General features: G+C 40.7%; 35 protein-coding genes. 7 read left to right on the top strand and 28 right to left on the bottom strand.

Annotation, left to right across the window (positions count from 1 at the left end):
* Positions 1–213: 213 nt before the first annotated feature.
* From ppiC to NFU46_RS19895, 9 genes are all read right to left on the bottom strand, one after another.
* Positions 214–492 carry a peptidylprolyl isomerase PpiC gene (gene ppiC, locus NFU46_RS19935; RefSeq protein ID WP_251604341.1) on the bottom strand — a complete coding sequence of 93 codons (279 nt, stop codon included), beginning with the start codon at positions 490–492 and terminating at the stop codon, positions 214–216.
* A gap of 70 nt (positions 493–562) precedes the next feature.
* Positions 563–901 carry a hypothetical protein gene (locus tag NFU46_RS19930; protein ID WP_251604339.1) on the bottom strand — a complete coding sequence of 113 codons (339 nt, stop codon included), beginning with the start codon at positions 899–901 and terminating at the stop codon, positions 563–565.
* Positions 902–949: 48 nt separating this feature from the next.
* Complete coding sequence (locus NFU46_RS19925) at positions 950–4,000, bottom strand: S8 family serine peptidase (protein ID WP_251604336.1); 3,051 nt, start codon at positions 3,998–4,000, stop codon at positions 950–952.
* A 338-nt stretch (positions 4,001–4,338) separates the two neighbouring features.
* Positions 4,339–4,968 (bottom strand): lysoplasmalogenase, encoded by a 630-nt coding sequence (locus tag NFU46_RS19920; RefSeq protein ID WP_251604333.1) that lies wholly within the window; start codon positions 4,966–4,968, stop codon positions 4,339–4,341.
* 58 nt (positions 4,969–5,026) lie between these two features.
* Entirely contained in the window at positions 5,027–5,425 is a 399-nt protein-coding gene (locus tag NFU46_RS19915; protein WP_285835553.1) for a thiol-disulfide oxidoreductase DCC family protein, read from the bottom strand.
* A gap of 2 nt (positions 5,426–5,427) precedes the next feature.
* A complete protein-coding gene (locus tag NFU46_RS19910) occupies positions 5,428–6,450 on the bottom strand; it encodes a zinc-binding dehydrogenase (RefSeq protein WP_251604327.1) in 1,023 nt (340 codons plus the stop codon).
* Positions 6,451–6,463: 13 nt separating this feature from the next.
* Positions 6,464–7,870, bottom strand: coding sequence for a TolC family protein (locus tag NFU46_RS19905; RefSeq protein ID WP_251604325.1), 1,407 nt, complete (start codon positions 7,868–7,870; stop codon positions 6,464–6,466).
* Positions 7,863–11,009 carry an efflux RND transporter permease subunit gene (locus NFU46_RS19900; protein WP_251604323.1) on the bottom strand — a complete coding sequence of 1,049 codons (3,147 nt, stop codon included), beginning with the start codon at positions 11,007–11,009 and terminating at the stop codon, positions 7,863–7,865. The genes NFU46_RS19905 and NFU46_RS19900 overlap by 8 nt, the downstream gene beginning before the upstream one ends.
* Positions 11,010–11,015: 6 nt before the next feature.
* Positions 11,016–12,182 (bottom strand): efflux RND transporter periplasmic adaptor subunit, encoded by a 1,167-nt coding sequence (locus tag NFU46_RS19895; RefSeq protein WP_251604321.1) that lies wholly within the window; start codon positions 12,180–12,182, stop codon positions 11,016–11,018.
* A 118-nt stretch (positions 12,183–12,300) separates the two neighbouring features.
* On the opposite strand from NFU46_RS19895, the gene NFU46_RS19890 reads away from it, so the two are divergent.
* Positions 12,301–13,245 (top strand): LysR family transcriptional regulator, encoded by a 945-nt coding sequence (locus tag NFU46_RS19890; protein ID WP_251604318.1) that lies wholly within the window; start codon positions 12,301–12,303, stop codon positions 13,243–13,245.
* Between the two features lie 10 nt (positions 13,246–13,255).
* Here NFU46_RS19890 and NFU46_RS19885 read toward each other — a convergent pair whose 3' ends face one another.
* The 3 genes from NFU46_RS19885 to NFU46_RS19875 form a co-directional block, all read right to left on the bottom strand.
* Positions 13,256–14,287, bottom strand: a complete 1,032-nt coding sequence (locus NFU46_RS19885) for a GGDEF domain-containing protein (protein WP_251604316.1) — start codon at positions 14,285–14,287, stop codon at positions 13,256–13,258.
* A 117-nt stretch (positions 14,288–14,404) separates the two neighbouring features.
* Positions 14,405–16,222, bottom strand: a complete 1,818-nt coding sequence (locus NFU46_RS19880; protein WP_251604314.1) for a serine hydrolase — start codon at positions 16,220–16,222, stop codon at positions 14,405–14,407.
* A gap of 126 nt (positions 16,223–16,348) precedes the next feature.
* Complete coding sequence (locus tag NFU46_RS19875) at positions 16,349–17,197, bottom strand: DUF6279 family lipoprotein (RefSeq protein WP_251604312.1); 849 nt, start codon at positions 17,195–17,197, stop codon at positions 16,349–16,351.
* Between the two features lie 547 nt (positions 17,198–17,744).
* Between NFU46_RS19875 and NFU46_RS19870 the strand changes: the two genes are divergently transcribed.
* The gene (locus tag NFU46_RS19870) at positions 17,745–18,467 is read left to right on the top strand and encodes a tetratricopeptide repeat protein (protein ID WP_175080098.1); all 723 of its coding nucleotides are present in this window, start codon (positions 17,745–17,747) and stop codon (positions 18,465–18,467) included.
* A 19-nt stretch (positions 18,468–18,486) separates the two neighbouring features.
* On the opposite strand, the gene NFU46_RS19865 is transcribed toward NFU46_RS19870, so the two are convergent.
* From NFU46_RS19865 to NFU46_RS19805, 13 genes are all read right to left on the bottom strand, one after another.
* Complete coding sequence (locus tag NFU46_RS19865; protein WP_251604345.1) at positions 18,487–19,842, bottom strand: coniferyl aldehyde dehydrogenase; 1,356 nt, start codon at positions 19,840–19,842, stop codon at positions 18,487–18,489.
* Positions 19,843–20,033: 191 nt separating this feature from the next.
* Entirely contained in the window at positions 20,034–21,464 is a 1,431-nt protein-coding gene (locus tag NFU46_RS19860; protein ID WP_251604343.1) for an SLC13 family permease, read from the bottom strand.
* Between the two features lie 57 nt (positions 21,465–21,521).
* On the bottom strand, positions 21,522–22,481 hold the full coding sequence (locus NFU46_RS19855; RefSeq protein WP_175081478.1) for a porin: 960 nt from the start codon (positions 22,479–22,481) through the stop codon (positions 21,522–21,524).
* A gap of 214 nt (positions 22,482–22,695) precedes the next feature.
* Positions 22,696–24,066, bottom strand: a complete 1,371-nt coding sequence (locus NFU46_RS19850; protein ID WP_130167551.1) for a sigma-54 dependent transcriptional regulator — start codon at positions 24,064–24,066, stop codon at positions 22,696–22,698.
* Positions 24,063–25,802, bottom strand: a complete 1,740-nt coding sequence (locus tag NFU46_RS19845) for an ATP-binding protein (protein WP_251604310.1) — start codon at positions 25,800–25,802, stop codon at positions 24,063–24,065. Before NFU46_RS19845 ends, NFU46_RS19850 begins: the two co-directional genes overlap by 4 nt.
* Positions 25,803–25,825: 23 nt before the next feature.
* Positions 25,826–27,808 carry a TonB-dependent siderophore receptor gene (locus NFU46_RS19840; protein WP_251604309.1) on the bottom strand — a complete coding sequence of 661 codons (1,983 nt, stop codon included), beginning with the start codon at positions 27,806–27,808 and terminating at the stop codon, positions 25,826–25,828.
* Between the two features lie 183 nt (positions 27,809–27,991).
* Complete coding sequence (locus NFU46_RS19835) at positions 27,992–28,261, bottom strand: hypothetical protein (RefSeq protein WP_054552127.1); 270 nt, start codon at positions 28,259–28,261, stop codon at positions 27,992–27,994.
* A 147-nt stretch (positions 28,262–28,408) separates the two neighbouring features.
* Complete coding sequence (locus NFU46_RS19830) at positions 28,409–28,660, bottom strand: hypothetical protein (RefSeq protein ID WP_054563976.1); 252 nt, start codon at positions 28,658–28,660, stop codon at positions 28,409–28,411.
* Positions 28,661–28,699: 39 nt separating this feature from the next.
* Positions 28,700–29,104: a DUF1761 domain-containing protein gene (locus NFU46_RS19825; protein ID WP_054563975.1), complete on the bottom strand. Its 405-nt coding sequence runs from the start codon at positions 29,102–29,104 to the stop codon at positions 28,700–28,702.
* Positions 29,105–29,256: 152 nt separating this feature from the next.
* Complete coding sequence (locus NFU46_RS19820; RefSeq protein WP_130167555.1) at positions 29,257–29,790, bottom strand: response regulator transcription factor; 534 nt, start codon at positions 29,788–29,790, stop codon at positions 29,257–29,259.
* On the bottom strand, positions 29,787–30,998 hold the full coding sequence (locus tag NFU46_RS19815) for an ATP-binding protein (RefSeq protein WP_251604308.1): 1,212 nt from the start codon (positions 30,996–30,998) through the stop codon (positions 29,787–29,789). Before NFU46_RS19815 ends, NFU46_RS19820 begins: the two co-directional genes overlap by 4 nt.
* Before the next feature lie 17 nt (positions 30,999–31,015).
* Entirely contained in the window at positions 31,016–31,420 is a 405-nt protein-coding gene (locus NFU46_RS19810; RefSeq protein WP_054563972.1) for a DUF4440 domain-containing protein, read from the bottom strand.
* Positions 31,421–31,428: 8 nt separating this feature from the next.
* Positions 31,429–32,739, bottom strand: coding sequence for an amidohydrolase family protein (locus NFU46_RS19805; RefSeq protein ID WP_251604306.1), 1,311 nt, complete (start codon positions 32,737–32,739; stop codon positions 31,429–31,431).
* Between the two features lie 151 nt (positions 32,740–32,890).
* On the opposite strand from NFU46_RS19805, the gene NFU46_RS19800 reads away from it, so the two are divergent.
* Both NFU46_RS19800 and NFU46_RS19795 read left to right on the top strand, forming a co-directional pair.
* A complete protein-coding gene (locus NFU46_RS19800) occupies positions 32,891–33,964 on the top strand; it encodes a ketoacyl-ACP synthase III (protein WP_175080106.1) in 1,074 nt (357 codons plus the stop codon).
* A 71-nt stretch (positions 33,965–34,035) separates the two neighbouring features.
* Complete coding sequence (locus NFU46_RS19795) at positions 34,036–34,422, top strand: VOC family protein (RefSeq protein WP_251604304.1); 387 nt, start codon at positions 34,036–34,038, stop codon at positions 34,420–34,422.
* A 1-nt stretch (position 34,423) separates the two neighbouring features.
* Here the strand turns inward: NFU46_RS19795 and NFU46_RS19790 are convergent, their stop codons facing one another.
* On the bottom strand, positions 34,424–35,785 hold the full coding sequence (locus tag NFU46_RS19790; RefSeq protein ID WP_251604302.1) for a M17 family metallopeptidase: 1,362 nt from the start codon (positions 35,783–35,785) through the stop codon (positions 34,424–34,426).
* A gap of 88 nt (positions 35,786–35,873) precedes the next feature.
* Positions 35,874–36,284, bottom strand: coding sequence for a hypothetical protein (locus NFU46_RS19785; RefSeq protein ID WP_054563995.1), 411 nt, complete (start codon positions 36,282–36,284; stop codon positions 35,874–35,876).
* A 106-nt stretch (positions 36,285–36,390) separates the two neighbouring features.
* Here NFU46_RS19785 and NFU46_RS19780 point away from each other — a divergent pair, with 106 nt between their 5' ends.
* From NFU46_RS19780 to NFU46_RS19770, 3 genes are all read left to right on the top strand, one after another.
* Positions 36,391–36,543 (top strand): oxidoreductase-like domain-containing protein, encoded by a 153-nt coding sequence (locus NFU46_RS19780; RefSeq protein ID WP_251604300.1) that lies wholly within the window; start codon positions 36,391–36,393, stop codon positions 36,541–36,543.
* Positions 36,544–36,840: 297 nt separating this feature from the next.
* Positions 36,841–39,426, top strand: a complete 2,586-nt coding sequence (locus NFU46_RS19775; RefSeq protein WP_251604297.1) for a TonB-dependent siderophore receptor — start codon at positions 36,841–36,843, stop codon at positions 39,424–39,426.
* Between the two features lie 145 nt (positions 39,427–39,571).
* Positions 39,572–41,056 (top strand): sulfotransferase, encoded by a 1,485-nt coding sequence (locus NFU46_RS19770; RefSeq protein ID WP_251604294.1) that lies wholly within the window; start codon positions 39,572–39,574, stop codon positions 41,054–41,056.
* Here NFU46_RS19770 and NFU46_RS19765 read toward each other — a convergent pair.
* Entirely contained in the window at positions 40,989–41,891 is a 903-nt protein-coding gene (locus NFU46_RS19765; protein ID WP_251604291.1) for an alpha/beta fold hydrolase, read from the bottom strand. The genes NFU46_RS19770 and NFU46_RS19765 overlap by 68 nt on opposite strands.
* Positions 41,892–42,375 lie beyond the last annotated feature (484 nt).

Here is a 42,375-nt window from a genome sequence, read left to right as displayed (position 1 = left end):
TCAGCCGCATAACAAAACGCTTAAAAGGGACAATTACACAATGCCGCTTCGCGATTATCGCATTGCGTAATTGCCCCTTAGCTTAAAGTTATTGATTAAATACTCTAACGTGTTTCTGTCCAAAAATGAGTTAAAACCACAGGCTTCAACTCACTAATAATAAATATTTAGGTCTAACGACGTGTCTTATTAGTTTTAGGCAGGCTTTAAACTTTACGTTCTGTAAAGCACTTTGATTACATGCCAACCAAAGCGCGTTTTCACTAGATGTGGCTCTAAAATTTCGCCGCTGAAAGCTACTTTGTCAAACTGTGGTACCATTTGACCACGTCTAAATTCGCCCAAGTCGCCGCCTTTTTTACCCGACGGACAATTTGAATGTTTTTTAGCTAGGGTCTGAAACTTAGCACCCTTTTTAAGTTGCTTGATAATGTCTTCAGCTTGTTCTTTGTGTTTAACTAAAATGTGCAGTGCGTGCGCTGTATTTGCCATGGAAAATCTCGAAAATTAAAACGCGCGTATAATAACATAAAAAACGCATAATCACTGATATGTTATCTAGTTAATCAACCTGGCTTGCAGGTAAGTAATGAACTCTTTTCATTCCTTTGATACTGCTAAGTGCTTGAATGTGAGATTTTAATAAGTTTGGCTCTATGTTATTATCGAACTCAATGATTACACGCCCGAGCTCAGGGTCTACTAATCTTAAATAGCCACTATTCACTTTTGAAAAATCAGCTAACTCAGCAGACTCAACATATTCTTTTGCTACAGACAAAACGAGTACACCACATTCATACTTTAAACCTTCGTAAACGCACTCATTTTGATTTTGCTTACAAGCACTTATAAAGCTCGTAAACATAAGGGTTTGTAAAATAAAAATACGCTTAAACATTATTGCCCCTAAAAAAGCGGGTATTTACTAAAAATACCCGCTATTACTTTACTCTGCTACAGGAACTGTAATAGGTAGAACAACCCTTCTTAGAACAGCACTTTCATCACCTCTAACCCATAAAATAACTTCATAGTTTAGTGGTTCTATTGATGCACTTTTAACACCTTGCAATGTTACATCAAAAGTTACTGTGTCACCTGGTTTAGCCGCCTGGATGACTTCTGGTGTGATATTAGCTACCCACTCTTCTCCAGAGATATGTTCAATCGAAATATCAATCTCTTTCAGCGCTTCATCTAATGCTTCAGAGATTCTATCCGCGATTTCATTACTGTCTGTTGATAGCATAAATGATACACCGCCCGTTGCGCTTACAACACGGTTGATATCTTCTGTTGTATCACTGTTACTACCACTTTGAAGTCCAAACACCGTGATGCCGTTATCTTGAAGTTCACTAATAACTTGTGTGAAACCTGCACCTGGATAGTCAGTTTCGAGATCAGAATCATGGAAAGCGGCATCGGTCGCAAGTAGCACAACTTTTAATGCCCCTTCACGCCAACCAATGCTAGAGGGCGATATTTCACCCGCGTCTGTGTATTGACCGTCGTCGTTGATATCGCGTCCCGCACCTGTTGCTACTTGATAAAGGCCTTCAAGTTGTGACTCTTGATAATCACCGCCATAAAAGGTCTCTAAACTAGTAATACCTGATTTCACATCATCAACATTAGTCGTGACTTCTTGAAGTAAATAAAACGCTTCATCACCACTTCCTGCACTACCATAGCCATCAATTGGAAAATCAGAAAATGCCGATACACCAAAGGCTACGTTAATACCCCGACCATTTAAGTTATCAAGAATTGCATCAGCTTGTATTTTTAAATTACTAATATCATCGTCATAGCTACCGCTAACATCAATTAAAAACATAATATCTAATGCATTTACTGTTGTTTCTGGTAAAGAAAATTCGATGGTTTTATTAATTTCGGTGCCTTTGCTCAATGAAGTAGCAGCCATAACTTCAAGATCAGAGTCCACAGTTAATTGTGCTGTTTTAACTGCCGAATTAAGGTTTAGTAATTTCGTAGGTGATGTAGTGCCTACATCTTTAGACTCATCAGATAAAACAACTGTATTACTTGCTGTTGAAAGTAAAATATCACGAACTTCAGCTGCCTTTAACGATGAATTGATACCTTTGATCAAACCAGCAGAACCTGTGACTAAAGGCGCAGCATATGATGTCCCGCTTCCAACTTCACCATTACCCCAACCTAAATCCACACCAGGCGCAGCTATATTTACCACTTCTCCCATACGTGAAAAAGTAGCATCCATATTGCTACTATCAGTCGCAGCAACAATTAGCGCATTTGTTTTCCATGCATCAGCGCCGATATCATCTTCAGATAGTAAAAGTTGGTGATCAGCTTTTTCGCAGTTGTTACCTGCAGAATACACAAGTAACGCATCTTTTGATTTTGCATATTCGACAAGGTTGGTTTGATTTAATCGCCAGCTACGACGGCTTTGTAACCTTTCTTCAGTTGGATCTGAGCACTTACTTGTATCACCCCAAGATAAGTTAACAATACTTGCGCCATTATCGATTGTTGCTTTAGCACCAGCAATTAAGTCAGTTACGAATGTTTTCTCGCCTATGCCAAATGGGCAATCAGCCGCACTTAAAATTCCATCACAACGTCTAAAGTACACATCGGCATGAATAACATTTGCATACGGGTTAACCCCCGAATAACTTTTACCCTCTGTCATATTGTGCGCTGCAACAAAGCTAGTAACCCACAAGCCATGCTCTGAATCAGTATCGTCAGTATCGGTGGTTACATAACCCCCGTCTGCTAATATCTGTAATCGAGATAGTCGTGACTCATCTAAACTAGTTTGAATATCTGAGATACCTGTATCAACAACCCCTACTTTTACTGATTCTAAACTGTCTTCTTCAATAGCTTGCCATGCTTTATCTGCAGAAATGATACTGTGCCAATAATCTCCTGTGTAAGTCGCTTCATCTTCAACACTTGCAACTTTCTTAGCCATTGTCAGCTGCATCGATTTATTCGATTTTGGCTTTTTAAATTTTATCGGATTTTCACGAAGGCTATCTGGCGCTACAATTTCATTTAATCCAGAGTGACGAACCCCTTCAAGGTTTGCTAGGTCATTAATTAATACAGACTCTTCAGCTGTATCTCTTACCCTTACTTGCATTAATTTTAATTTTTTGTCGTAGCTATTTAATGAGCCACCCAATGAATCAATTTTATCGAGCACTGCCTGTTGCTCTTCAAGAGTAATATCTTCTTTTAAATGTACTAGTAGTTCATCTTGAGCTGCTTCGACGCTTCTTCCGTTAACCTCAATGGTTTCTAAGCCTTTAGGTGAACCAAGCGCATCTGTAGGTACATTGACAACAATTACATCAAGCGTTTGAGTAAATGTTTGACCATCGTTGTCAGTAACAAGAAGCTCAAATTGAAGCTCTTCATCAAAGTCTACATCTGGGGCTGTGAACTCAAGGTTAGTGGTTGAACTATCAGCTATTTCTACCTCAACGCCACTTACTTGCGACCAAGCATAAGAGATAATTTCGCCATTTGGATCAGATGCCTCAAGATTTAAGGTGGCCGCTGTATTTTCATTGATTTCTTGAGGATCTTTAGCATCAATTACAGGAGCAATTAATACATTCTTAATAGTCAATGTTGTTGTATGTTTAGTCGAAGCACCTTGGTTATCTGTTGCTGTTAATTCAATTTCAACAGTCGTATCCTCATCTACCTCGGGGGCGGTAATTGAAAAAGTAGCGTCAGTCGTATTTGATAAATCTATTTCTGGGCCTGAAAGTTGTGCCCATTGATAACTGCTGATAGTGCCATCAGAATCCGTTACTTCAGGTTCAAGAGTTAAAGTTGTAAGTTCATCGAAGCTAACTTGACTCTCTGCGCTTATAACAGGTGCAATATTTTGTTTTTCATCATTACTGTCATTATCGCTACCACATGCTGCTAACAATGAAGTAGCAATTAAGGTAAGCGCAAAATTGCGAGGGTGTTTCATTATTTAATCCTTAAATAATTTAATCGTTATTACGAATAAAAGAACACTTTGGAGATATAAGCCTTTCCATGGTTTATTAACTAGAAATGCTAGGAAATATAACAATGGGCTATATATCCAAAACATAAGCACGCTAACATCTTGTCAGTGCGCTCTAGGTGGAAAAGTTTAATACAAAGGAACTAGAATGCAACAATCACCAAACAACTTTTTCATTTAAATACAGTATTTTAACAAATAAAACCCATTAAAACCTACTAATGGCAACAATACAAAAAGACGAACTAAGATCATTTTGTCCGCTAAAAGCTTACTATATAGCTAGTAAAGTCTTACAGTTACTTATTTGAATAATAACTTAAAAAACCAGTAATTAAGAAAAGCTGTGCAATGTAATACGTTATCATTATTGCGATATCTGCATGCGCTATTTCTAAATAAAAACGGTTAAGGCCAAGAATAGAGTCTGATATTACAAACACTGCCCCACCTAACACTAAAAAGCCGTTCGATTTATCCGTCATCCAAGTAAGGCTTGCCATTATGATAAGCACCAACATATAGAAAAGCACAGGGATGAGCATGTCATTTAAGTTTGGATAGAATAAGCAAAAAACGATGATAGCCAAAAATAGATAAAGAAATACAACGTCTAGTCGCCAGTTTTTAATTGGCAACATGGTAATGATATAAAAAGCGTGGCTAACAAAAAATGCCGCTAAACCGCCTATAAACAGTTGCCCCGCATCAAGGGCTAGCAACACATCACCTAGTGCTGAAAAACTAAGAGCGAATAATAAAGTGATAAAAGTGCGATTTTGTAACTGACTGCGTGCTTTTAACAGCATCACAATCAATAGGCCGATTGGTAATGTTTTAAATAGCGCCAAAAAAGGCTGAGGAAATACTGGTTGTAATAGCAGTAAAGCAATGTAGACCGAACTAAAAATTAGAAAGAGGATGTTCATATTCTTATTATTGTGATTTGTTCCCAATAACGAGAATAGCAAGCTTTACTTAAAATGTTTATAAAAAGTGCTGCTTTTGTTCTTCGGTCAGTAACTTACACTGTGTTTGCTTGCCAAAAAGCCGATAACGATTACGACCAACCCAATCATATATACGATCGCGATAACCTTTTGGCAGTAGCTTAAACACCTTAGCTACAGAAAAAGGAAAACCTAATTGTGTCGCGATAAATAACACAGCGTCACTTTGTTTATATAGCTGGTTTTTATCAATGACTACCATTGAGGATAGTGGATCTTTAACTTTGTAAGCCTTTAATAAACGCTCACCTTTATCGCTTTGCATTGGGCATAACTTAAAAGTGATTTGCTTATCAAAGCGAACAATAAACCGCACACAAAAATGGCACAGATTACACTGACCATCAAACAGTATGACTGGGCAGTGAGTTTGCAAGATTAACCGCTTACCTGCACAACTTGTTTTCCGGTAAAACCACCAGCAAGTTGTTTATTTAAAGCGGCTGAAACAGCTTCTGGGGTAAAATCAACGGCATGAATTTGTGGCAGTTTGATCTCGCCACGGGCTGCATTATCGAGTAATAAGTTACCCATAAAGCTTAGCTTTTGCTGCGCACATAAGCTATTTGCAAGCCACGCTCCGCCTAACGATACAATGCCAATATTGGGTGCGCGTCTAAACATAAGTTCTTGCTCAAACTTAGGTAATTCATTTAAACAAGCAATACGGCCACAAAAGCGCATTAGCTCAACATTGCGAATGGTGGTATCGCCACCAATACAATCAAGCACCGCATCAAAACCTTGCGGACCTAATTCACGGCGAATTTTATCTTCAAGTTTTGGGTCTTTGTAATCAAACACCACATCAGCACCTAATTGCTTAAGTAACTTATGATTGTGTTTGCTGGCAGTGGTAAACACGGTTGCACCACGTTGCTTAGCAAATTGAATAGCGAATTGGCCAACGCCGCCTGCACCTGCATCAATAAACAGTGAATCCCCTTCGCTTAGCTGTAACTTATCAAGGGCAATTAATGCCGTCATACCTGAACAAGGTAAAGTTGCAGCATCTGCCGGTGATACGTTATCTGGCACAACCGATACCGCATAGTTTGGTACCGTTGTGTATTCAGATAACACACCTTGGTCACCAAGACTGGCGTGCCATACAACACGTGCACCCACACCAGGGAATACACCTTTATTTGCTTGAACAACCACCCCAACAGCATCATGGCCTAATACATGCGGGTAATGCCATTTGCAAAAACCTTGTTTTGCAAAGTTGGCATCACCATGATTTAAGCCCACATATTCAACTTTTATCAAGAGCTCATTGCCTTCAGGGCTCGGTACTGGCACAGAAAGCTCAGATAACGCAATCGCGTCATTTGGCTCAAGCAGTGCAAGCGCGCGCATTGTTGACGGAAGTTCTGTAGTTTGTTGAATATGTGACATTGAATACTCTGGGTTAAAGGTTGTTTAGTTCAAAGCTCCAGCGACCATTAAACGCTTGATAAGCACTTACTTTGGCCTGTAACGAAGCAATTGTTGAATCAACAGCGTTCTCTTGCGCTATTAAAACATCCTGTCTCGCATCTAACAACTCTAAGTAAGGAATTTGTCCTTCTTGATACATTGCTTGAGCTTGACCAAATGCTTTATTCGCATAATTAAAACGCTGATCAGCATAACTTAACTGTTGCTGCTGTTTGACTAGCCTTTGTAAAGTAAGTTCACTATCGCTAATGGCTTTTAATACTTTACTTTGATAATCACTGTAAGCGGCTTCACTTAAAAACTGCTGTGCATCACGCTGAGCTAATAATGCAGGATAGCTGAGTAATGACCATTCAACTGTTGGCGTTACTTGCCATTGTTGCACGGTATCTTCTAAGCCATTACTGGTTAAGCTCACCACACCTGCAAACCCTGCCAGACTAATATCTGGCAGTAATGCTTTTGAGGCGGCAACACTTAGCGAATAAGCCTGACTAAACTGATACAAAGCACTGGTGATATCTGGTCTGAGTGCCATTGCTTCACTGGCTTTATTAAACGACACGCTAAATTCGTGGCTTAATAACTCAGGCTCTTCTATCAAGGTTATGTCGCTTGCAAGTCGACCAGTTAGTACCGCAAGGGTTGCGAGGTCACGATATTGCAAGTAACTAAGCTCAGGAATAAGCGCTTGTTGCTGCTTTAACTGCGCAAGAGTACGGTTAAGATCAAGCTCATTCGCAACCCCCTCTTCTACTCGCGCTTTGAGCACATCTATACTTTGCTCGAGCGCCTCGATTTGCATCTCAATGATAGCTTGCTTTTGTACATTACCTTGATAGCTCACATAGCCTTGTACCACAGCTGAAACCACTTCAACCTGTAATGCTCTTAGCTGCTCTGCTTGGTTTAGTGCACCTGCATTAGCAGCATCGACTAACGCTGTAATACGACCAAACAAATCAAGCTGCCAATTAACATTAACCCCTGCGTTTGACTGGCGCGTAATAGCGCCATCTAAGCTACTGCGCTCTGCACCCACGCTTAGGCTGCCCTGCGGATAATAATCCGCGCGGGCTGCACCTAAACGGGCAATGGCTGCATCAAGTTGAAGTTGACTGGTTTTTAGGTCGTGATTCATTGCTAATGCATCAGTCACTAAATTGTTTAACTGCGGCGAATCTAAACGGCGCCACCAATTATTTTCGCTCGCACCTTCGTTTTGTTCACCAATTTGTGTATCGCTAACAAATTGTGTCAGGCTCACTTGCTGCTCTTGCATATCGACGCTTTGTGCGCAGCCTGCCAGTGCTCCGGCTAACAGCATTGCACTAACTAGTTTGCCGTGTTTAAAGATTGCATTAAGAGGCTTATGCATCGTGTTGCTCCTTCTGCGATTTTTTAGTTACTAACATATAAAATACCGGGGTGAACAATAAGCCAAACACGGTTACACCAATCATGCCTGAGAATACCGCGTTACCCATGGCATGACGCATCTCTGCACCTGCACCAGTTGCTAAAACAAGGGGTACAACACCTGCTGTAAAGGCAATTGATGTCATTAAAATTGGGCGAAGTCTTAAGCGACACGCTTTAATAATGGCTTCAAGGTGAGACAGCCCCGTTTTATGCTGATCTCGTGCAAATTCAACCATCAAGATGGCGTTTTTGCTTGCCAGTGCAACCAGTACGATTAATGCGATTTGCGTGAAGATGTTGTTGTCATCACCAACAAGCCACACACCTAACAAGGCCGAGAAAATCGTCATAGGCACAATCAAAATAATGGCCAGTGGTAATCTTAAGCTCTCGTATTGCGCAGCAAGTACCATGAACACAAGTAATACAACCAGTGGGAAAACATACACCATGGTATTACCCGCTAATATTTGCTGATACGTTACTTCTGTCCATTCAAACTCGATACCATTTGGTAATGTATCGGCAAGGATTACTTCAATCGCATGCTGTGCTTGGTCTGAGCTATAACCTGGCGCAGGGCTACCATTTAGTTCAGCTGTTGGATAACCGTTATAGTGCATTACACGATCTGGGCCTGTTGTAGGCGTGACCGTTAATACAGAGCCTAATGGCACCATCTCACCCATACGGTTACGTACTTTAAGATTCAAGATTTGATCTGGATCTTGACGGTAATCGGCATCAGCTTGCGCATTGACCTGATAAGTACGACCAAACAAGTTAAAGTCATTCACGTACACAGAACCTAAGTACACTTGTAAGGCATTAAATACTTCATCAAGTGGAATACCTTGAATAAGCGCTTGCTCACGATCAATGTCGATATCCATTTGTGGTACTTGAATTCTAAAGGTTGAGTATAGGCCCATTAACGCAGGGTCTTGCTGTGCTTTAGCAATGGTTGCTTGTAAGCTATTAAAGAGTGCCTCAAAGCCTTTGTTAGCACGGTCTTCAATTTGTAGTTTAAAGCCACCTGTTGTTCCTAAACCTTGAATTGGTGGTGGTGGGAATACCGCAACAAACGCTTCATCAATAGTCGCAAACCTTTGATTTAACTGAGCCGCAATTGCCATTGCTGACATACTCGGATCTTGGCGTTCTTCAAAAGGTGCAAGTGGAGTAAACATAATGCCGCTATTTGGGCTATTTGTGAAACCATTCACCGATAAACCAGGAAACGATACTGTGTTTGCAACACCCGGTACTTGTAATGCAATTTTTTCCATTTCTTGCACGACTTCTTGAGTTCTATCTAAGCTTGCCGCATCTGGTAGCTGTGCCACAGCCACTAAATATTGCTTATCTTGCTGTGGGATAAAACCGCCTGGTACAGCATCGAACAATTTAACTGTGCCACCAACAAGCGCAACATAAGCAACTAATACAATTACACTCATACGAATTAGCTTTTGCACGAGCTTTTCGTAGCCATTGGCGCCTTTATCAAACAAGCGGTTAAAAGGTTTAAATAACCAGTTACCGAATACACGGTTTAATAACTTAGTTAAGCGATCTGGTTTTGCATCATGGCCTTTTAGTAACAGCGCTGATAATGCAGGTGATAGTGTTAACGAGTTAAACGCTGAGATAACCGTTGAAATAGTAATGGTTAATGCAAATTGCTTATAAAATTGACCAGATAAACCTGTAATGAAAGCAGTAGGAATAAATACCGCACACAGTACGAGTGCAATGGCGATAATTGGCCCTGTTACTTCGGTCATCGCAACACGGGTTGCTTCAAGCGGTGATAAGCCCTGCTCGATATTACGCTCAACGTTTTCAACTACAACAATGGCATCATCAACAACAATACCAATGGCAAGAACCAAGCCGAATAACGATAAGGTATTAATAGATACACCAAGCCATTGCATAACCGCAAACGTACCAATCAATGACACCGGTACCGCAATCAGTGGAATAACCGATGCACGCCATGTTTGTAAGAACACCACTACAACAATAACCACTAACGCAATTGCCTCTAGTAGCGTTTTAATTACAGCATCAATTGAGCCGCGTACGAATACAGTTGGGTCATAAACAATGTCGTATTCAACACCAGCCGGAAAGTCTTTTGATAAACCTTTCATGGTTTCACGCACTTGATCAGACAGCTCAATCGCATTTGAACCCGGGCGCTGGAATACTGGCATTGCAAGGGCTGGTTGACCATCTAACATCGCTCTTAGTGCATAGGTGTCTTGACCTAATTCAAGGCGTGCAACATCACTTAGGCGTGTAAGCTGACCTTGCTCACCCACTTTGATGATCACATTTTCAAATTCTTCTTTTGAGCTTAAGCGCCCTTTTACATTCATCAGAATTTGAAATTGATTACTTTTCGAAGTTGGTTGTGCACCTAAACTACCCGCAGCAACCTGCTGGTTTTGCGCGCGTAATGCATTTACTACGTCCATGGCTGTTAAGTCACGTGCAGAGAGTGCATCAGGGTTAAGCCAAACACGCATTGAGTACTGGCCACCGCCAAACATACGAACATCACCCACACCTGAAAGACGAGCAATTTGATCTTTGATATACAAATCAGCATAGTTCGCTAAGTAAGTTGTATCATGCGTTTTTTCTGGTGAATATAAATGCACCACCATGGTTAAATCTGGTGATGATTTTTCAGCTACAACACCTAAACGCTGAACTTCTTGCGGTAAGCGTGGAAGCGCACTGTTAACACGGTTTTGCACTTGTACTTGCGCACGGTCTAAATCAGTCCCTAATGCAAAGGTGACTGTTAAAGTCATACGGCCATCACTGGTCGCTTGCGAAAACATATACAACATGTTTTCAGTACCATTGATTTCTTGCTCAAGCGGCGTCGCTACCGTTTCGGCAATCACCGTTGGGTTTGCACCCGGGTAACTTGCCGTCACAACAACAGTTGGAGGCACTACCTCTGGGTACTCACTCACTGGCAATTGAAATAACGAGATTGCCCCTGCAATGAGAAAGATAAGCGACAGCATCGCTGCAAAGATGGGTCGCTGGATAAAAAAGTGTGAAAATTTCATTTTGACCTACTGTTTAGCAACCAAATCTGAGTGATTATTTGAAAGAGTAAATGCAATTCCGTCGCTATTAATAGTGACTGTGTTTGGTGAAATTGGCATACCAGGACCTACACGCGCCGGACCATTCACAGCAATCACATCATTTTCGTTTAGACCCGATGTAATCGCGCGTAAGCTGCCGTAACGCTCACCCACAGTCACTAATTTATATTCAAGAACATTGCCTTCACCTACGGTAAGTACAAAGCGATTCTTTAAATCAGTACCAATTGCACGTTCTGGCACGATGACTTTTTCGCTCACTTTATTGGCAGCAAGTTTGATACGAGCAAATGAACCTGCACGTAATTGTTGTTCATCGTTTTCGAACACCGCACGTACACGAAGAGTGCCTGTAGTTTCGTTGATTTGGTTATCAATGAAGTTGATTTTGCCATTGTAATTAAAGCTGGTTTGACCCACTTTTTGCATCACAACCGCTTGTTCACTTTGCGCTGTCACATCAGCAAATGACCGATTCCACGTACGCTCATCAATATCAAAATAAGCATACATTTGCTGGTTTGAAACAATGCTTGTTAATACGCTTTGACCTGCAAGAACATTGTTACCTTTGGTTATATTAGCGCGCGATACAACGCCATCAATTGGCGAACGCACTTGCGTAAATGCTAAATCAAGCTCAGCGGCAGTAAGCTCAGCTTGTAGTGCTAGCAATTGTGCTTCGCGTTGTCTTAGTGTTGATTTACGAGACTCAGCTTGCTCCGTTGAAATCGCTTTTCGCTCTGTTAAGCGATCTGCGCGTTTTGCTTCACTTTTAGCTTGCTCAAGTGCTGCCTTAGCACTTTCGATTTGTGCCTTTAAGCTATCTACTACGGCAGCAAATGGACGAGCATCAAGGGTGAAAAGCAAATCACCTTCTTTAACGCTGTCACCTTCTTTAAAGTTAATTTTATCGATAACACCCGAAACACGCGGCATAAGCGCAACTTCTTGTGGCGCTTCTAAACGCGTTGTATAGGTGTGCCAATTTTGTACTTGCTTTACAAGTACTTGTGCTACATCGATAGGTTGTAATTGCTGTTGCTGCGCTGCTTGGTTGGCTTCTGTGCCACATCCTGCAAGCGTTAAGCTCGCAATGGTCACTGCCACTGCAAGAATAGATTTGTTCATCACGACTCTCCTGTTAATAGATTGGAGACAATGTTACGGAACTAATTAGCGGATAAAAATGATAGATTTTTAAATTCATTAATGCCAGAATGGCACCAATAAAGTTTGAGGAACTGCTATGGATACCACCAGTCGCTTATTAATGTTGCTTGAAGTGATTGAACGAGGCTCATTTGCCAAAGCCGCAGAGTCTAGAAATATAGACCGTTCTGTCATTTCAAAACAAATTAGCCGTCTTGAAGATGAATTAGGAGTGCGTTTACTTAATCGAACCACGCGCTCTTTTTCGTTGACTGCTGCTGGCGCTGAAATGGTAAAAAAAGCAGCTGAACTCAGAGAGTTGCTATCAGATACCGTAAGACTTGCAGAGAATTACCACCAAGAACCCCGTGGTACGTTAAAAATTACCTCATCAAGTATTATCGGTAAGCGTTATATTCAGCCAGTCATTAACGACTTTCAAAAACGTTTTCCGCAAGTTGAAGTAGAGCTTCGTTTAGACGACAGACTGATTGATTTAGTATCAGAGGGCTATGATTTGGCTTTTCGTGTTGGCGAACCAAAAGACTCGTCATTCATTGCTCGTAAAATCGCCCGCAACCGTATGTTACTTTTAGCCTCACCTGAGTTCATCGAAACATACGGTATGCCTAAACATGTTGAAGACTTAAAAGAATTACCTGCTGCTAGCTATTCAAGCCCAAGTAAACGCATTGGCGGTATTCGTTATCGTAATGCCGATGGCGATATTATTGAGCAAAATATCAAAAGCGTCTTTCGTGCGAACGATGCCGAAGTACTTTTGATGAAGGCTATCTCAGGCAATGCTTATGTGCTAGCACCGGCTTTTATTCTTGATGATGAAGTTAAACGTGGCGATCTCGTGCCTATTTTAACCGATATGGAATTACTCGATTACAGCGCAGTGTATGCGGTTTACCCACACAGAGACTTACCTGTAAGAACACGTTTATTCTTTGATGCTATGCGTGAATACATAGGCAAAGATATTCCAGTATGGGAAGCAAACATTCCTGACTTTGACTCTATGTACAAAGGCTAACTTTAAAGCACTAACTCGCTTTATTTTGTTGGCTTAATTCATAAGCCGTTACCACTCTATTTCGACCTTGCTGTTTGGCTTGGTATAGCGCATCGTCAGCACGCTTAATAAAGTTTTTAAGGGTTTGGTTTGGCATGTAGCAAGCAACACCAATACTAATGGTCAGATTGATTGCTTCCTCATCAATGTTGTGGATAGTCGTTGATAACTGCTCGCGCAGCATATCTGCAAATTCAAATGCACTCTGCGGGTCGCTATCAGGTAAGAAAATAGCAAACTCCTCACCACCAATACGAAAAACATAACCTCTGTTAATACGCTGTCTAAAGAAACTGGTTACTTCAATTAAAATGCGGTCACCCACTTCATGGCCATATTGATCGTTTATATTCTTAAAGTAATCAAGGTCGAGCATTAAAATAAACAAGCCATTTTTGTTTTTTAGCTCAACTTCAAAATAATGGGTCATCGCCAAGCGGTTACCAGCTCCGGTTAAAGGGTCAAGTAACGCTAAATTCTCGAGCCGCTTACCATATTCAGCACGACTATTCTCAAAGGTATGAGACACAGCCCAGATACTGATGTAGGTAAACGAAAAATTAAGTAAAAAGTTGACACTATTGAGAGGTTCAAGACTTGGTTTGGTTAATAGAATAGCCCCTTGCAGTACTGCCACTAGAAGCGACAAAACTTTGCCGTATTGCTTACCTAATAACAGATAAAATAAAACCGGTAGTGAGCACGTCCAAATGAACAACAAACTTTTTATATTACCAAGGTAAGTACCTAACGTAATAAGTAGCGTTAAAAACACGCATAAGGTGAGGGACTGCCAAAGATGACCATTGCGTTTTCGGGTATAAAAAAATATATAAAAACAAAACGACGCAAAGACGACTTCTAATGCTCCAAGAACAAAAAAGTCATTAATAAAAAGATTGAAAACGGCGAATATTCCAGCCAACACACCAAGACAAAAGCCCATCCATTTAAGAACGTTATTTCGTAATGCTTGAGTGCCTCTTAGCGCCCCAATATCCATCCAGTTTCTCGTTATTGTTGTAATTGCCTAATTTTAACGCGAAACAAGAATTATAGGAACAAGTTATTACTAAAAAGTGCATAAAGATGCACTCTATTACAGTGAATATTAAATCAACTAGCCCCAAAGCTTTAGGGGGAACACTCCCCAAATCACTAAAATGACAGACCATTGCAATGTGCAAAACATTGCAAAACCATTCAAGTAATTAATAAGAGACATTTTTTTATAATTTAATACACGCCATAAACCAAACAACATGGCAAACGGTAAAATTGTCGTTGCTATAGCTAAAATACTACTCGCAGCTGTCACTTCACCAATACGCATAAATGACTGAGTCAAGAACAATGGCAGTGGAACCAGCAGAAATGTCGTAGCTAAAAAAGGAATCTGTACTTTTCTCATTAAGTTAAAACGGCCTAAAACCAAACAAATAGAGCCGTAAATCAGTATCCATATCAAACCGATTAACCCAAATAATAAACTCAACCACATTGGTACCAGTACCCAAAGACTAGTCTGCTTATATGTTCGAAAACCATCGGTGATTAAGTGTTTACCACCGTCAGAAATATATAGTGCATGAGAGGCTACTCGCTTTGTGTTCTCGCGAAATAAATTACCGCCCACAGGGTGCAAGACTTTCTCGTGCCCCTGAAAAGGCTTAAGTACGAGATCGTTCCCATCTAACGATACAAATGCAAAGTGAAGTAATTGGTCAAAGTACTCAAAACGCTTCACTCGGGTTGGAGAAAGTGTGTAAAAACCTTGCCATTCATCTACTTTTAATTCTGAGCTTAATGGCGTCAATGGTTGATATTTTTTAATATCAAGGTGCTTAATCAACATATCATCAAATTGTTTATAATCAGCTGTTTCGATATCAGCATTAAAAGCAATAAAAAATGCTTTTTGCTCATTTGGGAAATAACAAAAATTAGTCCGATAACCCAAAGTAGAGCCACTATGACATTTACCTACTACACCATGCCTATCACGAGTTGTAACTCCAAACGCGTAACCAATGTCCGTTAATTGATTTAAAGCAGCTTCGGTTTTGAAAGGCTTACCCATACTTTTTAATAATGAAGATTCGATAAATACACGCCCATTTACCTTTCCATCACCCATCAAGAATCTAGCAAACAGTGCCATGTCATTAGCTGTCGTTGTGAATTGTCCTGCAGGTCTTAAATACATAGGGAGTGTGACTTGGCTGACACCATTTTCGAAGTAACCCATGGCGAGCATTGGATCTCGAAAAGGCCCCTCTTGTGATACAAATTCAAACGTGCTCATGTGCATACCCAGAGGCGCTAGTAATTGTTTATCGAGGTATGCTTCGTAGCGCTCATTCACAACCGTTTCAATCACCATACCAAGTAAAGCATACCCAATATTAGAATATGAAAGGCGGCTTCCTGGGCGATTTCTTATATGTAATTGATTTGGTGCAATAGTATTTTGTAGGGCTGTATCAGGCTCAGCTTTTGTCGTCAAAAGTTGCCAAAGTCGAATATCTTCGAGACCCGAAGTGTGATCAAGCAAGTGCCTAACCCGAACAGGGTTGGTTGATGACCAAGAATTTTTAAAATCAATATCAGATAAAATTTCATTAACTGGTGTATCGAGAGACAGTTTACCTTCTGTTACAAGGTGTAATACACCAGTGGCAATAAGCGTTTTAACAATAGAACCACTCTGAACCTTGTTATCTGTCTTCATTTGCAAATCAAAATCGGCGAGCCCTTTCGCCCCTAATTCAATTCCATCTTCTGAAACGGTTGACCAAACAACCCCAACTAACGATTCACGATGCAAAGCTTGTTCAATTTGAATAGACAACTCACTTTGTGACGTTAACTTTTTCCCCAGTGCGGGAAAGTGAGACACTAATGATAATAAAATCAGTACGATATAGAATTTTTTCACAGCTTTTTCATTTTATTTTTATACCAGTGACAAGGCTTAAAGAATAAACCTACTTTATTTTTATTATTTTGTTACAGTGGCAAAGCGCCTTATAGATCAAATAAACAGCTCAATTCCAATAGAATTTTAGTCATCGATTAAGTCAGCCACTTCCTCAATTAACTCATCAAACTCATCGTGAATGTTACGACGTTGTTTTTCGTTTAATGTAGGTTTTAGCTCCAATAGTAAGTTAACGTAGTTATCGAGATTTTTATCATCGGCGGCAACTAACTCATCGCTCATAAATGCAAAACGGTCATTAATGATAACAGCGAGTTGACTATCAAAATCTGCTGGTTTTTGCTTTTGCATAAATAGCGCTTTTAATGCATCTAAACGCTTTTGCTTGTACTGCATCCACAGTAAAAATGTACTGACTCGCGTATTTGATGAGTTCTCTATCAGTGTTTGTTGCTGTGCAGATAGCTTGGTACCGAACCACTCTTTATAGTTTTCAAGGTTTTCTTCTAAACGTTCTTTTCTATGTTGCTCTGGCGTTTTCTCTTCGTGCTCTTGGTATTCATCGTTAATGTTTTCTTGCAGTGCTGCAACAAACTCAACACGCTGTTCATAAGAAAGAGCGTTTGCTAAATCGATAAGTTCAGGCTCGATTTTATCAACCAGCGTTTGCCAATGCTGCTTTGCTTGTACAAAGTGTGCTTTAAGTTCGTTATGGTCAACTTGCTTATCTAACATAGTCTTTAAGCTTTCAAGATCACGTTTGTATAAAGGAAGTTGTGTTTCTCGATGCCAATCGCGGCTGGTTTTGACGATATGCTTAAATTTATCAGCTTGGTCACTGTTGAGGTCAACATAATCATCAATCCAAAATCCTGATAACCAACCTAAATTATTGTAAGTAAAGCTAGGAGAACACCCAGCAACGGTGAACAACAAACTAAATACGATTAGATACTTTGATAGCTTTTTCATTGTAGTTTTTTCAAATCCTGTTTCAAAACAAAGTAAACATACCACTAAGAACAAAAATTCAGCAATAGCAATTAAATGAAATTAATTATCATTTAAGTATTGACGAACAGCTAAACCTAAGTAATAATCGTTATCAACAACTTGGTTCGCTAAACTATTCTCACAGCAACATCATGCTGTTAAAGGCTTTGATGCTGTTTAACCAAGTTAGTTCAAGACGTAACTCTTGATTGTCGTCTGTTTCCTCGACCCAAACATAGACATAAAACGTTACACTTTACTTGCTACATTGCTCATATCGGTGACGGTAGATATGACACGAAAAAGCCCGCTACGGGCTTTTTTTATTTCTTTAATTTTTTCTGTAAAATCTGTATCTTAAGCCTACTTGTTAATTGCAAAGCTTGCCGCTGTCTATAAATTGGGCATTTGCAGCTGTTAGGGCTAAACTAAAAGTGATGTTTTGCTCAGTGGCTGTTTGGCAATGCATATTATCAATAGCTCAATGCTTTGCTATTGATACCTAACACACATTTGGAGGCAGACTATGATCAAGCCTAATTTTAAAACACTATTGCTCGCTAGCACGTTAATCTTGTCACCTTTAGCAAATGCCAGTCTTGAAGATGCCCAATTAGCGGCGAATGAAGGTCGTTTTGAAGAAGCACTTCATGAATTTAATTACCTTGCAGACAGAGGTTATGCCCCTGCAATGTATGAGCTTGCTAAAATGTACGAAGGTGGCTTTGGTGTACAACGCAACTACCAAAAAGCGGCAGAGTTGTACGAAAAGGCAGTAAAAAAAGTACATGCTGATTCAATGTTTGCATTGGGTGTGCTTTATCAAGAAGGTAAAGGTGTCAAACTTGATAAAGAAAAAGCAATTTCATTATATGAAATGGCATCACAAAAAAATCACCCAGCAGCGCAGTTTAATTTAGGGGTTATGTACGCCAATGGCGAAGGGGTAATTCAAGATTACCGTACAGCGCTTAGCTGGTACCAAAAAGCGGCAGCAAATAACTTTACTCTTGCTCAGTTTAATATGGCATTGATGTATTACGAGGGTTTAGGTGTTCCTAAGAATCTCGAGAAATCATACATTTGGAATACCATTGCGGAATACAACGGCAACATGGATGCAAGCCATAGCCGTAAGCTTGATGAGCGCAATATGATGCCTGCAGAAATTGAAGCTGCGAAAGAAAAAGCAGACGCGATTTATGCAAAAATTCAGGCTGGTTTATACGCACCTGATGGGCGTTTATAAATACGCATAGTACTTGCGCTTAACGGCGCAAGTACATCCATTTTAATAATTTGATCAGCAACTTATTTTGCTTTAACAATAAGCTGGTACGTGGATTAAACTTACCTGATACTAGGGTATTTCGTGCGTGGCTAAAGGTTTTAAAGCCCTCAATACCATGATAGTGCCCCATCCCTGACTCACCAATACCACCAAATGGTAGTTGATCTGCTGTTACCTGCATTAGTACATCGTTAATTGCCAATGTTCCACTTCTGATTGATGAACTTAACTTACTTATTTTGTCTTTGTCATGACCCAAAATATACAAGGCAAGAGGTGATGAATCGGCATTGATAGTGTCAATCACCTTTTGCAGTGATTCATAACTCATAATTGGCAGTAAAGGGCCAAAGATCTCTTCTTGCATTACCCGCATATCGTCATTTAGTTGCGTTAAAATATGCAAACCCATGCGATGTTTGAGTTCATCAACTTGATGCCCTTCTATTGGCTCGAATACTTGAGCCCCTTTGTCTTTTGCATCATTTAGTGTCGCAATTAAGCGTTGATATTGCCTATCAGAGACAATAGACGTGAGGTTCTTACCTTCAACTCCTTGTTTAAAGTGCTTTTTATACAGCTCACTGAGTTGCAGAACTAACTGATGCTCAAGCTTTTTGGGCACAAACACATAATCAGGCGCAACACATATTTGCCCTGCGTTGTTTAACTTGCCAAATAACAGAGTTTTTGCAGCCTCTTTGATATTCATATCGTCAAGAATCACAACCGGTGATTTACCGCCTAACTCAAGGGTCACTGGGGTGAGGTTTTTACTGGCCGCTTGCATCACTTTACGCCCTACTGAAGTTGAGCCAGTAAATAGTAAATGAGCAAAAGGTAAATCACAAAAAGAGGCGGCAGTGTCGGCTTCGCCTTCAACAATAATGCAGTGCTCAGCAACGTCACTGTCCATTATTTGCTTAATAACAGCATTAGTATGTGGGGTAAATTCGCTTAGTTTTAACATCACGCGGTTACCCGCAGCTAATGCGCTAAGAGCCGGTACTAATGCTAATTGAATGGGGTAATTCCACGGCGCAATAACACCCACGACCCCTTTAGGTTGGTAATGAATATGTGCCGATGAAGGCCATAAACTGATACCCACACTGCGTGATTCGTTTCGTGACCATTTAGGTAAGCGCTTTATGGTGTCGGTTAATGATTTTACCGTTGGCAATAAGTCACCCAGTACCGTATCGAACTCGGTACGGTAACCAAAGTCTTTGCTTGTTGCTGCAACTAGGGCTTGCTCATTTTCAATTAGGCGGGATTTAATCGTTTTTAAAAGCTTTATACGCTGATCAATAGCTAAATAAGGCTCGGCCATAAAAGCATCGTTGAGTTTTATAAATTCACTCTGTAATTGTGCGTGTATATCAGTCAAAACATCATCTCTTGATAAACGATTTTAGCCACTATAACTAGCTATATTTATCTGAGCAACTTAATAAATGTAAAAACAGCGCTCATAGTGAGCGCTGTTATTGATTGGAATAGGTTGAAAACTTAAAGGCTTAACTAAAAACCAAATACCACTGCGGCAATAGTCATAGTAACTACCGTGATCATCGCAATAGCAATTATGTTCAGTGCAAAGCCAGAGCGGATCATATCGCGCATTTGAATTTGCCCAGAGCCGAACACTATTGCATTAGGCGGTGTCGCAACTGGCATCATAAACGCACAGCTACACGCAATAGCCGCAGGAATTACCCATACCAGCGGTGTACCAAATACTGACTCAGCAACTGGGCCTAATAGTGGTAAGAAACCTGCCGCTGTAGCTGTGTTACTGGTGATCTCAGTTAAGAAAGTGATTAAGGTTGCCACTGCTAGAACACTTAATACCAATGGAATTGCACTCGCCCCTTCAATCATGTGAGCAATGTATTCAGCAAGACCAGATGATTTAATTTGCGCAGCCAGTGTTAAACCACCTCCGAATAATAGCAACACGCCCCACGGTACTTTAGCGGCACTTTCCCAATCAAGAATACGCTCACCATCACCTTTGTTTGCTGGTAACACGAACAATAATAATGCTGCCGCTATAGCAATGCCGGTATCAGAGATTTTCAAGCCTGAAAAATCAGCCAGTAGAGGTCTGAAGATCCAGCATACTGCCGCTAAAACAAACACGGCTGCTACGCCTTTTTCAGCGCGTTGCATTGCACCAAGCTCTTGTAACTGCGATAAGAATAACGATTTAGTATCTTTACTTGCTGCTTTGGCACAATCGGTATCTACTTTATAAGCAAACTTAGTTAACCAAACCCAACATAAAGCCAGCATAACAGTTGCAAGTGGTACACCTACTTTCATCCACTCAGCAAAGCCAATATCAATTTTGTAGCTGTCTGATAAATACGCAGCCATAAGTGCATTAGGTGGGGTACCAATTAAAGTAGCAATACCACCGATACTTGCACCGTAAGCGATTGATAATAATAACGCTTTACCAAATTGATCATTTTCAGGGTTAGACTGTTTAACCAACATAGTAATTGACATAGCAATTGGTAGCATCATCACAGCAGTTGCTGTATTTGACATCCACATTGATAAAAATGCCGTTACTAACATCATGGCTAAAATTTGTAGGCTTGGCTTAGTACCAGCACGAAGCATGGTATTAAGCGCAATACGCTTATGTAAACCCCAACGCTCCATTGCGATTGAGATCAAAAAGCCGCCTAAGAATAAAAAGATCAAAGGGTGTGCATAAGGTGACGCGACCCCTTTGATTGCTGCAATGCCAGCAAGAGGTGATATAACCAGTGGCAATAATGAAGTAGCAGGAATTGGCACAACTTCGCTTACCCACCAAGAAGCCATCCAAAATGCAAGGCCTGCGGTACGTAGTGCTGATACACTCATACCCGCTGGTGGATCGATTAAGCAAGTTAATAACATCACTAATGGGCCCAGCAGTAGCATTACTGTGCTCATTAATGGGCGTGGCTGTGAGCCATCTTTTGTTTGGTTTACTAATGACATACCGACTCCTTAGAACTTGTATTTAAGGCCAATTGCAACGCTGTTATCTGATTCAAGTTCTAAATCTAAATCAGTATAGAATAAGTATGCTGTGGTTTGTTTATCAAAAACATAGTCAACACCTGCTGTCCATTGTTTACCTTCTTCAGCATGGCGAATCTTTGAGTCATCTTTAACGTATTGCAGTTTCGGTACCCATTTATCGATTGCGTAGCTTGCACTAATTGCATAGCCATTGCCTTCTTTCGTACCGTCAGTAGATTCACTGCGTTGGAATAAACCTGCTAACTGTAGGTTTTCATGTTTCCATGCGGCAACCACACGGCTTGCTGTTAACTTATTTAGTGCATCAACGTGGCTGATAGCGACATAGTAGTCTTTAGATTTTAATGCACGGTCACCATAAATAACCGTTGCAGCATAACCAGATTCATCATTGCTGCTATCATCTTTTGGTGCATAAGTTAGCGCAAGTGATGCGCCACCATACGTTTTTGAGCTGTAAGTAATGGTATCGCCGATACGGTCTTGACCAGGGATCAGCTGAGCGATATCAGCTTGGGTTTCGTTAAAGCCGTCAACTTTACCTTCTGAGTATTTAAAACGGGTGTCGTTACGACCGACAACCACTTCACCAAAATCGCCTGCAAGGCCTAAGTAAGTATTACGAGCTGAAAATGGCTCGCTGGTATCGTCATGTTCAAAGCCTTTTACTTGAACTTCGTATTTGAATACTGCTTTTAGCGACTCAGTTAGTTTGTGGCTACCTTTAATACCAATACGAGAAAAAGGTGCTTCGATTTGCGTACCTTCATCTGCATAGCGCATAACGCCTGTATCTGTGTTTGCTATTTGAACTTCTGCTTTACCGTATACCGCGTAGTCTGCTGCCATTGCTGAGCCAGCTGTGCTCGCTAAAATCACAGCCGCTGCTACGCGTGTTTTTGTATGAGTGAATATTGTTGTCATTATGCGCCCCTTATTAGGTTCAAATTGTTGTTCCTAACTATTAAGGCAAGTTGGTTGCCAACTTAGTTAATTTTAAAAAAGCTGTTAAATAACAGTAAATTAACTTTATTGACGTAAAAGAGGCTGTTTTTTTATGGGTGGATATCCACACATTTTTAAAAATGTGCTGTCACCAGTTCCACCCATTGTGAGGAGTTTAATGTGAGAGAGTTGCTTAGTCTTTGAACATTTCGCGATTAATACCGTATTTGGTCATCTTGTCGTAGAGGGTTTTACGTGCAATTTGTAATGTGACCATGGTGTCTTTTATGCTGCCGTTGTTTCGTTCTAGCGCTTCTTCGATAAGTGACTGCTCATAAAAGCTAATTTTCTCGGCAAGGCTTAAGTCTTGAGCAAGCTCGTTGTCACTGTTTGCATCACTGTACGAGGCAAAGGCCAGATCAGAGCCTAGCAATACGGCACGTTCGGCCTGATTTCTAAGCTCTCGTACATTACCCGGCCAATCGTAGGCAAGAAGTCGCTGCTTTGCTTCACTACTGAGTGGTGCAGGTGGTTTATGAAAACGTGTCGCCGCTATCGAGCTAAAATGTTTAAACAACAGTGGAATATCGGCCTTTCTGTCTCGTAATGCCGGAATACTCACTTTAACTAAGTTTAAGCGGTAATATAAATCGGCTCTAAACTCCCCCGCTTCGACTAGTGTCATTAAGTCTACTTTGGTGGCAGCAACAATACGCACGTCTAAATCAATGGCGTGGTTATCACCTACAGGCGTTACTTTACGCTCTTCAAGCACCCTTAATAACTTTACTTGTAAACTTGCAGGTGTTGACTCTATTTCATCTAAAAAGACAGTACCGCCTTTAGCAAATTCAAACTTACCTTGGCGAGATTGCGTAGCACCTGTATATGCGCCACTGGCTGCACCAAATAGCTCACTTTCAATCAGTTGCTCGGGGATTGCGCCGCAGTTTATGGCAACAAAGTTAGCCGCTGATCTGTTACTTTGATCATGTAAGTAACGGGCAACTAATTCTTTACCAGTTCCAGTTTCACCTTCTATTAGAACATCAGCGGGAGTATCGATAACCGCATTGAGTAAATGCATCATTTGTTGCATTTGCTCGGTTTCACCTAAAATTCGCACACCGGGCGCAGAGGTTTTCTCTACAGCAATTTTTAAGGCGCGGTTTTCCATCACTAATGCACGTTTTTCTGAAGCGCGCGCGATACAATCTAACAACTGCTCTGTTAATGGTTTTTCGAATAAATCATAAGCGCCAAGTTGCATGGCTTTAACAGCAACCGATACATCGGCAAAGCCGGTAAGAAAAATAACCGGTAGTTCACTATCGAAGGCTTTCACTTGTTCTAAAAATGCCAAACCGTCCATTTTTGGCATGTTTATGTCACTTAAAACAATCCCTTCAAAACGACGACTCAATTTTGAAAGTGCCGCCGTTGGCTCACTAAAACACTGAACTTGATAACCTTCAATCTCAAGGAGTTGCTTTAATGAATCGCGTATCACCGCTTCGTCATCAATAACGATTACCTGATTACAGGTCGCTGCAACTACACTCATGATGGTTCCTTATTTGTTTGTAAGGTTATTATAAATTGTGCGCCGCCTTCAGGGCGGTTATGCGCAGATAATCGACCGTTAAATGAGTCGATAATTTGCCGTGAAATAGATAAACCCAAACCTAAACCGTTGCTGGTTTTAGTACTGTAAAATGGCTCAAAGATGTTACCCAATGCATGTTGATCAATACCTGGGCCTGTATCAAGAATAGAGAGTTTTACGCGGTCGTCGAATAGTTCGAGGTCGAAACTCAATTCGCGCTTTTCAGATTCACTCATTGCTTGGCTAGCATTGGTGATCACGTTGACCAAGACTTGTTCAAACTTAACGCTATCGACCCACACAGTAATGTTTGCGTCAATATCAGCAGCTTTTACCTCGATATCGTCTTGCTTTAACTGGGCGCTGGCGATCATTAACGCATTTTTTAACATGCTCGCTAAGCTTTGCTGCCTAAGTTGGGTTTGTGCGGGTTTACTAAAATGCTTAAGCTGAGCGACAATTTTGTGAACACGCTCTATTAGAGATTGCACCAGCACTAAATTTTCGCTGGCTTGCTCAATATTGCCTTTAATAAGCAGCCTCTTTGCACTTACTAAATAAGTGTTCATGGCACTTAAGGGCTGATTGATTTCATGGTTAATGCCCGCACTTAATTGACCTATCGTTGCAAGCTTGGCTGTTTGGATCAGTGCTTTTTGCGCTTTTTCGAGCGCTTGGGTTCGTTCAATTACTTCTTGCTCAAGGCTATGTCTTGAAAACAAGAGCTTTTTGTAGCCCGCAAAGCGCACCATCGCCATATGAATAAGCACAACAGCAATAGCATAAAACACACTAAACCAAAGCAGTCGAGGTATTTGCGCAAGCTCCACATTAGTTACATCCACCAGCACACTGGCTTTGGCGTTTATAATGTCTATTGTTTCTGTGGCACTAATAAAGCGCGCTTGCTTGCCATTAAGCAGAATATTTTGCTGTGCGGTTTGTTCACTTAAAGACTTATGATTATGATTAAGTAAACTCGGTTTATGAGACAAGTAGCGGCGCGACTTAACCAAAGCAGCCATTTGTTCGTCGTTAAGCGATTCAAGTGACTTTAATCGCCAGTCCTCAACGTCTGACATCACAATAACGCTATCTTCTAATGCGATATAGAAGTGGGTGCTGTCTGATGCATTAAGTAGCTGGCGGTCTTGTTCAAACTTTTTCGCATTCACTTTTAAGGTAACAACGGCAATAACTTTACCTTTATCAATAACCGGCTCTGAAAAGTAAATGCCCCGCTCACTTGAGCGCATACCTAAAGCAAAATAAGCTACTTTTTCACCTTGCTTGGCTAAATAAAAATAAGGTCGAAAAGCAAAGTTACTGCCCAAAAAGGTGTAATCAACTTGCCAGTTACTACTTGCCACGACCGAGCCTGTTAAATCCATTAAATAGACATCTGATGCACCACTGGCACGTTGGATATCTTCTAAATAATAATTAACAGCCTGCTCGCCTATTCCTTGCTTAACCACAAAAGATTTAACTAAATCATTGGCACTGACTAAGGTCGGAATTGTTTTAAATCGGTCTAATTCGCTTGAAAAATAATGACTTAACTGAGTAGCTTGAACACGGCTTTGTTGCTCTGCTTGTTGATAGTCGTGAGCGCGTCCAACGTAAAAAACTAATACAAGCAACAATAAAAGCATTGCACCTGCAATAACTAACTTTTTACTTAATGACGACATTCAAACCTTTGCGAGCAGCGCAACTAAAAATTGAACTGGTAGTGTAACGATAAATCTTCTGTTGTACCAGCGACAGCGCCATTGTCCATTCGTGGATCAAACACATTATATTTTTTGCCTAACAGGTTTTCTGCTTTAAGCATTAGTTGACTGTTTGCGTTTAACTGCCATTTCAAGCTGCCACCTAATAAGCTATAGGCAGACTGTTTAAAGTGAGCACCGGTAACTGAACTTACTTCTACTTTATCACGCCATAGTAGGTTTAAACTCACTTGCCAGCTGTCAGATAAATTATAACTACTCACTAAGCTTGCAAAACGTTTAAAGCTCGCATTAATTGGGTCTTCAAAGTATTGCGTATAGGTACCTGTTACAGAGAACTCTTTACTTGATTGCCAAGTACCATCAAGCTCAATACCACTGTTTTGAGTATTAAATGAATTTGTAAAAGTAAACAAGGCATCATTAGATTGCGTTGGCTCAATATTTATAAAATCATTGAGTTCATTATAAAAAAGCACCGCATTAGCTTGTAACTCTGAGGTTTGATAATGCCAAACAAACTCAGTGGTTTTTACCGACTCAGAGCGAAGCGATGGGTTACCTACTGTGACATCATCATTTGAAAAAAGCTCATTCGTAACTGGGGTTCTGAACGATTCGCCATATTGCAGTTTAACGGTATGCTCTGGGTTTATTACATAAACACCCGCAAGGCGAGGCGAAAATTTACTGTCGATGTCTTTCACATCGTCATAGCGTGCCCCTACAAATAAAGTAAGTGCATCTGAATAAGGTATTTTTAACTGCCCGTAGGCGCTATATGTTTCGAAGGTATATTTAAGTGATGCAAATTCAGGAAAGTCCATCACGGTCACAATACCTTGCTGAAAATAAGCGGGGTCAATAATCACTAACATCGACTCATCATCATAGTAATTAGTACGCACCCCAGCTTCGACTTGTTTCGCCTCTGCGTACTCTATACCCGCTGCAAGCTGCCATTGATTTTCAAATTGATAACTCAGTTCAGTCTCAAATTTGCTATCGGTAGTTTGCCAAGCTGGGCCAAGTAAAAAGTCAGGTATATCGTCAAACGCAGCGATTAAACCAGCACTTGAGATATTATGTTTAGTGTACGAGTAACTAGAATCTAGCTTTAACTTATCGTTATTAATCCAGTTATATTTAACGCCAACAAAGGTGTTATCACTGGTGTGTTGATTTTGCGTTGAATAGCCGGCAAGGTTTAAAAATTCATCAAGAGAGGTTTCGTTGTAGCGAGCACGTAATTGCAGCTTTTTGTAATCAACACCTGCTTCTAGGTAAAGCGCCTCAAGAGGATCTTTTACTCCTTGCGGGTAGCTTTCGCCGTCTTTTTGATCATACGAAAAACTCGCAAAGAGTGATGTATCATCACTTAAAGAGGTATTGAACTGCCCTGTTGCCCCGTAGCGACCATTATTGCCAACCACAAGTTGCAGAGCATTTCGCTCTTTAGAGGTAACAATATTCATCACCCCTAAAAACGCATTACTGCCATACAGCGCCGAGCCTGGACCGCGAATAAACTCTATTTTTTCAATGATTTCAATAGGAATATAAGGCATGTAAACAGAGGCTTTACCAAATGATGATTCATTGACACGCTCACCATTGATCATCACCAGTACATTACCGCTATCAAGATATACACCTCGAGCATGATCTTTAGGCACAGCACCAACCCAATCGCCACGGGTTGATTGCATACCTGGCACAAAATTCATTACCTCATAGGCGTTATCAACACCAAGCGCTTGAATTTGTTTACGGCTAAATACACTCATGGTTGAAGGAACAGATGACAGGGTTTCGCTGGTTTTACTAGCAATATCGACTTGCACATTAAGCAAGTCTTCAAAACTTAAAGAGAATAAGTCTTGCTCGTCAGTCGCATTTGCAACCATTGGAATGGTTGAGGCAACTGCAATTGAAAAAAGTGCTGAACATCTTAAAAGCTTCACGCTGCGAGATACCTGTACTAATAGCCCATGCTGCAAAAGCAACACCTTGTTTACACTATTAATACAAAAGATTGGCAAGCTTGCAATGTTTTTATAGTTTTAGTTGATGAGTTCTCGGAAGTAGATACAAAAAAACCCACTTTCAGCTAAAAATGGGTTTTAATTTTATTGAGCCAAGCTTAATTAAGCTGTTTCAACATTACCAGTACGCTTTGCCTTGATGTACTTATATAAACCAATAAGTGACGCCGCTATCCAGAAAATTTCGATAACAAAACTAGCAAGGTTAAAGTTATAACAAAGACTAATCAGTAATAGAATCGCGCCTGTTAAGTTCATCATGTTATACACAAGGCCAGTTGGCGATGCTTTATTCAGTTGTAATAAAAAGAAAGCACCAACTACTAAGAATGTGCCTGTCATGCCAATAATATCAAATAAAAGTGCTATCACGTGCGTGAGTCCATTTTGTTCATGTGTTTATACCCATACAACTGGCCCAATCCATGGGGAGGGTTGTTTTCATTCATTGAAACAGCAAACCGGTCAATAGTATCAGAGCATGAGGGATAAACGAGGATAAATGTCCGTATTTTAATTCTATTTATGGGTTACCTTACCACCGATGATTTTTAGAGCAGGTGCGCCGCGGATCATGGTTTCGCGGGCGAATTGACGTTGGCAGTCAGGGCAGATACCTGTTTCATTGGTAAAGTCTTGGCTAATACGTTCAACAAAACATTTAACCAACGCTCCTTTTCCACCTTTGCGGTATTTAAATAATTGGGTTTTACATTGTGAGCAAAAAATATCGACTGTTTTGGTCGGGCCTTTTTTGTTTGGTTTTGCCATTACAACTACATTGCTAAAATAAAACCTTACCTTAACATGTTAGGGCCAGAGCCCCAAAACTAAGCCGATAACAGAAAACTGTAATATTGAATAACTTGCATTAACTAAGAACAATTTTAATGGGCGTTGTTCAAAAATATAACCAATACCTAAGGCACAGCTAACCCAGCACAGGCCAATAATAAACCCTGTGCCAACAGCTACTCCCACATTGACATTTGCGCCAATAAATAACGATAAACTAAATGCAATTAAACAACATAAAACAAAGCTGCCGCCAAACACCATAACTGGGTTAATACTCTGTAGGTCAAGTTCAGTTAAACCACAGCTTTCCATCCAAATACGTTTAAAAAGCCAAGGTGAATACCACACAGCCCCTAATAGAAAAGATGCAAGGGCAGCAAAAAAAATCGCGAAGTAATTAAGTTCTGAAAAATGCATACGCCAGACTCATACAACTAACAGGTTTAATTTGACTTTAGTTAAGGATCAGCGATGCAGCAAATCAAAAAGGCTGAGTTTTGTACCTATTAATATCTAAACCATACTTTAGGATTAACCGCAGAATTATTTCAGTTTAATAAACAATCAATTTAGTGTTGTACGGGTTTTTTCTGTAATTTACGTTGTAGGGTTCTTCTGTGCATATTCAGTTGGCGCGCTGTTTCAGAGATATTACCATTGTTGCTATGCAATACATGTTGAATATGCTCCCACTCAAGACGCTCTGGCGACATTATCTGGCTTGGCTCTGGGTTTACCGATGAGGCACCAGCTTCAACATCACCCAAGATTGTTTTTAATAATGAATTGAAATCGACAGGCTTTGGTAAGTAGTCATCAGCACCTAAACGTATCGCTTCTACTGCACTGGCAATACTGGCAAACCCCGTGAGCAATACGATACGAGCTGAAGGAAATTGTTCTCTTAAAGGTTTAATTAGCGCAAGGCCGTTATCATCCCCAAGTTTTAAATCCACCAGAAAGTGGCTTGCCTCAAAAGTGGTTGTTTTTTGTAAAGCTTGCTCAGCGTTATGAGCAAGTGAACATGTGAAGCCTTGTTTTGTAAAGCGCCTCGCAAGCGTGCTGGCTAGGTTTACATCGTCTTCAATAATTAAAAGTTTCATACAATTTTTAAACTAACCATCGCAATCGCGCCTTGCTGTGGGTGATTACTTAGTGTTAATGAGCCATTTAAGCGCTCTAAGGTTACATTAGAAAGCATAACTGCCATTCCCATTCCATCGCTACTTGGCATGAGCTGACCGCCTAATGATGCCATTTGTTGCTCGCTAAATCCTTGACCGAAATCACGTAACGACAATGAAAGTATTTGCTCATCGATTTGCCATTTAGCTTCGATGTTGTGTTGCTGATTATGGTAATTTGCCGATACGGCGTTTTGCAACAAGTTTAAAATAGCCGGTAACAGCATAGCATCACTTAAAATCGAACAATCAGGAGCGTCATTTAGCCACTGTAAGCTTTGCTCAGGAAAATGCAGAGTCATCGCATCTTGAATGGTGTTTTGTAGTGTTTTAGCACTAATCACTTGTTGTGTTTCACCGGTTCTTAGTGCATTTGAAAGTGACCTAAAATGAGCAAGTTGCTCTTTACACTGAGCTAATGGCTTGGCCATTTCTTGCACAATGGGGTCATCAGCTTGTTGCTCTTGTAGCTCTTCAAATAATAGCTGTAAGTTTGCTATCGGCGTTGCAAGTTGATGCGTTACTTGTGCGGCAGCGCCATCAAGCGTTAATAATTGCTCATGCCTTAATTGTTGCTCGCGGGTACGGGAAATAGTAGCTTCTCTGGCTCTTAACGTACTATTTAATGTGCCAATTACAAAGGCAATAACGATGGCGCTTATAACAAAGTTAATCCACATACCAATAAAATGATGAGTCATCTGCATTTGGTGCATGGTGTGTTCGGGCATTTTTATCAGTAAAAAACTATAAGCGGCGATTGCCAGCACAGCTGTGTAAGCAAGCCCTTTCGCATTAACAGTCACCGCCGCTATCATTATCGGTAACAGTAATAACGAAACAAATGCATTTGTTGCTCCACCACTTAAGGAGAGCAAAATAGTTAAAAACAATAAGTCGGCTGTCAACTGCATCAACACAGCTGCTGGCTTGGCTTTCGTGACATTTCGGTAAGCGAATATACTTAACAGCTGAAAGATTGCTTCAATACAAATTACAGCAAGTAAAGGTAATAATGGAATTTGGTATTCAAACAGAAAATACACCGCAATCACAGCTACAAACTGCACGGCGATTGCGGCGCTTCTTAAAATTAGTAGGCGACTGATCGCCGGATCGGTTTGCATAACGGACTCTTTAAAGCTTAATCATCGTCCATTGAAATTGTAAAAACAGCACAAGGCGTTCCTTGATGAAACACCATTTGCCATTGTTTACCATTAAAACGCCACAGTGACATACGAACTGAGTAGTTAAACTCTGAGCGAGCTGAACGTCTAAAGGCCGCTTGATAGCTTAGCTGTGCAATATCATCACTAAGCATTCGGCCTTTAAAATGTTGATTATAAAACTGCGGTACCACCTCAGTTGGCAGGCGGGTTAAAACTTGGAACTTATTAAATGACGTGCCATCAGCGGCTATTTCAATAAAATCATCATCAAGTAATGCATCAAGCGCTTCAGCAGATTGCCGTACCTCTGGCTCAAGGAGCTGTCGCTCTGCATCAATTAAATGATTAAATAACGTCTCTTTAATTTTACCGCCCATAGTAACCCTTACTGTTTGAGCACTTTACCGCCCTTCATAACAAACTGAACCTGACTAAGTTCACTAATGTTATCAAGTACATTCATATTCACGCTGATAATATCTGCTTGTTTACCAACACTCAAGTCACCGAGGTTATCACTTTGACCTAATAGTTTAGCAGCTTCAACGGTGGCTGATTTAATAGCTTGCTTTGGTGTCATGCCGTATTTAACTAATAACTCAAACTCTTTAGCATTATCACCATGCTTAGATACGCCTGAATCTGTACCAAAGGCTATTTTAACCTTGTTTTTTAATGCTAATTTAAACGATGCTTCCATTTTTGGCGCAACTACTTCAACTTTATCAGCAATTGCTTTTGGCATATTAGGATTATTTAGCACTTCTTCTTTTACTGTTGCGCCAGCGAGTAAGGTTGGAACTAAATACGCGTCTTGCTTTTTGAAAAGCTTAACCGTGTCTTTATCTAAAAAAGAGCCATGTTCGATTGAATCAACACCCGCTCTAAGTGCTGCTTTTATACCTTCTGTGCCATGAGCATGAGCGGTCACTTTGCGGCCTAAATGATGGGCTGTGTTTACAATGGCACTGAGTTCTTCATCAGTAAATTGCTGATTAACCCCTGCCGCTGTATTACTTAATACACCACCTGTCGCGGTAATTTTAATCACATCGGCACCGCTTTTAATTACATCGCGTACTGCACGAGTGCAATCGGCAGCGCCATCACACACCCCTAAGCCACCCCCTTCTGTTGCTTTGGTAATATCACGGCGATAGCCATGCATGTCACCGTGACCACCGGTCGGTGTGATCATATCCCCTGCTGCAAAAATGCGCGGGCCAACAATGTCGCCACGTTCAACTGCTCGCTTTAATGGGAAGATAACTTGATAACTGCTACCTAGGTCGCGCACCGAGGTAAAACCTGCATCAACCGTACGTTGTAAGTACTTTAAAGAACGAAGAGCGTAATCGGCTTCGTATTCAGTTGCCCATTGGTGAGGATTACGTTTTGCATCTCGCTCAAAGGTAACATGAACGTGCATATCAATCAGACCCGGCAATACCATCTGATTTTTTAAATTAATAACATCTGCATCACTGAGGTTTAATTGCTGCTTTGTTAGAAAACCAGCTTTTATTGCGGCAATTTTATTGTCTTCAATAACCAGCGTTTGCTGCTCTTTGACATCTAGATCAGTGCCTACCAGCATCTTTCCAGCATGAATAATGGTGGTTTGTGCATTAACCACAAACGAAGATAATAAAGACAGTACCGATAATGTGCTTATTGTTAGGTTTATTTTTTTCATAATCGCCTCTTTTTTATACTAGGTTTAACTTAAATACTCAGTAAATGCCATTATTTACGACATAGCGCAGCAATGAACTAGTGTTAACAAGTGAATTTTGATATAACTTCGGAAAAATTTAACAAGTCTGACCACATAAAGAGAACACATTATGTCTTATGCCCAAATTACTGGCTGGGGTAAATGTATACCACCAGCAAGCATCAGCAATGATGAAATTAGCAATATTGTTGATACCAATGATGAATGGATCACAACACGTACAGGCATCAAATCTCGCCGTGTCAGCCATGTTTCTACTGCCGATTTAGCGACCGTTGCCGCAAAGCAAGCTCTTGCTTGTGCTGGTGTTGATGGTAAAGACATTGATCTTGTACTTCTTGCGACTTGTACACCATCAACTATGGTGGCAAATACGGCCTCTTTAGTGCAGAAAAACATTGGTGCGGTTGGCGCAGCAGCAATGGATACTAACGCTGCATGTTCAGGCTTTTTATATGCATTACAAGCAGCAACGGCACAAATTCGTGCGGGCATGATCAAAAAAGCGGTCGTTATTGCTGCTGAGCGCATGACTTGGTACATCAACTGGGCGCGCCGCGACAGTGCTGTATTATTCGGTGATGGTGCGGGTGCCGTTGTATTAGAAGCCTCAGATACACCATCAGGTTTACTTGCAACTAAAACAGGTTGTGACAGCGAAGATCGTGATATCTTGCACATCGAAAACTTTGGTAGCGATTTAAATAAGTACGAGCCAATTGGCCCGTCTAACTTATTATTCGAAGGTCGCGAGATCTTCAAGCGTGCTGTTAAAGGTATGAGTGAAGCTTGTGACGACGTGCTAAACCAAGCACAGTTAGAGCTGGATGACATTGACGTATTAGTTCCTCACCAAGCCAATTTACGTATTATCCAAGCTATTCAGCAACGTTTGAAAGTAGCTGATGAAAAAGTAATGGTGAACATTGCCGACTACGGTAATACGTCTGCTGCAACAATTGCGATAGCAATTTGTGAAGCTGTTGAGCAAGGCCTTATCAAACCTAACTCAAACATTATGTCAGCGGCCTTTGGTGCAGGTTTAACTTGGGCGGCAAGTTACATTAAATGGGGCGAACGCGTGACACCAATTGCGGTATCTGATGCAGCCTTACCTAAGTGTGATAAAACAGGCCTTGAACTTGTTGCACCAGCTGTTGCAGCATGTAAAGCGGCAGAGTAATCCTCGACACTCTTTAGTAGAAAAGCGCGGCTTAGTCCGCGTTTTTTTATGAGCAAAAAATAGACTATATAATGGAATTATTAGGCATACATCACGCTGCAATCATTTGTAGCAACTATGAAAAATCAAAGCATTTTTATAATGAAGTTTTAAAACTGCCGATTATTCACGAGCTATACCGTGCTGAACGTGACTCGTATAAGTTAGATTTAGCACTTCCTGATGGTAGCCAAATAGAATTGTTTTCGTTTCCTGGAGCGCCACAAAGACCAAGCTATCCAGAGGCACAAGGGCTTCGCCATTTGGCGTTTAAAGTTGCTGATATTGCAAAATCTAAGCAGTACTTAGAACAACAAGGCATTTCGGTTGAAGAAATAAGAGTGGATGAAATCACCGGGAAGCAATTTACTTTTTTTGCCGATCCCGATGATTTACCTTTAGAGCTTTACCAACTCTAGATTATTGGAAGCGATCTTGTAGGTAATTAAACACAGCGCGAATACCCAATGCCTCACCACCTGTAGGGCGACCCGGTAATGCACGTAGGTTCCAAGCCATAACATCAAAGTGAACCCAAGGAGTGCTTGGCTCAATAAACTCTTTTAAATAAAGAGCAGCAGTGATCGCACCACCAAAAGGAGTGGAAGCACAGTTAGCAATATCAGCTACGTCACTTTTTAATAATGGCTTGTATTGATCAAATAACGGCAGTTGCCATACAGGATCATGGCAGCTTTCGCCTGCATCCATCAATTTGTTAGCCACTTCACGGTTATTTGCGAAAAAGCCCGGTAATTCAGTGCCGAGGGCTACACGACAAGCACCAGTGAGGGTTGCAAAATCAACGATAAGATCGGGGTTATCATTTTGTGCTTCAGCAAGTGCATCACACAGCACTAAACGACCTTCTGCGTCCGTGTTATCAATTTCTACTGTGATCCCTTTGCGAGTTTTGATCACATCACCCGGTCTAAATGCATTACGAGAAACCGCATTTTCAACTGCAGGTACCAGTACTCGTAAGCGAATTGGTAAGTTGGCAGCCATAATTAACTGGGCAAGACCAATAACATGCGCGGCACCGCCCATGTCTTTTTTCATATTACGCATGCCTGAGCTTGGTTTTAAATCTAAACCACCTGAATCAAAACACACGCCTTTACCGACTAAGGTAATCTGTGGAGCATCTTTTGCGCCCCAGCGTAAATCAAGTAAGCGAGGTTTATTCTCAGACGCACGACCAACCATATGGATCGTTGGGTAGTTTTGCTCTAATAATTCATCACCAACCCACTCGCTAAACTCACCATCAAAGGTGTCGGCTAAATCTGCCATCACTTGTGATAGGTGTTGCGGCATCATATCTGCAGCAGGCGTATTAACCAGATCACGCACTAAATTAATAGCACTTGCACTCTGCGATAAACGCTTAACTAAGCTTTCATCTTTAATAGCTAGTGTGGCACGTGGCGATGGTTTTTCTTTATATTCACTAAACTCGTAACCACCTAACACAAAACCCAGCGCTACTTGTTCTACAAATTTGTCATCACCTTGAATTTGATAACAACCTGCTGGCAGTTTTGTTGATAAGTCACCTGCTAACCAAAAGTCTTGTAAATCATTAACTAAACAATACACATGCTCAAGTGAACCCGATTCACTATCAGCAATTAAGGCCATGCCTTTGTTTTTAAAATCACAATTTGTTAGCCAATTTTGTAAGGCTTGCGGCTGCTCGGTTAACCACGTTGATAGGTCAGCTTTAGCAATAAATGACAGGGGAATTCCCGTAGAAGAATGGCGAATTAATGAACTCATTAAACGACTCGATATAAAGAAAAGGTATTTAAGCATACCAATATCTTGATACAAAAGGTATAGGCAAAATCAGATAAGCAAAACCTAATCAGTCTTTGTTTTGCTTCTCTTTTTCTTCTTTTTCTACTTGTTGATCAATCTCTTTAATCGACTTATTGATATTAAATGAACTAGGTAGTACATCAACACCAACCCATTGACCCAGTTTTACAACCAAAGGAATTGTCACGGGTGCAAAGGGTAATACAGCAAATACGCCCAAACCGAGTCCTTTTAATATATCTAAAAATTGCTCATTGGCAGTATGCAATTCTTCTTTAGTAGCTTGGCCTTGGGTGTATCGCCTATAGATATGAAGCATCTCTTTTGTTTCTTGCTTTTCTTGGGCTAGTGCGATTTTAAGTGCTACCATAGCGCGCTTGAAGCGTAGTGTCTGACGCTTTTTGGTAATTTTGGCCACTCTGAATGGGGCTCTATGAATAACTTTGTATAATCGCATTTGGCTATTTTCACACAGCATGTTAAGTTCACAAAGCATAATTTACTTATATTAGTTTTTGTTTTATTCTTAATACTCTATTCGTAATTATTTTTCAGTATTAAACATGAACACACCTATACAACAGGCTGCGCCAAAACCCCAAAAGCCGGCCCCAGATGAATGTTGTGGCGGTGGTAGTTGTTGCCCATGTGTTTGGGATGAATACCGAGAAAAATTAAAGCAATGGCAATTAAACAACATTCCGCAACAAGCATAATAGACCGTTCCAAATCCAATTTCGCTTAAAAACCAATCAAAAAATTCCTTTTTTAAAATATTTTTAGATATTTTATATACTTTCTTACACATAAAAGAAAAAATAAGAATAAATTATCCCCTTTGATTTCATTCACATAATTAAAAAAACAATAATAACGTGCAAATAAAAACGCCAAAAACAACATTGCATTAACAATTTGCAAAATAAATTTACAGGCTGTATAAGAGATTTACACCAAGTTTATTATTTAACTTCGGTGACATAATCATAAATATTCTAACTGGGGAAGTCAGAATGAAATTCAAAAATAATGCGCTACAACAAGCAATTAAATTTGCTTTAGCGACAACAACAGCTGGCCTGTTTGTGTCGGGTTCAGTTGTTGCTGCAGAGCAAGCAGCAGAAGAAACGAAAGTTAATAAAAATGTAGAAAAAATTGCCGTGGTTGGTACTCGTTCAGCACCACGTTCAATCGGCGATTCACCAGTACCGATTGATATCATCGGTGGTGAAGAGCTAGATAAAGGCGGCAACACCGATATGCTAGAGCTTTTAAAAGGCTCAGTTCCTTCTTTTAACGTACACCAAAACCCAATTAGTGATGCAGCGTCACTTGTACGCCCTGCTAACTTACGTGGTCTTCCTTCTGACAGTACATTAGTACTTGTTAATGGTAAACGTCGTCACCGCGCATCAGTTATCGCCTTCTTAGGGGGTGGTATCAATGATGGTGCTCAAGGTGCTGATATCTCCGTTATTCCAAGTATTGCCCTAAAGCAAGTAGAAGTACTTCGTGACGGTGCTGCGGCACAATACGGTTCTGATGCAATCGCTGGTGTAATGAACTTTGTATTAAAAGATGCCTCTGAAGGTGGTTCATTCGAAATACGTCAAGGCGAATACTACGAAGGCGATGGCGATACAACACAAATTTCAGGTAACGTGGGTCTACCATTTACCGATAGCGGTTTTGCTAACTTAAGCTTCCAGTATAAAACAGCTGATGCAACTAGCCGCTCAGTACAACGTCCTGATGCAGCAGCACTTAACGCTGCAGGTGTACCTGAAGTATCTTCTTTAGCACAAATTTGGGGGGCACCTGAAGTTGATGACGATATTTCAATCTTTGGTAACATTGGTCTTGAGTTAAGCAATTCATCTGAATTCTACATGTTTGGTAACTACTCTGAGCGTGACGTACGTGGTGGCTTCTACTATCGTAACCCACACACTCGCCCAGGTGTTTACTCAAATGACGGCGGTGAAACACTGCTTGTTGGTGATTTAACTGGCGATATGAGCGGTAACTGTCCTACCGATATCATGATTGATGATAACGTTTTAGATAACCAAAGATACATCGATCTAGTGGCTAACAACCCAGACTGTTTTGCATTTAACGAAATGCTTCCAGGCGGTTTTACACCTAACTTCGGTGGTAACATCACAGATACTGCATTAACAATTGGTACTAAAGGTGAAATCTCTTCTGGTTTCCTTGAAGGTGCTTACTATGACTTAAGCGGTACAGTTGGTTACAACGAATCTCGTTACTTCATCTACGACACAATCAATGCATCATTAGGTCCAGAAAGCCCGCGCGATTTCAGCCCAGGTAAATACTCACAGTTAGAGAAAAACTTTAACGCAGATTTATCAAAAGGTTTTGACTTTGGCTTAGCTTACGATGTAAACGTTGCCGGTGGTCTAGAATGGCACGAAGAAACATTCACAGTTGTATCTGGTGATGTAGCCTCTTTCACAGCTGGCCCACTAACAGAACAAGGTTTTGGTATCGGTTCAAATGGTTTCCCTGGTTTCAAACCATCTGATGCGGGCGAGTATACACGTCGTAACTATGCTGCATACGTTGATGTTGAAGCACCATTCACAGAAGACTTCCTAATGGGCTTAGCACTACGTTATGAAGATTATGATTCATTTGGTTCAACAACTAACTACAAGTTAACTGGTCAATACCACTTAACTGAAGACTTAAACATTCGTGGTTCAATCAGTACAGGTTTCCGTGCACCAACTGTTGGTCAAGCAAATGTAAGTAACGTTCAAACAAACCTAAGCAGCGGTGTACTTGTTGATTCGGCACTTTTACCACCAACAAACCCAATTGCTGTGCAATTAGGTGGTACAGAGCTTGAACCTGAAGAATCACAAAGCTATACATTTGGTGCAGTTTGGACACTTGGTGACTTATTCTTCACTGTTGACTACTACAACATCCAAGTTGATGACCGTATCAGTCAATCAGATAAAATTGAGTTAAGCCAAGCTGATAAAGACACACTTGAAGCAGCAGGCGTACCAAACGTACAAAACTTAGCGCAAGTAAGCTTCTTCACGAATGACTTTGATACAACAACGCAAGGTGTTGATGCTGTAGCTAACTACTCAACTGATTTGTTAGGCGGTAGCTCAACATTCAGCTTAGCGTATAACTGGAACGACACTGAAGTAACTAAGTCAACAGACATTACTGGTGAGTTTAAAGTAAGCCGTTTAGAAAATGACTTACCAAATCACCGTGCAACGCTTAGCTGGGCACAACAGTGGGAGAATTTCTCAGCATTTACACGTGTTAACTACTATGGCGAATACCAAGGCGTTCACGTAGATTACGATGCAACAGCAAAAACAGCTGATGCTGCAGTAACGATTGATGCAGAAGTAACTTACTTCCTAACTGAAGAGCTTAGCTTCTCTGTTGGTGCGACAAACTTATTCGACCAAGAAGCAGAGAAACTTGATTTCTATGACAGTACTGGCATCCCTAACAACAACTGGGGTGGTAAATACTACGAAACGTCGCCATATGGTATCAACGGTGGCTTCTATTACGTGAAAGCTACGTATACTTTCTAAATAGAACAGCTTTCTAGGTTGAGCAATCAACCTAGAAAGTCGATACCCCGGATTTATTCTGGATATTTATAGTTAACCAAGGCGAAAGACATTTCGCCTTTTTCGTTTTATAGTAAATAAAAATAACAAATAACCCGCCATTCCTATGCTGTTAGAAAAAGCGAATCAACTACTGAATGAAAACAAGCTTAAAGAGGCCGAGTTTCATTTTAAAACCATTCTCGATTCAGATCCTGAAAATGGCGAAGCGTTATTTGGATTAGGCCGCATTGCACTGCGTTTAGAACGTTATGATGCTGCGGTTTACCTTCTACAAAGAGCCTGTGAACGACTACCTCACATGCTTGAACCGCTACATGCCCTTGCCGATGCTTTTAATGGCGTGCATTCACCGCAAGATGCCTTAACCGTACTCGAATATGCTAAATCAATTGCCAGCCATAACCCTGAGCCACATTACTATCTTGCCCAGCATTATTTAACCTATGGTGAGCTAGATAAAGCCTACAGTATTTTAAAGCATGCCCTTGGTATGGGAAATTACCCAGTGACGGCGTACATTTTATTTGAATTAGTGCAGTTTGGGCGCTTTAACAACGAACAAAATTACATAAATGAGCTACATCAGTTTTTAACGTTAACCAATAATCTGCGTTTAAAAATGGTGTGTTATTATGCACTGGGTAAAAGTTACGATCAGTTAAATGATACAGAACAAGCTTTTAACTACTTTAGCCTAGCTAATAAGCTACAAACAAAACTCACTCAGTTTAAAACCCGAGACTTAGTGCCTTTTTATCAGCGCATCATAGAGCAAAATACAGCTGAGCTAATTGATGCCAGAGACAAAACATTCACCGGCACAATTACACCAATTTTTATTATAGGCATGCCAAGAAGTGGCTCAACCCTGGTAGAGCAAATGCTGGCAAGTCACGATGATTTTGCCAGCCTTGGCGAAGATGCCAGTATCAGTAATCAGGTTGTTGCATACCTTGAACAACAAACACAACTCCCCTACCCAGGTTGCTTAGCAGAGCTGAACCAAGGGCTAATTAACAATGCCCGTAATATTTATATTGAACGAATAAAGCAAGCGCCAGTTGTACGCCCCTTTATGATCAATAAGCTGCCTGCTAACTATCAGTCACTTGGATTGATTTACCTACTCTTTCCTAATGCCAAGTTTATTAATTTGCAGCGCGAGTATAATGCAATTGCTTGGTCGGTTTTTAGCAACTACTTTGCTGAAAACGAACCTTATTTTTGTTCACTCCCAGAGTTTAAACAGTATTTTGATTTGTATCAGCAGTTAATGGAGCATTGGCAAAACGTGATGCCAGAGGCGGTTTTTGATTTAAGCTATGAGGCACTTATAAGTGACAGCGAACAAACACTAACAGCCCTGTGTAAGTTTTTAAACATTGAATACAGCACACAGTTTTTAGATTTTTATAAGTCAAAAAAACCGGTGGCAACGCTCAGCAAAACGGCTGTGAGACAGCCGTTAAGTGATAAAGCATTAGAGAAATACAAACGCTACGAGAGCGCAATGCACACGCTTATGCGTGAGTCTCAAACCAGTTCAACAAGTCAACAAACTGATCAAAACGCGCCTGTGGGTGAGTAAGCATATTTATGTGATCATAATCGACCTTATGGCCAAATTTACGGCCATAAATGGTCATCGTTTGCTTGCCGACGCCCGACTCTTCCATAAATTTTTCAATATCAATCGGCTGGCATAGCGCTTTGTCTTTTACACCCGCCACATGCATAATGGGCGGCAGTGCCTTATCAGCTAATGCGTTGGCGTAATCAAAGCCATCGTCAGTATCGACCCAAGGTTTGCGCTTAGCCCATTGCATGCTTTGATAATGTGACTTACGGGTTTCATCATCACTGCCCCATTTCAGTTTTTTAGCAGGCACAAAACCATGCTTACGAGCAACTAATGGCGCCAAGCCATACCAGAGCAAATTACCTTGAATATACTTGCTTGGATGATGGTTATACAAGGACCGTTTAGAACCAAAATAGCCGCAGGCTTTCACATCATCAATCAACTCAGGAAAACGGGCAAACACACTGTTCATTAACACCCCACCCCATGAGTGCGCCACCCAATAACGCGCAGGCTCGCCTTCAAGCTGCTTAATTTTATCTAAAAATGCGGGGATATCTTCTAAAATAGCCTCGGTTTGACCATACTTTGCATGCTTTGAAATCGCAGGTTTACTTTCACCACGACCGCGTAAATCAGCCACATAGCAAACATAGCCATGCTCAGCTAAAAATGGCGCCAAGCCTTTATTGCTGTGGGTGTAAAAGATTTTGCCATTTTCAACGGCACCATGCATAAAAAACACCGCAGGGCCTTTCGCATCAGTCTTACTGATACGGCGTAAATGTAAGGTTTGGCTTTCGGCGAGTTTAATAAACACCGATTCTTGTTTAATTGTCACGTTTGACCTTTTTATTCTTATATACTCATCGTACCAGTGTTAAGTTACGCCAGTCTATTTAGCAAAGCAAGTTTGTTGAAATGGCGATTGCCACTCAAAATGAGAATCTCAGGCACGATGAGATTTTGATAAAATAGTAACACCAATGCAGAGCCATTATTTATTGAAGTTAGAAGTTCGAGATACATAAGCCTTTGGCTAAATGAGCACTAATGAAAAGCTATGAAATGGTGCTGAAAAAGTTTGTTTGATGATTTTAATGCTACGTAATTAACATATTCTGGAGAGACGGCCTTTTGCCATTTGCGGTCATTAGGCCATCATTGAGTGCGAGCAGACGTTGAGCATGACTTTGACTTTATCTGGACAAAAATGTTTAGAGTATTTAATCAGTAACTTTAAGCTAAGGGGCAATTACGCAATGCGATAATCGCGAAGCGGCATTGTGTAATTGTCCCTTTTAAGCGTTTTGTTATGCGGCTGC

The sequence above is a fragment of the Pseudoalteromonas sp. NCCP-2140 genome, from assembly GCF_023708065.1.
Classification (GTDB): Bacteria; Pseudomonadota; Gammaproteobacteria; order Enterobacterales; family Alteromonadaceae; genus Pseudoalteromonas.
The sequence above is the reverse complement of the archived record's forward strand: the minus strand, read 5'-3'. Positions and strand labels throughout refer to the sequence as shown.

Bases quoted from the DNA above. Each gene is read 5' to 3' on its own strand.
- ppiC (WP_251604341.1), bottom strand. From the start codon at position 492: ATGGCAAATACAGCGCACGCACTGCACATTTTAGTTAAACACAAAGAA.
- NFU46_RS19930 (WP_251604339.1), bottom strand. From the start codon at position 901: ATGTTTAAGCGTATTTTTATTTTACAAACCCTTATGTTTACGAGCTTT.
- NFU46_RS19925 (WP_251604336.1), bottom strand. From the start codon at position 4,000: ATGAAACACCCTCGCAATTTTGCGCTTACCTTAATTGCTACTTCATTG.
- NFU46_RS19920 (WP_251604333.1), bottom strand. From the start codon at position 4,968: ATGAACATCCTCTTTCTAATTTTTAGTTCGGTCTACATTGCTTTACTG.
- NFU46_RS19910 (WP_251604327.1), bottom strand. From the start codon at position 6,450: ATGTCACATATTCAACAAACTACAGAACTTCCGTCAACAATGCGCGCG.
- NFU46_RS19905 (WP_251604325.1), bottom strand. From the start codon at position 7,870: ATGCATAAGCCTCTTAATGCAATCTTTAAACACGGCAAACTAGTTAGT.
- NFU46_RS19900 (WP_251604323.1), bottom strand. From the start codon at position 11,009: ATGAAATTTTCACACTTTTTTATCCAGCGACCCATCTTTGCAGCGATG.
- NFU46_RS19895 (WP_251604321.1), bottom strand. From the start codon at position 12,182: ATGAACAAATCTATTCTTGCAGTGGCAGTGACCATTGCGAGCTTAACG.
- NFU46_RS19890 (WP_251604318.1), top strand. From the start codon at position 12,301: ATGGATACCACCAGTCGCTTATTAATGTTGCTTGAAGTGATTGAACGA.
- NFU46_RS19885 (WP_251604316.1), bottom strand. From the start codon at position 14,287: ATGGATATTGGGGCGCTAAGAGGCACTCAAGCATTACGAAATAACGTT.
- NFU46_RS19875 (WP_251604312.1), bottom strand. From the start codon at position 17,197: ATGAAAAAGCTATCAAAGTATCTAATCGTATTTAGTTTGTTGTTCACC.
- NFU46_RS19870 (WP_175080098.1), top strand. From the start codon at position 17,745: ATGATCAAGCCTAATTTTAAAACACTATTGCTCGCTAGCACGTTAATC.
- NFU46_RS19865 (WP_251604345.1), bottom strand. From the start codon at position 19,842: ATGGCCGAGCCTTATTTAGCTATTGATCAGCGTATAAAGCTTTTAAAA.
- NFU46_RS19860 (WP_251604343.1), bottom strand. From the start codon at position 21,464: ATGAGCACAGTAATGCTACTGCTGGGCCCATTAGTGATGTTATTAACT.
- NFU46_RS19855 (WP_175081478.1), bottom strand. From the start codon at position 22,481: ATGACAACAATATTCACTCATACAAAAACACGCGTAGCAGCGGCTGTG.
- NFU46_RS19850 (WP_130167551.1), bottom strand. From the start codon at position 24,066: ATGAGTGTAGTTGCAGCGACCTGTAATCAGGTAATCGTTATTGATGAC.
- NFU46_RS19845 (WP_251604310.1), bottom strand. From the start codon at position 25,802: ATGTCGTCATTAAGTAAAAAGTTAGTTATTGCAGGTGCAATGCTTTTA.
- NFU46_RS19830 (WP_054563976.1), bottom strand. From the start codon at position 28,660: ATGGCAAAACCAAACAAAAAAGGCCCGACCAAAACAGTCGATATTTTT.
- NFU46_RS19825 (WP_054563975.1), bottom strand. From the start codon at position 29,104: ATGCATTTTTCAGAACTTAATTACTTCGCGATTTTTTTTGCTGCCCTT.
- NFU46_RS19820 (WP_130167555.1), bottom strand. From the start codon at position 29,790: ATGAAACTTTTAATTATTGAAGACGATGTAAACCTAGCCAGCACGCTT.
- NFU46_RS19815 (WP_251604308.1), bottom strand. From the start codon at position 30,998: ATGCAAACCGATCCGGCGATCAGTCGCCTACTAATTTTAAGAAGCGCC.
- NFU46_RS19810 (WP_054563972.1), bottom strand. From the start codon at position 31,420: ATGGGCGGTAAAATTAAAGAGACGTTATTTAATCATTTAATTGATGCA.
- NFU46_RS19805 (WP_251604306.1), bottom strand. From the start codon at position 32,739: ATGAAAAAAATAAACCTAACAATAAGCACATTATCGGTACTGTCTTTA.
- NFU46_RS19800 (WP_175080106.1), top strand. From the start codon at position 32,891: ATGTCTTATGCCCAAATTACTGGCTGGGGTAAATGTATACCACCAGCA.
- NFU46_RS19795 (WP_251604304.1), top strand. From the start codon at position 34,036: ATGGAATTATTAGGCATACATCACGCTGCAATCATTTGTAGCAACTAT.
- NFU46_RS19790 (WP_251604302.1), bottom strand. From the start codon at position 35,785: ATGAGTTCATTAATTCGCCATTCTTCTACGGGAATTCCCCTGTCATTT.
- NFU46_RS19785 (WP_054563995.1), bottom strand. From the start codon at position 36,284: ATGCGATTATACAAAGTTATTCATAGAGCCCCATTCAGAGTGGCCAAA.
- NFU46_RS19780 (WP_251604300.1), top strand. From the start codon at position 36,391: ATGAACACACCTATACAACAGGCTGCGCCAAAACCCCAAAAGCCGGCC.
- NFU46_RS19775 (WP_251604297.1), top strand. From the start codon at position 36,841: ATGAAATTCAAAAATAATGCGCTACAACAAGCAATTAAATTTGCTTTA.
- NFU46_RS19770 (WP_251604294.1), top strand. From the start codon at position 39,572: ATGCTGTTAGAAAAAGCGAATCAACTACTGAATGAAAACAAGCTTAAA.